The following is a 40745-nucleotide window of genomic DNA, read 5'->3' as shown; positions in this document are numbered from 1 at the left end:
GTCCGCGGGTGCGGGAGTCCGCGGGTGCGGGAGTCCGCGGGTGCGGGAGTCCGCGGGTGCGGGAGTCCGCGGGTGCGGGAGTCCGCGGGTGCGGGAGTCCGCGGGTGCGGGATCCGCGGACCCGCAGGTGCGCGGGTCCGCGGAGGTGGTGCGGTGCCGTGCGGCGGCAGGCCGGTCAGTCGGCGAAGATGGCGCTGAGCTGCGGGGTTCCGGTCGTCGACACGCCCAGCTTGCTTGCGGAGAGGGCCCGGGAGCCGGTCGTGGTGATCTTCGAGCCGTTGGACGGCAGGTAGGTGACCGCGCCGTCGCCGCCGTTCTCGTACGAGCCGACGATCAGGTCCGCCTTGCCGTCGCCGGTGACGTCGTCGAGCTTGATGTCGACGCCGAAGAGGTCGTTCTTCTCGTCGTCGCCGGGGACGCCGGCCGTGCTCTGCGCGAAGGACTGGGCGCCGGAGGCGAGGTTGATCCCGGTCTTCGAGCCGTAGAGGACGGTGACCTGGCCGGTGTTGGCCTTGCTGCCGATGTCCTCGTACGGGGCGGAGACGACCAGGTCGGCGTAGCCGTCGCCGTTGACGTCGCCGAGGTCGATCTCCCAGCCGAAGTTGTCGCCCTTCTCGGAGGCGCCGGGGACGTTCCCGCTGTTCTGGTTGAACATGGTGGCCTTGGCGGGGCCGGAGGCGCTGCCGTAGGTGATGGCCACCCGGCCGCCGTTGGCGGAGTCCGGGAAGACGGTGCCGCCGCTGCTGGCGTCCCAGGAGGCGCCGCTGACGATGTCGCCGTAGCCGTCGCCGTTGATGTCGCCGATGCCGGTGACGATGCCGCTCTTCAGCGCCTTGGCGCCGGTGGCGGTCACGCCCTTGGCGCTGCCCGGCAGCCAGTAGTTGGTGTTCCAGTGGTCGCTGGTCTTCGTCTCGTACCCGTCGACGACGAGGTCGGTACGGCCGTCGCCGTTGACGTCGCCGGCGGTGAGCTTCATCGGGCCGTACGGGTAGGAGCTGGTGCCCGGCTGTATCGGCGGCTTGACGGTGTACCGGCCGCCGGGGGTGCCGCTGCCGGAGAAGCCGCCCTTGAACACCCACAGGGTGGCCGCGGAGCTGCCGACCGCGAGGTCCGCCTTGCCGTCGCCGTCGAAGTCACCGGCGGCGAGCTGCAGCCCCCAGTAGTCGTGGCTGCTCGGCGACGGGTCCTTGATGTCGACGCCCTTGCCGGTGAGGCCGCTCTTGGAGCCCCACAGGAGGGTGACGGTACCGCCGTCGGTGTCGGAGCCGACCTTCTCCGACGGGGCGCCGACGGCGAGGTCGTCGTAACCGTCGGCGTTGAAGTCGGCGTACGCCAGGGCCTCGCCGAAGTCGTCGCCGGCCTCGGCGGTGCCGGGGACGCCGGGGCTGTTCTGGCTGAGGGTGGTGCGCTTGGCGGTGGTGATGCCGGAGGCGGAGCCGTAGAGGGCGACGACCTGGCCGGCGCCCTTGTGGCCGCTGACGTAGGCGGTGGTGGCCGAGGTGGCGATGTCGCCGATGCCGTCGCCGTTGAAGTCGGCGCGGGCGACCTTGACGGAGTCCGCGGCCGACGCCGAGGCTGCCGAGAAGGTGAGCAGACCGCCCGTCAGCGCGGCAGCGGTGGCCGTCGCGAGGGCGAGTCGCGGGAACGTGTGCATGCGGGTCGTCTCCTGCGGCATGCGGGGGCCGTCCGCGCCCGGCGGCCGGCCGGAGTCAGTGGTGTCCAGCGATCAGGAGACCTGCGTCAAGGAGTAAGGGTTGTACAGGAGTTCGGTGAATTCTTCGGGTGGGCTGTGACCGGCGGGGAGCTCGGCGGCCGGTCGTGCAGGACGGGGCCGCCCTCCTGACCTGCGGTCGCGGCACAGCACGAAAACGCCTGTCGAGGCCGGTTCGGCATCTGGTCCAATGCGCGGATGGAGATCGTCCCGAGCGACGGAGCCCCACTCGCCGACTCGTGGCTTGTCCGCTTCACAGAGCGCGGGCACACGGGTGTCCGCCGTATCGGCTCGGGTGTCGAGGGCGTCGTCTACAGCCTGGGCGACGACCGGGTGGCCAAGGTGAGGAGCGGTCGGCCGCCGGCCGATTTCCGGCTCACCCGCCAGGTGTACGCGGACCTTGCGCGGCGCCCTCTGCCGTTCTCCACCCCGGAGATCCTCGACGTCGAGGAGTACGAGGGCGTCCTGGTGACGTACGAGCGGAAGCTGCCCGGTGTCACGTTGCGGGCCGACTCCGCACAGATGGACTATGAGCGCGAGCTGCCCGCGCAGCACAGCAACGCGATACTCACCGTCCTGCGCGGCTTGGCCTCCGTGCCCGGCACCGACGCCATGCGCCGGCTGACCGTCCAGGGCGACGACCGTCCGCTGTGGCGCGACCACGACCGCTTCCAGGACGCGCTCGCGGCCCTGGCCGCCCGGGCCGCCACCCGGCACGGTGCCGCCCTGGCCGCCCAGGTGCCGGACTTCGACGCGGGAGTCGAACGCACGCAAAAGGCGCTGCGCTTGCTCCCCGACGCCCCCGTGACAGCGATCCACGGCGACCTCGTCCCGCCGAACATCCACGTCGACGCCGCCTGTCGGCCCGTTGCCGTACTCGACTTCGGCTTCTACACGACCGCGGGCGACCCGGCCTTCGAGGCTGCCGTCACCGCTGCCGTCCGGGAGATGTACGGTCCGCACGCCGCGGAGCACACCGCAGAACTCACCCGGCTCTTCGCACACGAGCTCGGGTACGCGCCGACAACCCTCACCGTCTACCAAGCCGCGTACGCCCTCACCACCTACGACCTCTTCGGCCTGGATGACAGCGACGGACACTTCCGATGGCGCGTCGAACGACTACGCCACAACGCCGTATTCAGCGCCAGGTGATCCAGTCGAACAGCGTGTCCCGAGCTGGTTGACCGCGTTTTCCGGTCGCGGCCGGAATGCTGAATTCGAGGGTCCTGGTGTACGGATCCCGATGCGTTGCGAGGAGGTGATCATGTGACGACTTCCCCTGGGCCTGATGCCTCAGGGTCCCACTCCGGCTCGCATGTGATGGTGAGGCGGGGCCTGACGAAATGCAAATACTCACGGGCAGAAATGGCAGGGGTCCTGCTGGTCCTGCTCCTGACGGCGTTGCCGGTGGGCTGGTGCGGCTTCCAGGACTTCAGCGCGGCTCTGACTTTCCTGGGATGCGTCACGGGAGCGGCCCTCATCCTGGCAGCCCTCAGCATGGTGGTGGGTGTTGCCGCGGTCGTGGACTGCTGGGTTCGCGGGCCGATTTCCAACTTCGGAATGCTTGCGCTGATCAGTGCCGGCGTAGCGCTTTTGACGAACACCTTGCTCCTGCTTCAGACATGGAAGGACGGTGACAAGGTCGGCTATCCGGTACTGTTCGGTTTTCTCTCGGTGGGTTCACTATGGGCTGTCGTTCTGGTGTGGCGGAGACTGGACGAGATCCCTGCTCCGAAGAGGGTAGCCGCGGCACTGATCGTCTCCACTATTGTGGCGGTCGCCAATTTTGGCTACCAGGACCTCTATCAGCCGTACCGACGCGGGGGCGAGCCTCTCGTGCATCTGGCCGTGGGCAAGGCGGTGCTCAGCGGGGACCGCAACGCGTTCTCCGTGCCAGTCGACATCAAGCTCGTGAACCACAGTGATATGAGTTTCTATGTGCTGGGCACCGAGTTCCACGCCATGGGGGAGCACGTACCGCTGAGCAAGACGGACCGGCCGCGCGCCAAGTGGCAGGCCGACGCCGAGCAATGGATCAAATACCGGGAGAAGCACCCGCTCTCCCGCAGAGAGGTCTACCAGCCCGGTGAACTGGTGGCAGCACAGCCATGGATTCCTGCCGGACACTGGGTCGAGGCAAACGACGAGTCGCTCACGCGAACCATTGTTCAGCTTCCCATCGACACGCCGTACGACCATTTGGCGTTCTATGCCACCGTGAGCTTGGCACGCAAGGACAAGCTCGATCTGGGAGCTTTTGGTCGACCTGATTACTCCTGGCGCGGCGCCACACTTCCCCAATGGCTGAAGAGAGGGCAGAAAGAATACGACACCATCGTCCAAAGCGCCGAAGTACAAGAGAACAATGCAATCGATAATTACACGAGGGATCCGCGCCGCGTCACCACATACTGGCGCTTTGGCCGACATGGTGCAGACGTGTCGGAGGTCATCGCGCGGAAGGGCGAGGAAGGCCGCGAATTTCCCGAACGGACGAACCGCGAGGTGCGGGAACGCTACGGACTGGTCGATGTCCTGGTAGGCCCGATCGAACAGACGCTGTGGGACATCAAGAGCAGGCGCTGACCAGTCCCTCCGCACACCGCAACAGAGCCGGGCTGCCTGACGGGCATGCTCAGCAGCGCGACCAAGCTTCCCGCGGCAGGAAGTGGGGGAACGAACACCGGCCGCGTGAGAAGGTGATCGCCCGCGCGCTGCACATCCTTGCGCCAGAGCAGGGGCCCGGCCGACCCAGGCCACACCCTCCACGAGGACCTGGGGCCCCCGCAGCGCATCGACCACGATGCCGGCCAGCCGTTCGTCCCGGTAGTACAGCTTCAGACCGAACTCCCGGTACTCGCCCTCCGCCACGACGCCGACAGCCTCGTTCGCACGACGGCCGACCCTGTGCCGCTGAGCTTCTCCTGTAACACCCCCCCAGCGCCTCCGATACCTCACCGGGCCCCATATCGAACCCCAGTGGCCCCACGCTCGCGAACGGATCCAGGGACCATTGCTGCCGTTCGTCGTCCGCCAGCACATGCCACCACTCGAACACGATGACGGAGGCTACGGCAGTGCCACGGAAACGCCGCCATCGGCGGCAAGATCCGCCGGACAGGTCCGGTCGCTCACGCGTACTGGAAGTGCCGGCCGAACAGCGCGAGACGCCGGAGAAGCGGTTCGCGTCGCGGGCGCACGCCGTGGAGGGCTCGGACGGGTTCGAGTGGTTCGAGTTGCTGCGGCCGCAGCAGGAGCGTTGATGTACCACCAGGGTGCGTATCGAGTTGTGATCAATCTGCGGGATTCGCCTCGCAACAAAGGCTGATCACATGGCCAGCGGGCAATCGCACTGGATCCACATGCCGGTCAGCCTGTAGGCAGACCGATCTGGTCGCGTTCGAGCACGGAGCGGAGCTCCGAAAGGACCTGTACGGCGGCCAGTCCTGAGGGGCCACGGAGGGCGCCTGCGGTCAGCTCGGCCAGCGTTTCGGTGAAGGTCGCCTCCGCCGCCTCGACGAGTTGCAGGCCGTCATCGGTCAGGTCCAGCAGTGACGAGCGACGATCCGATGGATTGGTTCGCCGTATGACCCATGCCTGCTTCTCCAGGCGGTCGATGCCCTTGCTGGTCGCACCGATCCCGATGGCGAACTCAGCGGCGAGGTCCGCCACCCGGGACCCAGGGCGGTCGCGCAGGAAGCGCAGGAATTCGAACTGCGAGGTGACGATCCCGTGCCGCTCGCGAAGACGGTCGTTCAGCGCGTTGTAGAGGCGCGTCTCACAGCGAACGAGGTCGGCGAAGAAGCCCGGGAGGTCGACCCCGCCACCGCTTGACTTAGATGCCATGGCATATATCTTAGCCCCCACATAGATGCCTAGGCAGATAGTTCCTTGGCATCCACTTGTGATGGAGGCGACAATGAGCAGGAAACAGCGCACGGAAATCGACGCGATGGTCCGGCGGCCCCGGCCTGAGGGCCCTCGGTCGGTGGAGGAGCTCCGCGCCGGCTTCAGGGCGATGATGGCCGAAATGATCGTCCCAGCCGGGATCCGCACCCAGACTGCGACGCTCGGCGACCGGCCAGCGGTGCTCGTCGAGCCGGTCGGCACTCCGAAGGCCGGGACAATCCTTTACTTCCACGGCGGCTCCTACGTGGTCGGTTCACCGGAGACGGCGATGTCGCTGACGGGGAACCTGGTGACCAAAACAGGATTCAGGGCGTTCTCGTTGGATTACCGGCTTGCCCCTGAGCACCCGTTCCCGGCCGCGATCGAGGACGGGCTGAGCGCCTACCGCGCACTTCTCGACAGCGGCGAAGACCCTTCGGCGATCGCGTTCGCCGGGGACTCCGCCGGTGGAGGCCTCACTGCCGCCACCTGCCTCGCCGCTCGCGGCGCGGGCCTGCCCATGCCTGCCGCGATCGTGGCGTTCTCCCCCGGACTCGACATGACCCGGACAGGCGGGAGCATGGACAGCAAGGCGGACATCGATCCGTTCTTCACGCGTGAGGGCATGGAACACACCGGGGCCATGTACCTTGCGGGACAGGATCCGCACCAGCCCATGCTCAGCCCCGCCATCCGCGCCGACCTGACCGGTTTCCCCCCGATACTTTTGCAGGCGGGCACCAACGAAATGCTCCTGGACGACTCCACGCGCATGGCCACGCGCGCGAGGGAAGCCGGAGTGGACGTCATCCTGGACGTCACCGCTGACGTTCCACATGTCTTCCAGGCGTTCGCCGGCGTTCTGGACGAAGCCGACGAGGCACTGGAGCGAGCCGCTCTCTTTCTCCGTCAGCACGTCCGCACCAAGGGCACGGCACACACGCCGGCAAGCTGAAGGCGGCAGACCCCCTCACACGGACGACGGCCCACACCCCGGGCCCCGGCTCGCCGTTCCCCTCCCTGGCAGCCGCGGCCCCGCCGCCCCGCTCTGAGGGCCATTCAAGACCCCGAGGCCCGTTCGCCGTAGGCGGTGTCTCACCCGGGGACGCCAGGGCGCGTATCGGGTCGTGATGAATGGGTCGCTCTTGCGAGGTCTTTGATCCAGATCATCGAGGCACGCAGGTAAAGACCGGCGAGGTAGCTGTCCGGGGTCTTGTCGTACCGAGTGGCGACGCCCCGCCATGCCTTGGGCTTGTTGATCAGCCGTTCGACGGTGTTCCTCTCCTTGTACAGGCCGGCGTCGTGGCCGACGGCCCGGCCCCCGGAACCCTTCCTCTTCCGGTTGGCGGCCTGGTCGGCCTTCTCCGGGATGACCGCCTCAATGTGGCGTTTGCGCAGGTGGGAGCGATTACCGCTGGAGGTGTAGGCCTTGTCCCCGGCGACTGCGTCCGGCCGGGTGGGAGGGCGGCCGACGGGCCCGCAGACCCGGATCTTTCGCATGACGGGGATGAACTGCGGGCTGTCGGCCGCCTGTCCGGCGGGCGGGACTTGCGGTCGGCGGCGAGGTGAACCTTGCTGGCCCGCCCGCCCCGCGAGCGTCCCAAGACGGCGGTCTTCGGGCGGAGCTCGGCATCTCCCGCCACTGCCCGCCGGTCCGGAACCGCCAGATCACGCCCTCGAACTGCTGCCGCAGGGTCTTGGGGTACGGGCCGCACTCGCCGGTCGGCAGGTGCGGCTCGATGAACTCCCACTCGTCGACCGTCAGTTGCGCGCGCGTCACGCACGACGGTCTACCGGGCCAGGGCCTGGAACGGGGCGAAAGCCACGGATTGCTCACGACCCGATCCGCGCCCTAGGCGGGCTGCGGGGCGGGTGTTGCCGGAGTGGCCGCGACCTTGCGGGTCTCGCGCATTATCAGCAGGCCGTTGACCACCATCAGTGTCGCGGTCAGGCAGTGGACGCCGAGCGCGGTGGCCACGGAGCCGTGGTGGGCCAGCACGGTGGCCATGTCGCCGTATGCGGCGAGGGACTCCACCAGCAGCACCCAGCCCAGCGCCCGGCGGTGGCCTGTCACCAGCAGGATGCCCAGGACCAGGGCCAGGACGACGTCGCGGATTCCCTTGATGATCAGGAAGCCGTCGCCGTCGCCGGACGGCCAGCCCGGCAGGCCGAAGGTCGGCGCCGTCGTCTCCGGGCTCAGGATGAATTCCGTCCCGAACCAGAGGATGAAGAGGATGAAGGCAGCGACCAGAACGGTGTTGATCTTCTTCAGCGACATTGCTCTTCTCCTTGCGAGTCTTCGTCAGCTTGGTGAGCTTGGTGAGCTTCGTGGAGCCCGGTGCATCGTGTGGGGCCCGATCAGCCGCGTGGACGCGGCTGATCGAGGGGGCGCAGCTTGCCGGGATCGGAGTTGTGGGATTTGAGCGGCAGCTGGACTCCTGGATGTCGGGATCTCGGTGGTCGGCCGTACCCCGAGGAGTGGGGATTGGGCGCCACCGGCGCGGCGTCGGCCCGCGGGGTCAGAAATCCGAAGCCATGTCGGGCACACCTCGACGAGGCGAAAGTCGTCGAGGTACAGGGGCGAACCAGTGCATGCCGGGCAGCGGTGGTATCACGTGCGGGCGGCGACCAGCAGGGCGAAGGCGGCGATGATGACGGCGACGCGGACGTAGTGGTAGCGGTCCCAGCGGCGCAACTGCTGCTTCCAGTCGGCGGGCCGGTTGTCGGGGGTCCAGGTCTTGTTCCGGTTGTTGATCGGGACGAGCAGCAGCATCGACATGACCACGCTGACGATCAGCAGGCCGGCGGCAGCGACGACGAGTCCGGCGCCGTGGTGGTGCCATCCGGCGATGGCCCAGATCGCGCTGAGGACGAGCGAGCCTATGTACCAGAACGGCATCAGGGCGCCGAGCATCCGGCCGCCGTGGGCGTGGCCGAGCTGGCCGCTGTCCTCGGGAAGCGCGTCCAGGATCCGGTTCATGATGAAGGCGACGGAGAACTCCACCCCCACCATCAGCCCCACGACGACGGTGGTGACGACCTCAAGTGCGTTGAGCATGACGATCCCTCCGCGATCTAGCATTGCTAGCCGATGAGGCAACGCTAGTACTACTGCCGCTCGATTGTCTAGCGGTGCTAGGATCGACTCATGTCGGTACAAGAACGCAAGCAGCGCGAACGGGCGGAGCGCGAGCGCCTCATCGTGGCGTCAGCCCGCGAACTCGCCGAACAGCAGGGCTGGGACGCAGTCACCACTCGCCGGCTCGCCGAGCGCATCGAATACAGCCAGCCCGTCCTCTACAGCCACTTCCGCGGCAAGCGGGAGATCATCGGCGCCGTCGCCCTCGAGGGCGCCACCGAGATGGCCGCGGCGGTGCGGGCCGCGACCGCCGCCGTGGACGGCCCGCGCGCCCGGGTCATCGCCCTGGCCGGCGCCTACCTCGACTTCGCCGCACGCAACCCGGCGGTCTACGACGCCTTGTTCCAGCTCGACGGCGGCCTGGCGTACGCGCAGGAGGACACCCCCGAGCCTCTGAAGGACGCCTTCGCCGCCCTGCTGGAGACTCTCGGCGAGGTCGCCGGCGACGGCGTCCACCCGGGGCTGTTCACCGAGGTGTTCTGGGCGACCCTGCACGGCCTTGCGACCCTGACCCGCGCGGGCCGCCTGCTGCCCGAGGACGCCGAGCCGAGGGTGGAGCTGCTGGTGGACCGGCTCGCCATGGTCTGACGCACCGTCCCTGCGGGCACGCAACCGGGGTTCTCGGGCCCCGCGACGGCCTGCCTGCGGCACGCTTCCGGTCACTCGCGTCCACGCGGCGCAGCCGCAGACAGCCGGGCCCCGCGCCCCAGACGGGGCGCCCGCCCCGGAGGCTGCGATGAGCATTGATCACGACCCGATACGCGCCCTGGGGCCACGTCTCGGAAGCCCACCTGTCTGCCGACGTCCAGGGCGCCCTCTTGGTGCCGCTGGTGATCCAATGCGCGGATGGAGATCACCCCGGACTGCGAAGCCCCACTCCCCGACCCGTGGCTCGTCCGCTTCGCGGACCGCGGGCACACGGATGTTCGCCGTATCGGCTCGGGTGTCGAGGGCGTCGTCCACAGCCTGGGCGAGGACAGGGTCGCCAAGCTGTGGAGCGGTCGGCCGCCGGCCGATGTCCAGCTCACCCGCCGGGTGTACGCGGACATTGCACGGCATCCACTGCCGTTCTCCACCCTGGAGATCTTCGATGTCGAGGAGGATGTCGAGGAAATACGAGCCGTCCTGGTGACATACGAGCGCAAGCTGCGAGGTGTCTCGCTGGCGGCGACTCCGCGCAGGTGGACTTCGCGCGCGCACTGCCCACGCGGCACAGCGACGCGCTACTCACCGTCCTGCGCGGCCTGGCCTCCGTGCCCGGCACCGAAGCCATGCGCCGGCTGGGCGTCCAGGGCGACGACCGTCCGCTGTGGCGGGATCTCGTGCGCACGACGGCTGAGCCTGTGCCGCTGAGCTTCCCCGGTGACCCCGCTCAGTGCCTCAGAGACCTCATCGGGAGACATCCCGAACCCCAGCGGCCCCACACTCACGAACGGATCAAGAGCCCATCGCTGCCGTTCGGCATCCGCCAGAACATGCCACCGCTTGAACACGGTCACGAAGGCTAGGGCAGTGCCACGGAAACACGGTCACCGGCTGCAAAATGCGCCGGACACGGGGCCTGGTCCCTCACGCCCTCCTGATCACCCTTGCGCCAGGATGGGTCCATGAGCGTAGTGAAGATCAACGTACTGGAAGTACCGGCGGCGCAGCGCGAGACGCTGGAGAAGCGGTTCGCGTCGCGGGCGCATGCGGTGGAGAACTCGGACGGGTTCGAGTGGTTCGAGTTGCTGCGGCCGCAACGGGTGCGTTGATGTACCACTAGGAGCGGTCTGACAGATGATCAACCTCGTGTTGGCCTGGGGCGGTAGGCAATGGCATTGCCGTGGCGGTCACGGCCAGCGATGCTGGGCCGATGCCGGGGCAGCGCAAGAGGAGACGTCAGCACCAGGACGGGATGCGGCGGGCTGCTGACCGCTTCGCGCCGGAGGCAGGCCGCTGGGAAGTGCTTTTCGAGACCCAGGATGAGCCGCAGTGGCGCGAGCATATGCGCCGCCTCCGAGCGTCGGACACGCAGATCGACTGGTCCGCAGCGCGGATGGACGCGTTCTGCGGGCGCCTGATGCAACCGACTACGTACCGGCTGAGCATCTTCGTTCGGGACAGGGTGCCTGATCCGGGCAAGGACTCCTCTCACAATTGATCTTGTGGCTGGCCGGGGTGAGTTGACGGATGCGGCGTGGGAGCGAATAGAGCCCTTGCTGCCGCAGGTGGACGGGCGTGGTCGTCCGTGGCGTGATCACCGTCAGGTGGTCAATGGTGTGTTGTGGCGGCTGCGGACCGGGGCTCCGTGGCGTGCGCCGAGGCCCGGTTGACCGTGCGTTGGCCCCGAGTGCCAGCGGAAATGTGTTATCGGCTTTGAGTGTGCAATTCCAGCCAGGATGCCGCCTGTGGACAGGACGTGAAGTCCCGTTGTTCGCGACGTCGTTGCGAGTAGGGTCGACACACTACGCAGGCTGGACGCGGCAGTCACGAAGCTGGCCGCGCTCGAACAGGGGGCATCGTGGCTGCAGCGAACAAAACTCCGAAGGGGCCATGGATATTTCGAAAGGGAGCGGAGGAAGGCAATCAGAATTCGCAGCGCCTCCTCGGGAACTGGTTCCTTGAAAACAGTCATTGGAAAGAAGCGCTGGAGTGGCTACTGCCGCTGGCCGAAGCAGGGTGGGGAACCGAACGGGGAGCCGCCCATGCGTTGATCTCACTGGCTCGTGCTGATTCTCAATACGAGGCAGAAGCCGAGACCTGGCTTCGGCGCTTCGGCCGTCGAACAAGTGACGGGGACCATTACCTCGTGATGTTGGCTCGCGAGATGCGTTCTTGGACATCAGAAAGGGAAGTCGAAGCGCTGGAGCTCCTTGTCGACCTGACAGGAACGGGGAGTGGCGAGGCCGCTAACGAGCTGGCACACTGGCATCACGCTACCCCCAACGAAGCAGTGGCATGGCACTGCCTGGCCATCGAGTCAGGATTCACCGAGGACTGGCGAGTTCTTGAAGAACTGCTGCCCAGACTGCCGCAAGACGGCCTCGAATCGGAGCAGTTGACCGCTAGGGTTCACAGCGCTCTCGATACTGCGAAGACAAAAGAAGACAGAGTCAAACGGCTTCAAGCAGAGGCCGCCGCGAGTTCCGCCCAGAGGGAAGCCGAGTGGCGGAAAATGTCAGCGGCAGCTAATAGCGTGGCTTATTCTAGACCATGGGATCCGGCCACGGTTACCACTGTCGTAGCCACCGCGGCAATCATGCCTTTCTTTCAGGCCATCGCAGCACAGTCGGCGGGTGACGCCTATGCAAAGGCGCGCGAGTTCATAAAGGGCTTCTTCCAGCGAGAGGGCAGGGCCGAAGGACTTGGAGTGCCGTCTCTGCATGTGATCATTGATCCAGATGCTGGAATACTGTTCCGGTTCGGGGGCGGTGAGCTGAGCGACGACGCCCTTCGTGCACTGGCTGAGGCCGACCTGGAAGCACTCGGAGCCCCGGACCCGCGCGGGCGCGGGGTGCAGGTCTACTGGGATTCCGGGGCGCGCCAGTGGCAGAGGCGCGTGGGGTGATGCCGGGAAGCAGCCGAACCTTCACCATTCAGGGGCCACGCTGAAAAGGATCAGTCACTCACGCGCTCCTCATGACCTCTGCGAGAGGATGGGTTCATGAGCGTAGTGAAGATCAACGTGCTGGCCGTGCCCGCTGAGCAGCGGGAGACGCTGGAGAAGCGGTTCGCCTCCCGGGCGCACGCCGTGGAGAACTCCGACGGGTTCGAGTGGTTCGAACTGCTGCGGCCGCAACGGGTGCGTTGATGTACCGCTAGGGCCGCGTTTCGGAAGCTCACCTGCCTACCGGCTCCCGGGGAGCTCTCTTGGTGCGCGGGCGAGGCACAGCACGAAAACGCCTATCGAGGCCGGTGCGGCTGCTGGTCCAATGCACGGATGGAGACCACCCCGGACGACGAAGCCCCACTCGCCGACCCATGGCTCGTCCGCTTCGCGGACCGTGGGCACGCGGGTGTCCGCCGTATCGGCTCGGGTGTCGAGGGCGTCGTTTACAGCCTGGGCGAGGACAGGGTCGCCAAAGTGTGGGGCGGTCGGCCGCCGGCCGGTTTCCAGCTCACCCGCCAGGTGTACGCGGACATTGCACGGCACCCACTGCCGTTCTCCACCCCGGAGATTCTCGACGTCGAGGAGTACGAGGGCGTCCTGGTGACGTACGAGCGCAAGCTGCCCGGGGTCTCAGTGCAGGCCGACTCGTCGCAGGTGGACTACGAACGTGAGCTGCCCACGCAGCACAGCGATGCGTTGCTTGCCGTCCTGCGCGGCCTGGCCTCCGTGCCCGGCACCGAAGCCATGCACCAGTTGACCGTCCAGGGTGACGACCGTCCGCTGTGGCGAGATCACGACCGCTTCCAGGACGCGCTCGCTGCCCTGGTCGTCAGGGCCGCTGCCCGGCACGGTGCCGCCCTGGCCGCCCACGTGCCGGACTTCGACGCAGGAGCCGGACGTGTGCGAAAGGCACTGCGGTCGCTCCCCGACGCCCCCGTGACAGCGATCCACGGCGACCTCGTCCCGCCCAACATCCACATCGACGCGGCCGGCCGGCCCGTCGCCGTACTCGACTTCGGCTTCTACACGACCGCGGGTGACCCGGCCTTCGAGGCCGCCGTCACCGCTGCCATCTGGGACATGTACGGACCGCACGCCGCGGAGCACACCGCAGAACTCACCCGGCTCTTCGCCCACGAGCTTGGGTACGCGCCGGCAACCCTCACCGTTTACCAAGCCGCATACGCCCTCACCACCTACGACCTCTTCGGGCTCGACGACAGCGACGGGCACTTCCGGTGGTGCGCCGAACAACTGCGCCATAACGCCGTGTTCAGCGCCTGGTAGTGCTTGTTCAGGTTGATACCCCCCGCTGTGGCGACAGAAGAGGGCCTAGGCTGCAGTCCATGGACTTGCGCCGGTCGCCGTACAGCCCGAGCCCCGGGGTCAAGCCCGCGATGTTGGCAGGGCGGGACGATGTGCTGGAGCAGTTCGAGGTCACACTCGACCGGCTGGAGGCCGGGCGGTCCGGCGAGGCGCCGCTCGTCACTGGATCCCGTGGTTCGGGAAAGACCGTCCTGTTCAACCACTTGGTGGGCCGGGCCCGCGAGCGCGGGTGGTTCGTCGGGGCGGAGGAGGCTATCCCCGGGACGGAACTGTCCACGCTGATCGCGCTGCTGGCCCGCGACGTGCTGATGGAGATGAGTGGCCGCCACCGTTTCGCCGACCGGGTCAAGCGAGCACTGGGCGTGCTCAAAGCATTCGCCTCGGTGTCGGTGGCCGGGGTCCGGCTGGAGATCAACGCGGACGCCGTGGCCGGTACCGCCGACACCGGCATCTTCGACCTGGACCTGAGGCGGCTGTTCATCGAGATCGGCGAGGTCGCCCGCATGCATGAAATCGGTGTGCTGTTCGCGTTGGACGAGGTGCAGACCGTGCCGAATCAACACCTGCGCGTCCTGCATGCCGCGCTGCATCAGACGGCGCAGCGCGGACTGCCCATCGCCTTCCTGGGGGCAGGGCTTTTCCCTTCCTGGCAGCAGTCCGGGGCGGAGCTGATCGACCCCACGAGCACCACCACGTACGCCGCGCGTAGTGCCACGCTCAGCTACACCCGGCTAGAACCTCTGGGCGATGCCGCTGCACGGGCCGCTTTGACCCGACCGGCCGAGACGGAAGGGGTGTGCTTCACCGAGCACGCGCTGCAGGCCGCGGTCGAGTTCTGCGAAGGCAGTCCGTGGCTCGTGCAGTTCGTCGGGGAGACCGCGTGGCGGCTCGCCTCCTTCTCACCGATCGACAACCTGGCGATGCACAGGGCGCTGGCGACCGTACAGGAGCGGCTCAACCAGACCTTCTTCCCACGCCTACTGCGCCACTGCGGCAGGGACGAACGCCGCGTCCTGGCCGCGGTCGCCGCCCACGGCGGGCGCAACGTGCCAGCACTCAGCATCGGAGAGCCATCACCCCACGGCGACTGGTTCGACGAGGAGTTCGTCAAGCTCCTGGGCGGCCTGGCTCGCCAGGACCTGATCGTGCTGCACTTCTCGACTTCCCTGTTCGAGACAACCAACTTCGCGGTCAGCCTCGCTGTACCGCGCCTCACCGCTTACTTTTGACCTCCTCCGGGACCAGATCGCCGGAGGGGCACACTTCGCAACCAGACGCGCGTCTGGAGGTCACTCACACGTTCCTGATCACCCTTGCGGGAGGATAGGGGCATGAGCGTAGTCAAGATCAACGTATTGGCCGTCCCCGCCGAGCAGCGGGACACGCTGGAGAAGCGGTTCGCGTCGCGGGCGCATGCGGTGGAGAACTCGGACGGGTTCGAGTGGTTCGAGTTGCTGCGGCCGGTCGAGGGGACCGACCAGTATCTGGTGTACACGCGCTGGAGGGACGAGGAGTCCTTCCAGGCGTGGATGGAGGGGCCGATGAAGGCCGCGCACCAGGGGGGTGCGGAGGGGGAGCGGCCGAGGCCGGCGGCTTCGGGGTCGACGCTGTGGTCCTTCGAGGTGGTGCAGTCGGCGGGGCCGAAGGGCTGACGGAGACCGTGGCCGGTGCCCACGGGTGGGCACCGGCGCGGTGTGCGGTCAGGCCGGTGTCGTGGTCGTGAGGGGTGCGTCCGACCGGGCGGCATCCGGTACGACGCGGCGGCGCCGGGACGGGAGGCCGAGCATCGGGTGGGCCACGGCCCAGGCCGCGCCCTTGCAGATCAGTTCCTTGTAGAGGGCGGCGGTCCGGCCGGTCAGGGCCGCCCGTACGGCGCGGTCGTCGGCGGTGACGTACTGGATCAGACCCTGCCTGCGGCCCAGCGAGACGCACTGGTTGACGTAGCGCAGCGGGGTGTCCGGGAGCTTTCCGCCGGTCAGGCGGGCCGCGATGGAGTCGGCGGCCTGCCAGGCCATCGGGAGGCCCGAGGCGCAGGACATGCGGAGCGGGTTGTCGGCCGGGCCCGTCGCCAGGGCCGCGTCGCCGACGGCGTACACGTCCGGGTGCGAGACCGAGCGCATGGTCCCGTCGACGACGATCCGGCCGGCGTCGGTGACCTCCAGGGCGGTGGCCCGGGAGAGCGGGTGGACGGCGAAGCCGGTGGTCCACAGGGTGACGGCGGCCGGGACGACCGCGCCCTCGGCCGTGGTCACGTGGTCGGGCGCCACCGCGGTGACGGCGGTGTGCTCGTGCACGGTGACGCCGAGCCCGTCGAGGACCTTCCGCAGGTGACGGCGGCCCTTCGGCGAGAGCCGGTCGCCGAGGGCGCCGCGGGCGGCGAGGGCGACGTCGAGGTCCGGGCGGGCCTCGGCGATCTCGGTCACGGCCTCCAGACCGGTGAGTCCGCCGCCGACCACCAGCACCCGTTCTCCGGCCTGGAGGGCGGCGAGGCGCCGGCGCAGCCGGAGCGCTCCGGGGCGGCTCGCGATCTGGTCGGCGTGGTCGGCGGCGCCGGGGACGCCCTGGTCGTCCCAGGCGCTGCCGAGGGCGTACACGAGGGTGTCGTACTCCAGTTCCGCCGGCTCCGGTACGCCGTCCTCGGCGGTGGGGACCGTGGTGACCGTCTTCCGGTCGACGTCCACCGCCGTGACCCTCGCGAGCCTCAGCCGCACGCCGGTCCCGGCGAACATCTCGGCGAACGGCCGGGGCCGCAGCTCCTGGCCGGTCGCGAGCTGATGCATCCGGACGCGCTCGACGAAGTCGGGTTCGGCGTTGACGAGGGTGATCGCGACGTCTTCGGGGCGCAGCCGCCGGGCGAGGCGGCCGGCGGCGACGGCTCCGGCGTATCCGGCGCCGAGGACGACGATGCGGTGCTGCATGTCCGTGCTCCTGTCATCCAGCTCTTCAGCGGGTCGCCCCCTGAACCGGACGGCCCGCCGTTCCCTGACAGGAGGGCGGTGTGAAGCAGCTCACAACAGCTCACAACGGCTCACGCCGGCCCACAGCGACCCGCATCGGAGTGGGCGGCGCGTCAGAAGAGGCGGAGCAGGGGTGCGCCGTGGTCGGTCGCCGCCCACTGCCTGGTCGCGCGCTCCAGTTTGTCGGGGTTGACCTGGTTGCGGAGCGCGGCGATGCCCTCGGTGGTGATCTCCAGGCACATCACGCCGAAGACCCGGCCGTCGACGACCGCCACCAGCGCGGGTCCGCCGTTGGCGGTCGTGACGTACAGGTCGAGGGAGCCGCCGGCCAGGGCGCGCTGCGCCGGGCCGGGCTTGAACAGGCCCCGCATGAACGTCGCGACCGCGACGGCACCCTCGAACGCCTTGGCCCGCGCCGGGACCTTCCCGCCGCCGTCACCGACCGCGACGGCGTCCTCGGTGAGCAGCCGGACGAGCGGCTCGGTCCGGCCGCTGGTCGCGGCCGCGAGGAACTCCTCGACGACCCGCCGGGCGGCGGCCTCGTCGACCTCGGTGCGGGCCCTGCCCTGCGCGACGTGCTTCCTGGCCCGGTGCAGGATCTGCTGGCTGGCGGCCTCGGTGAGGTCGAGGATCCGGGCGATCTCCCGGTGCGGGTAGTCGAAGGCCTCCCGCAGCACGTACACCGCGCGCTCGGCCGGGGTCAGGCGCTCCAGCAGGACCAGGACCGCGTACGACACCGACTCCCGCCGTTCCGCGGTGTCGGCGGGGCCGAGCATCGGGTCGCCGGCGAGCAGCGGCTCGGGGAGCCACTGGCCCACGTAGGTCTCGCGCCGGGCGCGGGCCGAGGTGAGCTGGTTGAGACACAGGTTGGTGAGCACCTTGGTCAGCCAGGCCTCGGGGACCTCGATACGGCCGGTGTCGGCGGCCTCCCAGCGCAGGTACGTGTCCTGCACGGCGTCCTCGGCCTCGCTGGCGGAGCCCAGGAGACGGTAGGCGATGGCCGCCAGGCGCGGCCGGGCCGCCTCGAACCGGTCCACGTCGGTCATGGTCAGGGCCATGCCCGGATCCTAGCCCGCCCGCCTCGCGCCGAACCGGGCCCGGTGGGGACGGCCGCAGGCACCGGCAGACCCGGTGTTGCCGCAAGAAGGTATGCGCATATTGTCGTGAATGGGTGGTATACGCCGCCGTAGCGGGGCCCGGGAGGGGCTCCGCGCGGCGTACGCCGCCCACCGCACACGACCGGAGGACGAACGTCATGCGGCTCCGTGCCCGGCCCAGGGACGACCTCCCGGTCGACGATGCCCTGGGCGTGGCGCTGGCCGACATGGTCCGCCGGACGGGGGCGGCGATCGGCGGCGTCTACCTCGTCGAGGAGCCGGCCGCGCTGCTGCGCCTGGTGGCGCTGTGCGGGCTGCCCGTCGACTTCACCGTGCCCTGGCAGCGGCTGTCGCTGACCGCCCCCGTTCCGGTGGCCGACGCGATCAAGGAGGACCACCTGGTCTGGGTCGGCTCCCAGGACGAGATGGCGCGCCGCTACCCGCGGGCCGCGACCGTCCTGCCGTACCCCTTCGCGCTCGCCGCGGCCCCGCTGCGCGGGGTTCGCCGCCGCTGGGGCGGGATCGTGCTGATGTGGCCCGCCGACCACCCGCCCCGGGCCACCGCCCGCGAACTCCACCACATCATCGCCAGCGCCCGCAGGCTGGCCCGGCTCCTGGACGACTCGCCGGTGCCGCCCGCCCTCCCCGACCGGCCGCGTGTCGTACCCGTGGACGCCCAGCACCACTCCGCCCAGACCGCGCTGGCCGCCGTCGACTTCCTCGACCGGCTCCCGGAGGGTGCGCTGGCCCTGGACCTGGAGGGCAGGGTCACGTTCATGTCCGCCCCGGCCGCGCGGCTGCTGGGCCGGGACGCAGACCGGCTGCTGGGCACCCGGCCCTGGCAGTCCCTGCCGTGGCTGGACGACCTGAGGTACGAGGAGCGGTACCGGCTGGCGGTCGTCAGCCGGGCGCCGGTCTCCTTCAACGCGCTCCGCCCGCCGGACCGGTGGCTGACCTTCCACCTCCACCCGGACGCCAGCGGCATCAGCGTGTGGATCACCGCCGGGGAGGAGACTGCGGCAGCCGGCGCGAGCGGGCGCGTGGAGCCTGCCCCGACCAGGCCCGGACGCCTCTACCAACTGGTCCACCTGGCGGCCGCGCTCACCGAGACGGTGACCACCCAGGACGTGGTCGCGCTGATCGCGGACCAGATCCTGCCGGCCTTCGGCGCCCAGGGGCTCGTGCTCAGCATCGCCGAGGCGGGCCGCCTGCGGATCGCCGGGCAGCACGGCTACCCCGCAGACGCCGTCGAACGCCTCGACGCCCTCCCCCTCGACACCGGTGTCACCCCGGCGGGACAGGTCCTGGCGAGCGGCGTCCCCGCCTTCTTCGGCAGCCCGGCCGAGCTGGCCAACAGCTACCCCCGGGCACCCAGGATCAGCGGGAAACAGGCGTGGGCCTTCCTCCCCCTGATCATCTCGGGGCGCCCCGTCGGCTGCTGCATCCTCTCCTACGAGCACCCGCACGTCTTCACCACCGACGAACGCGCCGTCCTCACCCCGCTGGCCGGTCTGCTCGCCCAGGCCCTGGACCGGGCCCGCCTCTACGACACCCAGCACCACCTCGTCCACCAGCTCCAGCAGGCACTCCTGCCGCGCAGCCTGCCCACCGTGCCCGGTCTCACCGTCGCCGCCCGCTACCTGCCGGCCGGGCACGGCATCGACGTCGGCGGCGACTTCTACGACCTGCTGCGCCTGGACGACACGTGCGCGGCCGCCGTCATCGGCGACGTGGAGGGCCACAGCATGGCCGCGGCCGCCCTGATGGGCCAGGTCCGTACCGCCATCCATGCCCACGCCACCGCCGGCGCCGCCCCGGACCAGGTCATCGCCCGCACCAACCGGCTGCTCGCCGACCTCACCCCCGACCTGCTGGTGACCTGCCTCTACGTCCACCTCGACCTGGCCCGCAAGGAGCTGACCCTGGCCGGCGCGGGCCACGTACCGCCGCTGCTGCGGCCGGCGGCCGGCCGGGCCCACCCCCTCTACCTCGACCCCGGCCCGCCGCTGGGCGTCGACGCCTGCGCCCGCTACCCCCTCACCCGCGGCCCGCTCCCGGCGGGCGCGGTCCTCGCGCTCTACACCGACGGCCTCGTCGAACGCCCCGGCACCGACGTCGGCCACGCCACCGCCGGCCTCGCCGAGTACCTCGCCCGCGCCGACGTCGACGACCTGGAGCGCCTCATCGACGGCCTCGTCCGGCAGGCCTGGCCGGCCGGCGGCCACACCGACGACCTCGCCGTGCTCCTGCTGCGGTCCGGGAGCCCGCTCCCGGGCACCGGGACCCCCTGACGGGCTCTCGGGCCCCGGGGGGATACTCGCCGCATGCCGACGCTCTTTTCCCGGATCCTCGCCGGAGAACTGCCCGCCCGGTTCGTCTGGCAGGACTCCGAGGTCGCCGCGTTCCTGAGCATCGCCCCGCTGACCCCGGGGCACACCCTGGTGGTGCCCCGGCGGGAGGTGGACCAGTGGACCGACGCGGACGGCGAACTGCTGGCCCGCTGCGTCACGGTGGCGCAGGCGATCGGCCGCGGCGTGCGGCGCGCCTGGGACGCGCCCCGGGCCGGTCTGGTCATCGCGGGCTTCGAGGTGCCGCACCTGCACATCCATGTCGCGCCCGCCTGGGGCATGGCCGAACTCGACTTCTCCCGGGCCCGCGTCGAGAAGGACGAGGCCGCCCTGGACGACGCCGCGGCCCGGCTGCGCACCGCGCTGCGCGAACTCGGGTTCACCGAGCAGGTCGCGGCCGTCGGCTGACCGGCCCCCCGGCAGGGGGCCGTGAAACACGTCGTGCGCCCGCCGGTCGCCGGCCCGGGTGACCCCGGCGACGACGGTGTGCGCGTCATGCCCACCGGGTGCGCGGTCGCTCCGGACTAGCGGGCGGCCCCCCTCGGCCCGCTCGGATGTACGACCAGCCGCTCCACCCGTTCGTGCAGGTCCTCGACGTACTCCTCCGACTCCGGCTTCATGAGGACGCTGCGCAGGATCCGGGCGCCGTCCGCGTCCGCCGTGATCTTGGGGTGGCGGGCGGCGAAGGCGGCGCGGTCGGCCTTGAGGGTGCTGAGGAAGACCGGGTCGGGGGCGGCCATGCCGTCGGTCAGGACGCGGGCGGAGGCGGCGTCGATCGCGGTGAGGGCGGCCGGGTCGGTGGCCGGGAAGTAGGTGACGATGTCCAGTTGGGGGTGCTGGTAGAGCTCCAGGACGTCCGACGCCCCGATCAGGTCCGCCCAGCGCAGGGCGGCCCGGCGCCCGGCCGCCAGCACCGTGCCGAGGCCGTCGGGCGTGGGCGGCAGGAGCCGGAAGGTGAGCCACAGGGCGGCAGCGGCGGCACCGGCGCGGGAGCACTCCAGGCTGATCTCGCCCAGGTGGAGCTCACCGGAGGTGAAGTAGGTGTACGGCGAGTCGTGCAGGTAGAAGCGGCCGACCTCGGGGTCGCGGAAGAGGACGGCCCCGCAGCCGTACGGCTGGAGTCCGTGCTTGTGCGGGTCGATGACGATCGAGTCGGCCCGGGCGAGGGCCCGCCAGGGCTCGGGCGGCAGCCCCTCGGGGCCGTCGGCGCCGGCGAGGAGCGTGAAGAAGCCGCCGTAGGCCGCGTCGACGTGGACGCGGACGCCGTACCGCTCGGCGAGCGGCAGGATCTCGTGGACGGGGTCGACGGCGCCGAGCCCGGTGGTGCCGGTGGTGACGACGACGGTCCCGACGTCACCGGTCTCCAGGACGTCCGCCAGCGCGTCGAGGTCCATCCGGCCCTGGTCGTCGGTGCGGACGGGATGGCTCGTCATGTCCAGGACGTGGCACATGCGGCCGTGGGTGTAGTGGGCGTCGGCGCTGTGCGCGATGCCCCGTCCGGGGTGGAGTTCGCGGGCGACGAAGAGGGCTTCGAGGTTGGCGATGGTGCCGCTGGTGGTGAGGTGGCCGAGGTGTGTGTCGTACCCGAACATCGCGGCGAGCTGCGCGATCGCCTCGCGTTCCATCGCCGCGGTGGCGGGGCCGCCGTCCAGGGCGTGGTTGTTGGGGTTGATCAGCATCGCGGTGAGCTGGCCGACCACCGCGGCGGGGTGCGGGGGCTTGAGCATCTGGCCCGCGTAGTGCGGGTGGAAGAAGGGGTAGTTGTCCTTCAGCCGCTCCGTGAACTCCGCGAAGACCGGCGCGAAGCGGTCGTCGGCGACGTCGAGTGACGGGTGGGACCGGTAGGGGCCGAAGGTGCCGGCCCACTCCTGTACCGCTTCGGTGGCTCGGCCGAGCCAGTGCTGCAGATCCACGGATCTTCCTCTCGCTCTCGCTCGCGGTACCTCCACCGTACGATTTGATTGACTGATCAGCAATCATCTAGTCAGTAATTGAGGAATCAGCATTTATTGAAGCAGTGACCATCCGGTCAGTAATCGCGGGAGCAGTAAGGTCGGTCGCGATGAACTCCACGCCCCAGCACGACGCCGAAGCCGCCACCCGTGCCGCCAACAGTCCGCTCGTCCGGGACTTCGGGCTGCTGATCACGTCCGCCACCCGCCTGGAGCAGCGCATCGACAGCGCGCTGCGCCGGGAGTGCGGGATCAGCCACACCATGCTGGAGGTGCTGATCCTGCTCTGCCGGCGGTCCGGCGAGGAGGTCTCCCAGCGGCAGCTGGCCGACGGCCTCACGCTCACCAGCAGCGGCACCACCCGCCTGGTCGACCGCATGGAGGAGGCCGGGCTGGTCCGCAGGGTGCCGTCACCCGGCGACCGGCGGGTGGCCCTGGTGGAGCCGACCGCCGAGGGGCGTACCGCGTTCCTCGGCGCCGCCGCCGTGCACGCCCGGGTCGTGGAGGAGTTCTTCGTCGGGCCGCTGACGGCCGACGACTACACGCGGCTGACCGGCGCGCTGGCCGCGATCGACCGGGCCCTGCGCGAGGACACCTGCTGACGGGCCGCACCCGATGCGGCGCCCCCGGCCGAGGCCCGGCGGGCGGCGCCGCCGGTTGAAGGGGGTTCGGGGCGGCGGGATCCTGGGAGGGGTACCCGGACAGCCGGAGGCACCATGGAGGGACACGTACCCCTCGTACCGGAGGACCTGGCGGTCGTCGTCGACGCCGGCGGGGCGGTCCTGGTGTGGAGTGCGGGCGCCCGGCGGCTCCTCGGGTACGAGCCCGCCGAGGTCGTCGGCCGTTCCGTGCTGACGCTGCTCGCCGCCGACCTGCCGGTGTCCGCGCGCCGGCACCTCGCCGACGGGCAGCGCTGGTCCACCGAGGCGGCACTGCTGCACCGCAACGGCGACCGGATCTTCGTACACCTCCAGGGCATTCCGCTCGACGCGGGCACCGGCCGCCCGCTGTGGCTGGTGACCGGTGCCGTGCCGGCGCCCCCGTCCGGACGCGACCAGCCCGGGGCGAGGGTCCTGTGGGACCTCACGCTCGCCCAGCTGCCGATGCCGGTGGCGATCTACGACCGGGAGGCCAGGCTCGTGGCCGCCAACGAGGTCATGACCCGGATCATGGGCCTGCCCGTCGCGGAGATGCGGGGCAAGACCCTCTCGGAGATCGAGCCCAGGCAGCCGTGGCTGGAGTACGACCGCCTCCAGCGGCAGGTCCTGCGCACCGGGAAGCGGATGTTCCTCGAGGAGCAGAGCCAGGCACCCGGCGAGATACGGGAGCACTCCTGGTCGATGTACTTCTCCGCGCTGACGGACGAGACCGGCGCCGTGCAGGGCCTTTCCGCAGTCGTCTTCGACACCACGGAGCAGTACTGGGCCCGCCGCCACCTGGCCGTCCTCAACGACGCCAGCATGCGCATCGGCAGCACCCTGGACGTGACCCGCACCGCCGAGGAACTGGCCGACGTGGCCGTGGCCGGGTTCGCCGACTTCGTCACCGTCGACCTGCTGGAGTCCGTCGCCCTCGGCGACGAACCGGAGCCGCTGAGACCGGGCGAGCCGGTCGCCGTGCGCCGGACCGCACAGCGGTCGGTCCTGGCGGGCTGCCCGGAGTCGGTGGCCGACGCCGGCGACGCGTTCCGCTACCCGGTGAACACGCCCCCGGTGTGGACCCTGCTCGCCGGCCACGGCACCCGCCACCGGCCCGGCGACCCCGGCATGCAGGAGTGGCTCAGGAGCTCCCAGGCCCGCGCCGACACCGTCGCCCGGCACCGGATCCACTCGGTGCTGATGGTCCCGTTGCGGGCCCGCGGCGTCACCCTCGGCCTCGTCCACTTCCTGCGGCACCGCACGCCCGAGACGTTCACCGAGGACGACCAGCGGCTCGCGGAGGAGATCGTCGCCAGGGCCGCGGTGTGCGTGGACAACGCCCGCCGCTACACCCGCGAACGGCACACCGCCCTCGCCCTGCAGCGCAGCCTGCTGCCCGGCCGGCCGCCCGGCCTCGCGGCGACGGAGGTGGCCTACCGCTACCTGCCCACCGGCGCCGGCGCGGACGTCGGCGGCGACTGGTTCGACGTGATCCCGCTCTCCGGCGCCCGGGTCGCCCTGGTCGTCGGCGACGTCGTCGGCCACGGCATCCGCGCCTCGGCCACGATGGGCCGCCTGCGTACGGCGGTACGCACACTGGCGGACGTCGACCTCGCCCCCGACGAACTCCTCACCCAGCTGGACGACCTGGTCATCCGGCTCGACCGCGAGGAGGGCCCGGAGGTGCCCGGCCGGGCGGAGGCGGCGTCGTCCGGCGAGGTCGGCGCGACCTGCCTGTACGCCGTGTACGACCCGGTGACCCGCCGCTGCACCATGGCCCGCGCCGGCCATCCGCCACCGGCCCTGGTCACCCCTGCCGGCGACGTCCGCTTCCTGGACCTGCCGGCCGGGCCGCCGCTCGGCCTCGGCGGCCTGCCGTTCGAGTCCGCCGAGGTGGAGCTCGCGGAGGGCAGCGTGCTCGCCCTCTACACCGACGGCCTGGTGGAGACCGCCGACCACGACATCGAGGTGGGCCTCGGCCTGCTCCGCCGGGCCCTGGCCGACCCGGCCGCGCCCCTGGAGGAGACCTGCGACCAGGTCCTGGACACGGTCCTGACCGGCCGTCCGGCCGATGACATCGTCCTGCTGCTCGCCCGGACCTCCGCCCTGGACACCGCGAAGGTCCGCACCTGGCAGCTCCCCCAGCACCCGGCCGCCGTCGCCGGGGCCCGCAAGATGGCCTGCGAGCAGCTGGAGGCCTGGGGCCTGACGGACGCGGCCTTCGCCACCGAACTGATCGTCAGCGAGCTGGTGACGAACGCGGTCCGCTACGGCGACGGCCCGATCGCCCTGCGCCTCATCCGCGACGCCGCCCTCATCTGCGAGGTCTCCGACGGCAGCAGCACCGCCCCGCACCTGCGCCGGGCCCGGGTCTACGACGAGGGCGGCCGGGGCCTGCTCCTGGTCGCCCAGATCTCGGAACGCTGGGGCAGCCGCCAGACACCGACCGGCAAGACGATCTGGGCGGAACAGCCCCTCACCTCCTGAGCCGTGCCTAGCGGGTGAGCGGCCGGTCGCCTCGCAGGGTGTCGGTCACGGCGGACACGACGGCGGAAGCGACGGCGGAGGCGACGAAACTCCCCGCCATGACCAGCACCACCCCGACCATGAACAGCCCACTGGAATCGCCCGACCAGTCGACGTAGGCGGCGAGCGTCAGACCCACGGTCGTACCGCCCACGGCGGCGGCACTGTGGCCCCGGGCCGCCGCGCAGCACACGGCGGCCAGCAGGGTCGCCACCAGCCCGGCGACCTGCCACACCGCGTACGGCCCGCTGACCGACCCGTCGGCCCGCACGTCCTGGCCCTGGTCCCAGCCGAGCCAGGCGGCCCAGGCCACCACCGACACCCCGGCCAGCACGAGTGCCGGCGCCATCGCCCGCAGAACGGGCCTGTGAACTCCCATGTCCCCAGCGTCCCGGCCGGGCACGGGCGCCGGACAGAGTACGGATACTCAGGACGGGAACGGCGGGGCCACTCAGCCCGTGACCTCGTTGAGCCGCGCGTCGTAGCCCGCCAGGTAGCCCATCAGGGTGGGGTGGAAGACCGCGGTGCCGGCGTTCAGGTCGTTGATCCAGGGATCGGAGCCGCACGCACCGTGGCCCTGGAACGTGGCGCGCATGTCGATGAACTCGACCGCCTCCGCGGCCGCCGCGGCCTTGGTACCGTCGGCGAGCGCGTCGGCCAGCCCGTTCATGGCGGTGCGCTTGGCGGTGTCGAGGTCGATCACCGGGCAGGTCCCGGTCATGGACAGCGTCTGCGGGTAGCCGAGGACGATGACCCGGGCGTTCGGCGCCTTGGCCTTGATGTCCTTGTACAGCCCGGCCAGGTCGGTGACCATCTGGTTCCTGGCGTACGACGACATCCACAGCGTCGCCGTGTTGCAGTAGCCGTCGCTCTGGGTGAGGCACGCCTGGACCACGGAGGAGAACTGGGCGTCGTTGCCGCCCACGGTGAGCGTGACCAGGTCGGTGCCACTGCTCAGCGCGGACAGCTGCTCGGCGCGCACGTCCGCTGTGGTCGCGCCGCTGCAGGAGACGTCCGTCAGCGTGTAGTCGGAGTGCGCGGCCGCCCACAGCGCCGGGTAGTCGAGCGTGCTGCGCTTGCAGTCGCCGCTGGCGCTGTCGTAGTAGTCCGCGCCGACCCCGGAGGCGTACGAGTCGCCCAGAGCCACGTACTCCTGACCCGTCGCCGCCTGGGCGGGCGTGCTCATCATCCCGGCCATACCGGCGAAGGCCAGCACCGCGCCGGCGACGGTCGACGTCAATGTGCGCATGAATTCCTTGAGTTCCTTCTGGATCGGGGAGTCCTGATCTGTGTGAAGGATGTGGATCGTACAGGGGCGCGGAAATTCCGCTGCCCTGCACCGTTGCACAGCAATTACTCGTCGGTTGCCGCTGGTTGACATTCCGTCACATGCGACGGGGGTGGGAGTGCAAGCCGCCTTGCCCGACGGGAAACGGCGGCGGTGCGTTATTCGGGGAATTCGGTCCACCGTCGATTTCATCCGCATCCCGTACACCGCACCGCAGCCGGCACCACGGACGACGCGAGGAACAACACCCCGACAACACCCGAGCAACGGACCATTGATTGGCTGCTTTGCCGAACCATCGCAGGAAGCCTCACATCCCGTCGCACGCGTCCCGCACATACCTCGCGCGGCCCGCATGTCCCGCCCGCTCCGGACCCCCGTCCGGCGAGGCCCTTCATACCCAGCACCGCCCAGGAGGGCCCACCCGATGAACCACCGGCCCGGACCTCCGCGATGATCTCGGTCGACTCGGGTAGGGAACAGCTCTGTTCGCAGCGGCCTTGGCCGGATGCGGAGCCGAAGGTGATCGACGACGCGGGGCACACCGGCAGTCCCGCGAGGCACGGGGCGGTCCTGGCGGTGATCGCGCGGTTCGGCCGGTTCGGTCAAGGCGGGTGACCGGGACCGGACCGAACCGGCCGTGCGCTGGTCAGCGGCGGCGCAGGGCCGGGTCGAGGAGGGCGGGCGGGGTGTCGTACTTCTCGTGTGCGGCCAGGTCGGTGCCGGGGACGACGATCGCGTCGATCGCGTCCAGGACGTCCGCGGAGAGCACGGTGTCGGCGGCGGCGAGCTGGGTGCGCAGGTGGTCCTGGGTGCGGGGGCCTATGAGAGCGCTGGTGACGGCGGGGTGTGCGGTCACGAAGCCGAGGGCGAGCTGGATCAGGGTCAGCCCGGCCCCGTCGGCGACGGCGGCCAGCCGCTCCACGGCGTCGAGCCGGGCCTGGTTGGCGGGCAGGGTCAGGTCGAAGCGCTCGGGAGCGAGCGCGGAGCGGCTGGTGGTGATGGGCCGACCCCTGCGCACGGCGCCGGACAGCCAGCCGGAGGCCAGCGGGCTCCACACCAGCACGCCCATCCCGTACTCCTCGGTCACGGGCAGGACATGGGACTCGACGCCCCGCTGGAGGAGGGAGTAGCTGGGCTGTTCGGTGACGTACCGGCTGAGGCCGTGTTCCCGGGCGGCCCACTGGCCCTGCACGATCCGGTACGCCGGGTAGGTCGAGGAGCCGAAGTGGCGGATCTTCCCGGCGCGTTGCAGATCGGTCAGCGCCGAGAGAGTCTCCTCGTCGCTCGTGGCAGGGTCCCAGCGGTGTATCTGGTAGAGGTCGACGTGGTCGACGCCGAGCCGCCGCAGGCTGTTCTCCAGCTCGGTGACCAGCCACCGCCGTGAACCGCCCTGGTGATTGCGCTCGTCCCCCATCGGCATGCCGGCCTTCGTGGCCAGCACGATGTCGTCACGGCGGCCGGCGATGGCCTTGCCGACCATCTCCTCCGACTCGCCCTGCCCGTACATGTCGGCGGTGTCGATCAGATTGATCCCGGCGTCCAGGGCGGCGTCCACGATCGCGGTCGCCTCCTCCTGGGTGGTCTGCCCGATGGCCCCGAAGTTCATCGCGCCGAGCCCGAGCGCGCTGACCTGTACACCGGTACGGCCCAAGGTGCGGTACTGCATGGCTTTCCTCCTCACAGAACGCAAGCGGGACGACGTCCCGTTTCATGTCTTCGACGATACGGAACGCTGTCCCGTTTAGCAACGCCCCGATAGAGTGACGCGGACGGAGCACCCGATGAAGGACGCGCGATGAAGGACGAGGAGCAGGCGGTCCGGCCCCGGCGGGCGGACGCCCGGCGCAACGAGACGACCCTGCTGGAGGCAGCCGCGGCGGCGTTCGTCGCATCCGGCGTGGAGGCGCCGGTGCGCGACATCGCGGCCCGGGCGGGCGTCGGCACGGCGACCATCTACCGGCACTTCCCGACCCGCGCCGACCTGATCATCGCCGTCTACCGGCACCAGGTGGAGGCCTGCGCCGAGGCCGGCCCGGCCCTGCTGGCGACCGCCCCGAGCCCGTACGACGCGCTGCGCCGCTGGATCGACCTCTTCGTGGACTTCCTGGTGACCAAGCACGGGCTCGCCGCGGCCCTGCGCTCCGACCAGGCGGGCTTCGACGCCCTCCACGCCTACTTCCTGGACAGCCTGGTCCCCGTCTGCACCCGGCTCCTCGACGCGGCGGCCGAGTCCGGGGAGATCCACACCGACCTGGCCGCCATCGAGCTGATGCGCGGCGTCGGCAACCTCTGCATCGGCGCGGAGAACGACCCCGGCTACGACGCCCGCCGCCTGGTCGGCCTTCTCGTCACGGGGCTGCGCCACACGGCGTGACGTGCCGGGGTCGGTACCGCCCCACGCATCGCGCCTTCGCCTTCTCGCCGCCCGATCCCTGACCGCCGCTTTCGTGACAGGAACACCTGGACGACGAACTCCGCCCCCTGGCTCGAGCGTTGCCCGCCGCCGGCCGGCAGGGCGCCGCGCCTCCGGCCCGGATCACGCCCCCTGCCCCACCCCTGTCCCTGCTCCCGCTCCGGTGAACATGGCGATCAGGCCGTGCGGGGAGTCGTCGCCGAACATGCGCTCGTGGAGGTCGGCCGCGTCGGCGGCCTCCGCGGCGCTGCGGGGGAACACGGCCTGCTCGTACGCGGTCAGCGCGGCCTCGGTGTCGTCCGGGTGGGCCGCGAGGGCCCTGCCGAGTTCGGCGCCGTCGTACATCGCCAGGTTGGCGCCCTCGCCGTTCGGGATCATGAGGTGGGCGGCGTCGCCGAGCAGGGTCACTCCCGGCACCCGGTCCCACCGGTGGTCGGCGGGCAGGGTGTGCAGGGGGCGGAGGACCGGCGCGGTCTCTCCGTCGGTGATCAGCGCGGTGAGCTCGGGGGCCCAGCCGTCGAACTCCGCCGCGATCCGCGCGGCGACCGCGGCGGCCCCGGCAGGGTCGGCGGGACCGGCGGGACCGGCCGGCCCGGTGAAGCCCGCGTCGGCGAACCACTCCTGCGACCTGCGCAGTGCCACGTAGGTGTGGAGGGTTCCGCCGGTCTCCCGGTGGGCCTGGATCCCCTTCCCCGGCGCGAGCGCGAACATCGCCCCGCCGCCGACCGCCTTCGCGGCGGCGGGGTGCCGGGTGTCGGCGTCGTACAGGTAGGTCTCGACGAACGAGGTGCCGGTGTACGCGGGTACGGCCGCGGACAGCAGCGGCCGGACCCGTGACCACGCGCCGTCCGCGCCGACCAGCAGGCCCGTGGCGACGGCGGTGCCGTCGGCGAACGTCACCTCGTGGCGGCCCCCGCCGAGGGCGTGGACGGCGTTGACCTTGCGGCCCCAGCGGACGGTGCCGGCCGGAAGCGATTCGAGCAGGATCCGGCGCAGCTCGCCGCGCAGCACCTCGGGGCGGCCCCCCGTGCCGTCGTCGGCCTGTTCGAAGAGCACGGTGCCGTCGGCGGCGAGGGCCCGGGTCGCCTCGCGGCCCTCCAGGACGAGGGCGCGGAACTCCTCGTAGAGGCCTGCCTCCCGGAGCGCCGGCTGGCCGTTGTGCTCGTGGATGTCGAGCATCCCGCCCTGCGCGCGTGCCGCCGGGGAGGCCTCCGCCTCGTAGACGGTGGCCGGGATGCCGTGGACGTGCAGGACGCGGGCGAGCGTGAGGCCGCCGAGTCCGGCTCCGATGATCGTGACGGGCGTGCGCATGGTGACTCCTCGGGGAAGGCGGGGCGGGTCTCTTGCGGCCGGCCGTCCGGAAGATCCGGAACGGAACCGGAACAAAACTGGAACGACATTCCAGACTGGAACGCCGTTCCATGTTGGAACAGCGCTCCAGTCATGTCAAGATGGCGCCATGGCAACGCGGACACGCCGGTCACAGCGGCGCACGGACGCGCTCTCCCGCGAGCGCATCATCGAGGCCGCCGTCGAGCTGCTCGACACGGCCGGCGAGAGCGGGCTGACGTTCCGGGCACTGACCGAACGCCTCGCCACCGGGCCCGGGGCGATCTACTGGCACGTGGCGAACAAGGACGAGCTGCTCGCCGCCGCCACGGACGCGGTCGTCACCGCCGCCGTGGCGGTCGGGTCCGCCGTCCAGGACCCGCAGCCGGCGCCGGAGGGGGCAGGGACCCCGGCCTCGCCGCAGGACGGGATCCGGGCCGTCGCGCTCGGGCTGTTCGACGCGATCGCGCGGCATCCGTGGCTCGCGACGCAGCTCGCCGCGCAGCTCTCCCGCAGCCCCTGGGGGACGGTGACCCCGCGGATCTTCGAGAGCGTCGGTCAGCAGGTCCGCGCCCTCGACGTGCCCGAGAGCAGCTGGTTCACGGTGACCTCGGCCCTGGTGCACTACGTCCTCGGCGCCGCCGGCCAGAACGCCGTGAACAGCGCGAGCGCCCGTGCGCTCCCGCCCGGCGTGGACCGCGCCGGGTTCCTCGACACCGTGTCGGCGGCGTGGCAGGAACTCGACCCCGACGAGTACCCGTTCACCCGGGCCGTCGCGGACCAGATGCGCGGGCACGACGACCGCCGGCAGTTCCTCGACGGCATCGATCTCGTCCTCGCCGGCATCACCGCCACCCACCGCCCCCGTCCGGGCGACGCCGGCGCCCAGGAATAGCCGTCGGTCCGCCCCACGTTGCCGGGACCATGACGACCCACGCGCCCCGGCCCGAGATCCTGCGCTACACCGCCTTCTCCAGCTCCCCCGAGGGCGGCAACCCCGCCGGCGTCGTGCTGGACGCCACCGGTCTCGACGACGCCGGCATGCTCGCCGTCGCCGCGGAACTCGGCTACTCGGAGTCCGCGTTCCTGACCGCGCCCCCGGAGGGCCTGGGCGGTCCGGACGGACGGGCGTACACCATCCGTTACTTCAGCCCCAAGGCCGAGGTGCCGTTCTGCGGGCACGCCACCATCGCGACCGCCGTCGCGCTCGCCGAGCGGACCGGCCCCGGGGAGCTGGTGTTCGCCACCCGCGCAGGCACCGTGCCGGTGGCGGTGACCGAGCAGGGCGGGGCGATCCGGGCGACGCTCACCAGCGTCGAACCGCACACCGAGGAGATCGCCGACGCCGACCTCGCGGAGGCGCTGGCCGCGCTCGACTGGCCGGCCGCCGATCTCGACCCGGCGTTCCCGCCCCGCATCGCGTTCGCCGGCGCCCGCCATCTCGTGCTCGCGGCGGCGACCCGCGCCCGCCTCGCGGACCTCGCCTACGACTTCGCCCGCCTCGAAGCGCTGATGCACCGCCTGGACCTGACCACCGTGCAGCTGGTGTGGCGCGAGTCGGCCACCGTCTTCCACGTCCGTGACCCGTTCCCCGTCGGCGGGGTCGTCGAGGACCCGGCGACCGGCGCCGCGGCCGCCGCGTTCGGCGCCTACGCCCGTGAGCTCGGCCTGGTCCCCGAGGACGCCGTCCTCACCCTCCACCAGGGCGCGGACCTGGGCCGCCCCGGCGAACTCACGGTGACCCTGCGCACCGGCGACCCGCGCGTGCACGTGAGCGGCACCGGGGCCCGTATCGCCTGAGCCTCCGGCACCGAGCACGGCACGGCCTCGGATATTCCGTGGCCGTGCCACCGGACCGGGGCAGAGACTCGCCCCATGACGCACACGGCGGGCACGACCGACGCGGGGCGCACGGCAAGCATTCCCGGACCACGGACACGATCCGTCGGCGCCGGATACGGAGCGAACGCGGTGGACCAGAACGCCCAACACCGTTCGGGGCGTTCGGCTGAGCATGAGTTCTGGCAACAGGGCTCACTCCCGCTCAGTCTCCAGGAACGGTCTGCGTGCTGTCGATGGGCGGGGCGATGAACGTCGGCCGGTTCGCGCAGCTCCTCGGACCCACCGGTCTCGGCCTGCGCCTGACCGGGCTCTGCGACGAGCGCGAACGCCCCTACTACGCCCGCGGCCTGGAGCGGGCCGGCGCCGCACAGCACGGCATCTTCGTCTGCGCGGCCGACCTGGAGGACGAGCTGGTCCGCGCCCTCGGCCCGCCCCGGGTCGCCGAACTCGCCCACGCCGAGGGCGACCACCGTGCCCTGCGCACCTTCCTGAACCAGCCCGCTCAGCAGGGCCGTACCGCGCAGCAGCAGTTCCGCCGCTTCCTCGGCACGACGTCGGGCCGCAAGATCCGTTACGGCCGGGTCCTCGTCGAGGCCCTGGACCCCGACCGCGTACCCGCACCGCTCGACGCCCTGCTCACGGCGCTCTGAGCCGAGCCCCCGAGCCCGGCTTACCCGCCCGCCGGCTTCAACACCCCGGCCAGCGCCCCGGCCAGCGCCCGGTACGCCGGCAGCGGGTCGGTGCCGGCGGCGTGCAGCACCTGCAGCGCCACATGGTCGGCGCCCGCGTCCAGGTGGGCCCGGACGCCTTCGGCCACCCGGGCCGTGTCGCCGTGCGCGATCAGCGCGTCGAAGAGGCGGTCGCTGCCGCCGTCCGCGAAGTCGGTGTCGTCGAAGCCGAGGCGGCGCAGGTTGCCGACGTAGTTGGTCAGGCCCAGGTAGACGCCGAGCGTGGCGTCGCCGATCGCGCGGGCCTCGGCGGGGTCCGTCTCCAGGACCACCTTCTGTTCGGGGGCGAGGAGCGGTCCGGCGCCGAGGAGCTCGCGGGCCCGGCGGGTGTGCTCGGGGGTGACGAGGTAGGGGTGCGCGGCCGCCGTGCGGTCGCCGGCCAGCCGCAGGACGCGGGGGCCTAGCGCCGCCAGCGCCCGCCGGGCGGCCGGGACACCGCCCGCGTCGAGGACGTCCAGGTAGTCGTTGAGGGCCTCGTACGGCCGTACGAACTCCTTCGTCGCCTCCGGGTGGCCGGCGCCGATGCCCAGCAGGAAGCGGTCCGCGTGGCGTTCGGCGATGCGCCGGTACGCGCGGGCGACGCGGTCGGCCGGGTTGGACCAGATGTTCACGATGCCGGTGGCCAGCACCAGGCGGTCGGTGGCGTCCAGCAGCCGTTCGACTTCGGTCAGGTCCGGGTCGGTCACGTTGCCGAGCCAGAGGGTGCCGTAGCCCAGGCCTTCGAGCGCTACGGCCAGTTCGGGTTCGGTCCTGTCGTGGCGCCACACACCGACGGCGCCGAGGTCGATCTTGCGAGGGATCTCGTCCATGACCGGGACAACCGGGGGGCCGAAGCCCATATTCCGATCACTGTCGAAATAGCACTCTCGGCCGCACCCCAGACCCTGTTTTGATCACACTCATGAACGGAATTTGCATACATGACTATTGACGCACCCACGCCACTCTCCTAGCTTCGCAGGGAAAGCGCTTTCCGCAAGGTCCCGCACGGAGACGAACGGAGACGAACGATGCACGTGAGACCAGTCATCGCGGCCGTCGGCCTGCTCGCCGGCACGCTCGTCGCACTGTCCGGCGGCCCCGCACAGGCCGCGTCCACGGTGCTGTACGTGTCGCCGAGCGGCACCGACGGCGCGGCGGGCACCCAGTCGGCACCGACCACGCTCACCTCGGCGATCAGCCGCATCGCCGCCGGCGGCACGATCTACCTGCGCGGCGGGACGTACAGCTACTCCGCCACGGTGACCATCCCGGCCGGCTCCGACGGCACCTCCAGTGCCCGCACCACCCTCTCCGCCTACCCGGGCGAGACCCCGGTCCTGAACTTCTCTGCGCAGAGCGAGAGTTCGTCGAACCGGGGCATCCAGCTCTTCGCCAACTACTGGCACCTGTACGGCCTCACGGTCGAGCACGCCGGCGACAACGGCATCTACGTCGGCGGCAGCAACAACGTCGTCGAGCGCGCCGTGACCGCGTACAACCGCGACACGGGACTGCAGCTCGGCCGGATCTCCTCCAGCACGCCCAGCAGCCAGTGGCCGTCGAACAACCTGGTCGTCAGCTCCGAGTCGCACGACAACGCCGACAGCGACGGCGAGGACGCGGACGGGTTCGCGTCCAAGCTGACCACCGGCACCGGGAACGTCTTCCGGTACGACGTCTCGCACCACAACATCGACGACGGCTGGGACCTGTACACGAAGACCGACACGGGAGCCATCGGGCCGGTCACCATCGAGTACTCGCTCTCCTACGGCAACGGCACGCTCAGCGACGGCAGCCAGAGCGGGGACGGCGACCGCAACGGCTACAAGCTCGGCGGCGACGACATCGCCGTCAACCACGTGGTGCAGCACGACATCGCCTACGGCAACGGGCACCACGGGTTCACCTACAACAGCAACCCCGGCACGATGACCGTCTCGAACAACGTGGGCATCGACAACGCGGAGCGCAACTTCTCCTTCGACAAGGGCACTTCGGTGTTCCGTACCGACACCTCGTGCCGGTTCGCCGTCGACGGCTCCAACGACAAGACCGTCGGCGACGCGGACAGCTCCAACCAGTTCTGGACGGGCACCAACGGCTCCCGCTGCGCCTCCTACGCGGGCGCTCTCGGCTGGTCCTTCGCCTCGTCCGGCAAGCTGAACGTCACCTTCGGCGGGACGGTCGTCAACCCGTAGCCGCCCGCCGCACACGACTCGGCCCGGGCGTCCACAGGGTGTGGACGCCCGGGCCGGACCGGCGGAGCTCGGGGTTCAGTTCCGTACCGTCAGGTACAGCCAGCCGCCCCAGGTGTCCGCGTTGCTCGTGTCCTTGGAGCTGTGGACGTACTCCGTCCGCACCCGGAACCGCTGGTTCACCGCGTGGGTGAGGACCAGGTGGGTCACACCGGTGCTGCCCGGCGCCATCGAGAAGCAGGACGACGTGCCGATGGTGTGCCAGGCGCCGCTGTAGTACTCCTGGGCCTGGAACTTCATGCACTGCCCGGACTTGTCCGGCGTCACCGTGCCGACCACCTGCGGCCGCACGGTGTGGTGGTAGACGCGGTAGGTGACGCCGCTGTAGGTGGTGCTGGTGTAGTAGCCGCCCAGCTTCTCCGCGATCCTCACCCGGGCGGTGGCGGAATGGGTGGCCGTCGCGGGGGCGTAGCGGTAGTCGCCCGCGAAGGACGCCGTGAAGGTGGTGTTGTGCGTGAGCTTGTACGTCACCTTCAGGTTGCCCTTGCTGTCGACCGTGCCGGTCTTCAGGAGCGTCTTCCTGCCGCCGACGGGCGTGGCGTAGACCGAGACCGTACGGCCGTTGTACGTCGTGCCGAGGTGGGCGGTGACGGTCGCCGTGCCGTCGTAGGCGTAGCCGGCCTTGTCGGTGGTGACGGTCACCGTCGGCCTGACGCGGGACACCTGGACGATCGCCGAGGCGGTGGCCGCCTGGTGGACCGCGTCGCCGGGGTAGCTCACGGTGTAGGTGTTGGCGCCGCCGACGGCCGGGGTGTCCTTGACCGTGATGGTGCCGTCGGCCGCGACCGGCGCGGTCCAGGTCGCCGGGGTGGTGACGTGGGCGGCGTCGGTGCGGGTGACGGTGACCGTCTCGCCGGCGGGGTAGGGCCCGTCGCCGAGGTCGCCGGTGAAGGAGAGGGCCGCGGCGCGGGTGGCGCTGGCGGGGGCCTTCAGGGTGAGGGCCGGGGTGTAGGGCGAGATCTGGAGGGTCGCGTCGCTGGTGGTCGGTTCGTGGGTGGCGTCGCCCGCGAAGGAGAGGTGGTAGGTGAAGCGTCCGGCGGCCCCCGGGTCGTCGGTCACCGTGAACTCGGTGGTGTCCGGGTCGACAGGCACCGACGCAAGCTGGACGGTCTCCTGGGTGTCCTCGTTCGTGCGGGTGACGTCGACCTCGGTGCCCGGCCGGAGGCTGCCGAGGAGCAGTTCGGTGGTGAGCGTGTCCTTGAGGACGACCGAGTGCGGGGTGGCGGAGGCTATCTCCGGGAACGCGATGTCCGTGGAGAGCCGGGCCACGTACACCTTCTGGGTGGCGGTGGCGGGGCGGTGGGTGGCGTCTCCGGCGTACGACACCTGGTACGTGTACTGGCCCGCGTCCGGCCGGGTGTCGCTGATGCTGAACGTGCCGTCGGCGCCGACCGTGGCGTCGGGCAGGGGGTCGCCGTCGCGGGTGACCTGGAGAACGGCACCGGAGGGGAGGAAACCCCGGGTGGCGAGGGCGCCGGTCACGGTGAACTGCTCGGTGGGGGCCGCGTACCGCGGTGGGTTCGTGGTGAGGGTGGTGTCACTGAGCTTCGCGGAGCCGAGCACGTCGAGGGTGTAGGCGCCGGCGGAGTCCCGGGTGACCGCGTAGAGGGTGGTCCCGTCGCCGCCCCAGGTCAGGCCGTCCGGGGCGACGGTGGTGCCGGAGGGGAAGGTGACGTGGTTCTCGGCCAGGTTGGAACCGGCGTAGAGGTAGAGGCCCGCGGTACTGGCCGAGGCGACGGTGCCGTCGGTGTCGATCGCCAGCGAGGCCGGGCCCACGGCGCCGGTGTAGTACGGGGCGGGGTTGGCGCCCAGCAGGTCCGACGTGCGGTAGACCTGCAGCGCGGGCTGCTGGGTGGCGGCGAGCAGGACCCTGGCACCGTCGGCGGTGACCTGGAGCCCGGTCGCGGTGCCGCCGGCGACGTCCGTGTCGGCCTTGGCGGTCGCCGTCCCCGAGGAGACGTCGAAGGTCGCCACATGGCTGAGGCTCTGCAGCGGTTCCTCGGCCGCGAGCACCCCGCCGCCGGCCGCGAGCACCGGCGGGACCGACCAGTGGGAGAGCGAGGGCGTGGAGACCGTGCCGGACGCGTCGACGGAGCCGATCGCGCCCTTGCCGTCGGCCGTTTCGTAGCCGTACCAGACCTTGCCGCCCGCCACCGCGACGGAGACGGGCGCGCTGCCGGTGCCGGTCGCGTAGCGGGCGGACTCGGTCAGGGTCGCGGTGTCGACGGCGGCGACCGCGTCACCGTCGGCGAGGGCCGCGTAGAGCGTCGAACCGTCGGCCGAGAGCGCGAGGCCGGTGGCGCCCTGCTCGTCGGTGAGGGTGGTGACCGGGGTGCCGGACAGGTCGGTCACCAGGATGCCGGTCGAACCGGCGCCCTGGCTGAAGAAGAGGTGCTGGTGGGCCGGGTCGGCCACCATGTGCGCGTAGTGCGACAGCGGCAGCGACGCCGTGCTGTCCGCCCAGGCGGCGGGTGCGGCGAGGCCGACGGTGGCGGTGGTCAGCCCGGCGACGACGGATATCGCCGCCGAGACCGAGACCTGCTTGAGGCGCATGGAGCTCCGGGGAACAGGATCAGTATGTGATGTGGCTGTGCGGACGATAACCGGACCTGGTGGCCCGATCGTTGTCCGAAAACCTGATCTTCACCATGTTCCGGCAAAGACTCGGCGGGGCGGGTCCGCGGCCCGGCCCCGCCGGGGCATCACCGGCGTGGAACGCCGAACTTCGCGAAGGTGTGGCTGAAGTACCAGCGGTCCTGGGCTATTCCGGAGCAGGCGTTGGCGCCGCCGGTGCCGACGCAGTCGCCGTTGTCGCGCTGCAGGGCCCAGAAGGAGAGGGTGTCGATGCCCTGGGCGGCGGCCCAGCGCTCGACCGTCGCGGCGTTCTGGGTGGTGAAGGTCTCCGCGGGGCCGAAGTCGTCGATGCCGGGCATCTCGGTGACGCCGACCGTGCCCCACAGGTCCTTGGCGCTCTTGTGCGGGAAGAGGGCGTGGAGCTGGGCGTGCAGGCCGTCCGCGGCGGTCTTCGTGTCGGCGGCCATGTCGTGGGCGGCGCCGTCGTAGTAGTCGAAGGTCATGATGTTGACGACGTCCACGCGCGCGTGGTTGGCGACGGCGTTCTGGAGGACGGCCAGGCCGTCGTCCTCCAGGCCCTTGGTGGTCGTCGGCAGGGTGTAGGAGAACTGGAGCGGCCGGCCGGTGCGCTCGGCCCAGCGCTCGGCCTTGGCGACCGCCTTGTTGCGGCGGTCGATTCCGGCCGTGTTGGCGAGGGAGTCCGCCTCGATGTCGAGGTCGATGCGGCTGATGCCGTACGTCGTGACGAGCTTCTCGTAGACGCCGGCGATGGCGTCCACGTCGGTGCAGCTGTCGGCGAGTTCGGTGCCGGTGGTGTCGGCGCTGTAGCCGCCGAAGGAGGGGATGGCGTTGCCGCCGCGGGCCTGGAGGGCGGCGATGTCGGCACCGAAGGTCCCCGGGGCTATGGGCTGGGTGGCGTCGCCGTTCCAGTCGGCGGTGCAGGAGCCCGCGGCGGGCGTCTGCAGGAAGGCGAGGGTGAGGTACTTGTTGCCGGACTCGGCGGCGAGCGCGGCGGGGCTGTCGCCGGTCCAGGCCTCGAAGTAGGGGGCCGCGACGTGGGCGGGCATGGGCTTCACACGGTGCGAGGCGGCGTGCGGATCGGCGTGCGCGGCGCCTGCCCCGAGGGCAACGAGCGCGGCGGACAGGGCGGTTGCGGGCAGGGCGTGCAGGGCACGAGTGCGTCTCATGGACGCCCATAGTTGGACTAGACCAATTGACTGTCAAGGTTCTTTACAATCAGCAGACCCTTTCGTTCGATGCGGCATCAGGAGGCGGTCATCTACGGTCAGTTCCGGCCAAGAATTTTCATGCGAAGATTTGAACTGACCATAAGAGAGTCATTAGGGTCTGTTGCCCGAACCTCTGCTCGGAAGGAGCTCGCCTCCGTGGCGTCCCACCGTCGTGCCAAGCAGCCGGGCCGTGCCCGTGTCACCGTGCTCACCTCCGCGGCCGCTGCCGCCGTGGCCCTCAGTTCACAGGCGGCCAACGCCGCGCCCGTCGCGAAGCCGAGCAAGGACGAGGTCAAGTCCCGGGTCGACAAGCTGTACGAGGAGGCCGAGCAGGCCACCGAGAAGTTCAACGGGGCCAAGGAGAAGCAGGAGAAGCTCCAGAAGCAGATATCCGCGCTCCAGGACTCGGTCGCCCGCGGGCAGAAGGAGCTGAACGAACTCCGGGACGGCATCGGCTCCATGGCCACCGCCCAGTACCGCAGCGGCGGCCTCGACCCGTCCCTCCAGCTGTTCCTCTCCTCCGACCCGGACAGCTACCTGGACAAGGCCTCCACCCTCGACCAGCTGAGCGGCCAGCAGGTCGAGACGCTGAAGAAGATCCAGGCCAAGCAGCGCGAACTGGCGCAGGAGCGGGCCGAGGCGACCGGCAAGCTCAAGGACCTGGCCGCCACCCGCACCGAACTCGGCAAGAAGAAGCAGGAGGTCCAGGCCAAGCTCGCCGAGGCGCAGAAGCTGCTCAACAGCCTCACCGCCGCCGAGAAGGCCGCCCTCACCGCCGACCAGGACCGCGCCAGCCGCTCCGCCAGCGAGCGCGTCGACCTCGGCAACGACACCTCCGCCACCGGCAGGGCCGCCGCCGCCTTCGCCGCCGCCAAGACCAAGCTCGGCACCCCCTACGTCTACGGCGCCACCGGCCCGTCCTCCTTCGACTGCTCGGGCCTGACCTCCTGGGCCTACGCGCAGGCCGGCGTCTCCATCCCGCGCACCTCCGAGTCCCAGTCGACGATCGGCACCAAGATCTACTCGACCTCGGACCTCCAGGTGGGCGACCTGGTCTTCTTCTTCAACGACCTGCACCACGTGGGCCTCTACGCGGGCAACGGGCAGATCCTGCACGCCCCGCGCACCGGCACGGTCGTCCGCTACGAGTCGATGTCCACCATCGGCGGCCCGTTCATGTTCGGCGTCCGCGTCTGAGTCACCTCAGCGGGACCTGCCCCGGGCGTCCTCCAGGTAGTGCAGGACCGCCGCCACCCGGCGGTCCACCCGGTCGGCCGGGGACAGGTCGAGCTTCGCGAAGATGGACCTGACGGCATTTCGTAGCACTCGGCCGTGCCACCGTCCGGCGGGTGTCGGGGCAAGAACCTGCTCAGCCCTCTGTCTCAGGGCGGCCCTCTGTTGCCCAGTGGGTGTGGAAGGTGCCGGGACGGTCGATGCGGGCGTAGGTGTGGGCGCCGAAGTAGTCGCGCTGGCCCTGGAGGAGGGCCGCGGGGAGGCGGTCGGCGCGGAGGGTGTCGTAGTGGGCGAGGGCCGCCGAGAACGCCGGGACGGGAATGCCCCGGCGGGCCGCGGACGCGACCGTCTCCCGCCACGGCACCTGCGCGTCGGCGATCTCCTTCGCGAACTCCTCCTCGGCCAGCAGGCTGACGAGGTCCGGGTCGGCCCGGTAGGCCGCGCGGATCCGGTCCAGGAAGGACGCGCGGATGATGCAGCCGCCCCGCCAGATCCGGGCCACCGCACCGAGGTCGATCTTCCAGCCGTACTCGGCGGCCGCGTCCTGGATCATCGTCCAGCCCTGGTCGTAGGCGATGACCTTCGAGGCGTACAGGGCGTGTTCGACGCGGGAGGCGAAGCGGTCGGCCTCGGTGGCGCTGAGCGGTGGGGTCGTGCCGCCGGGCAGTCCGGCGTAGGCGGCGCGCAGC

The 40745-nt window shown here is 70.8% G+C and carries 33 protein-coding genes and 7 pseudogenes (1 of these 40 running past the window's edge); 22 read left to right on the top strand and 18 right to left on the bottom strand.

The annotated features are described in order from the left end of the window. Window positions 1-175: 175 nt before the first annotated feature. Window positions 176-1654 (bottom strand): FG-GAP and VCBS repeat-containing protein, encoded by a 1479-nt coding sequence (locus tag ACZ4UV_RS26965; RefSeq protein ID WP_451015954.1) that lies wholly within the window; start codon window positions 1652-1654, stop codon window positions 176-178. A 255-nt stretch (window positions 1655-1909) separates the two neighbouring features. Here ACZ4UV_RS26965 and ACZ4UV_RS26960 point away from each other — a divergent pair, with 255 nt between their 5' ends. Together ACZ4UV_RS26960 and ACZ4UV_RS26955 are read left to right on the top strand one after the other, a co-directional pair. After that, window positions 1910-2866 carry an aminoglycoside phosphotransferase family protein gene (locus ACZ4UV_RS26960; protein ID WP_467841262.1) on the top strand — a complete coding sequence of 319 codons (957 nt, stop codon included), beginning with the start codon at window positions 1910-1912 and terminating at the stop codon, window positions 2864-2866. Window positions 2867-3079: 213 nt separating this feature from the next. Next, window positions 3080-4300: a hypothetical protein gene (locus tag ACZ4UV_RS26955; protein ID WP_390045770.1), complete on the top strand. Its 1221-nt coding sequence runs from the start codon at window positions 3080-3082 to the stop codon at window positions 4298-4300. A gap of 783 nt (window positions 4301-5083) precedes the next feature. Here the strand turns inward: ACZ4UV_RS26955 and ACZ4UV_RS26950 are convergent. After that, window positions 5084-5560, bottom strand: a complete 477-nt coding sequence (locus ACZ4UV_RS26950) for a MarR family winged helix-turn-helix transcriptional regulator (protein ID WP_451015958.1) — start codon at window positions 5558-5560, stop codon at window positions 5084-5086. A gap of 73 nt (window positions 5561-5633) precedes the next feature. Between ACZ4UV_RS26950 and ACZ4UV_RS26945 the strand changes: the two genes are divergently transcribed. Beyond that, window positions 5634-6557 carry an alpha/beta hydrolase gene (locus ACZ4UV_RS26945; protein WP_467841257.1) on the top strand — a complete coding sequence of 308 codons (924 nt, stop codon included), beginning with the start codon at window positions 5634-5636 and terminating at the stop codon, window positions 6555-6557. 140 nt (window positions 6558-6697) lie between these two features. On the opposite strand, the pseudogene ACZ4UV_RS26940 reads toward ACZ4UV_RS26945, so the two are convergent. The 4 genes and pseudogenes from ACZ4UV_RS26940 to ACZ4UV_RS26925 form a co-directional block, all read right to left on the bottom strand. After that, a pseudogene (locus ACZ4UV_RS26940) lies at window positions 6698-7227 on the bottom strand (transposase); the annotation flags it as partial. A gap of 2 nt (window positions 7228-7229) precedes the next feature. Then, window positions 7230-7382, bottom strand: a pseudogene (locus ACZ4UV_RS26935) (transposase); the annotation flags it as partial. 72 nt (window positions 7383-7454) lie between these two features. Continuing rightward, on the bottom strand, window positions 7455-7880 hold the full coding sequence (locus ACZ4UV_RS26930) for a DUF4267 domain-containing protein (protein WP_451015960.1): 426 nt from the start codon (window positions 7878-7880) through the stop codon (window positions 7455-7457). Window positions 7881-8213: 333 nt separating this feature from the next. Beyond that, on the bottom strand, window positions 8214-8660 hold the full coding sequence (locus tag ACZ4UV_RS26925) for an anthrone oxygenase family protein (protein ID WP_451015961.1): 447 nt from the start codon (window positions 8658-8660) through the stop codon (window positions 8214-8216). Between the two features lie 90 nt (window positions 8661-8750). Here ACZ4UV_RS26925 and ACZ4UV_RS26920 point away from each other — a divergent pair, with 90 nt between their 5' ends. The 9 genes and pseudogenes from ACZ4UV_RS26920 (at window position 8751) to ACZ4UV_RS26880 (ending at window position 15311) form a co-directional block, all read left to right on the top strand. Continuing rightward, a complete protein-coding gene (locus tag ACZ4UV_RS26920) occupies window positions 8751-9329 on the top strand; it encodes a TetR/AcrR family transcriptional regulator (protein WP_451015962.1) in 579 nt (192 codons plus the stop codon). A 258-nt stretch (window positions 9330-9587) separates the two neighbouring features. Then, on the top strand, window positions 9588-10094 hold the full coding sequence (locus tag ACZ4UV_RS26915; protein WP_467841252.1) for a hypothetical protein: 507 nt from the start codon (window positions 9588-9590) through the stop codon (window positions 10092-10094). A gap of 254 nt (window positions 10095-10348) precedes the next feature. After that, window positions 10349-10480, top strand: a pseudogene (locus ACZ4UV_RS26910) (antibiotic biosynthesis monooxygenase family protein); the annotation flags it as partial. Window positions 10481-10888: 408 nt separating this feature from the next. Further along, window positions 10889-11038, top strand: a pseudogene (locus ACZ4UV_RS26905) (transposase); the annotation flags it as partial. 206 nt (window positions 11039-11244) lie between these two features. After that, window positions 11245-12291, top strand: a complete 1047-nt coding sequence (locus tag ACZ4UV_RS26900) for a hypothetical protein (protein ID WP_467841249.1) — start codon at window positions 11245-11247, stop codon at window positions 12289-12291. A gap of 96 nt (window positions 12292-12387) precedes the next feature. Further along, window positions 12388-12519: pseudogene (locus ACZ4UV_RS26895) on the top strand (antibiotic biosynthesis monooxygenase family protein); the annotation flags it as partial. Between the two features lie 144 nt (window positions 12520-12663). After that, on the top strand, window positions 12664-13620 hold the full coding sequence (locus tag ACZ4UV_RS26890; protein WP_467841246.1) for a phosphotransferase family protein: 957 nt from the start codon (window positions 12664-12666) through the stop codon (window positions 13618-13620). A gap of 59 nt (window positions 13621-13679) precedes the next feature. After that, window positions 13680-14888 carry an ATP-binding protein gene (locus ACZ4UV_RS26885; RefSeq protein ID WP_467841243.1) on the top strand — a complete coding sequence of 403 codons (1209 nt, stop codon included), beginning with the start codon at window positions 13680-13682 and terminating at the stop codon, window positions 14886-14888. Window positions 14889-14990: 102 nt separating this feature from the next. After that, a complete protein-coding gene (locus ACZ4UV_RS26880) occupies window positions 14991-15311 on the top strand; it encodes an antibiotic biosynthesis monooxygenase family protein (protein WP_467841241.1) in 321 nt (106 codons plus the stop codon). Between the two features lie 48 nt (window positions 15312-15359). Here ACZ4UV_RS26880 and ACZ4UV_RS26875 read toward each other — a convergent pair whose 3' ends face one another. Both ACZ4UV_RS26875 and ACZ4UV_RS26870 read right to left on the bottom strand, forming a co-directional pair. Continuing rightward, complete coding sequence (locus ACZ4UV_RS26875) at window positions 15360-16577, bottom strand: NAD(P)/FAD-dependent oxidoreductase (protein WP_451015965.1); 1218 nt, start codon at window positions 16575-16577, stop codon at window positions 15360-15362. 152 nt (window positions 16578-16729) lie between these two features. Continuing rightward, complete coding sequence (locus ACZ4UV_RS26870) at window positions 16730-17674, bottom strand: RNA polymerase sigma-70 factor (protein WP_451015966.1); 945 nt, start codon at window positions 17672-17674, stop codon at window positions 16730-16732. A gap of 197 nt (window positions 17675-17871) precedes the next feature. Between ACZ4UV_RS26870 and ACZ4UV_RS26865 the strand changes: the two genes are divergently transcribed. Together ACZ4UV_RS26865 and ACZ4UV_RS26860 are read left to right on the top strand one after the other, a co-directional pair. Beyond that, window positions 17872-20004: a SpoIIE family protein phosphatase gene (locus ACZ4UV_RS26865; protein WP_467841238.1), complete on the top strand. Its 2133-nt coding sequence runs from the start codon at window positions 17872-17874 to the stop codon at window positions 20002-20004. A gap of 33 nt (window positions 20005-20037) precedes the next feature. Further along, complete coding sequence (locus ACZ4UV_RS26860) at window positions 20038-20469, top strand: HIT family protein (RefSeq protein WP_390045756.1); 432 nt, start codon at window positions 20038-20040, stop codon at window positions 20467-20469. Window positions 20470-20585: 116 nt separating this feature from the next. On the opposite strand, the gene ACZ4UV_RS26855 is transcribed toward ACZ4UV_RS26860, so the two are convergent. Beyond that, window positions 20586-21974 carry a pyridoxal phosphate-dependent decarboxylase family protein gene (locus tag ACZ4UV_RS26855; RefSeq protein WP_467841234.1) on the bottom strand — a complete coding sequence of 463 codons (1389 nt, stop codon included), beginning with the start codon at window positions 21972-21974 and terminating at the stop codon, window positions 20586-20588. Between the two features lie 149 nt (window positions 21975-22123). Between ACZ4UV_RS26855 and ACZ4UV_RS26850 the strand changes: the two genes are divergently transcribed. Next, window positions 22124-22615, top strand: coding sequence for a MarR family winged helix-turn-helix transcriptional regulator (locus ACZ4UV_RS26850; RefSeq protein ID WP_451015969.1), 492 nt, complete (start codon window positions 22124-22126; stop codon window positions 22613-22615). Between the two features lie 114 nt (window positions 22616-22729). Continuing rightward, complete coding sequence (locus ACZ4UV_RS26845; protein ID WP_451015970.1) at window positions 22730-25138, top strand: SpoIIE family protein phosphatase; 2409 nt, start codon at window positions 22730-22732, stop codon at window positions 25136-25138. 7 nt (window positions 25139-25145) lie between these two features. Here the strand turns inward: ACZ4UV_RS26845 and ACZ4UV_RS26840 are convergent, their stop codons facing one another. From ACZ4UV_RS26840 to ACZ4UV_RS26830, 3 genes are all read right to left on the bottom strand, one after another. Beyond that, on the bottom strand, window positions 25146-25556 hold the full coding sequence (locus tag ACZ4UV_RS26840) for a hypothetical protein (protein WP_451015971.1): 411 nt from the start codon (window positions 25554-25556) through the stop codon (window positions 25146-25148). Between the two features lie 72 nt (window positions 25557-25628). Beyond that, complete coding sequence (locus ACZ4UV_RS26835; protein ID WP_451015972.1) at window positions 25629-26426, bottom strand: SGNH/GDSL hydrolase family protein; 798 nt, start codon at window positions 26424-26426, stop codon at window positions 25629-25631. Between the two features lie 688 nt (window positions 26427-27114). Next, window positions 27115-28134 carry an aldo/keto reductase gene (locus ACZ4UV_RS26830; RefSeq protein ID WP_467841229.1) on the bottom strand — a complete coding sequence of 340 codons (1020 nt, stop codon included), beginning with the start codon at window positions 28132-28134 and terminating at the stop codon, window positions 27115-27117. A gap of 129 nt (window positions 28135-28263) precedes the next feature. Between ACZ4UV_RS26830 and ACZ4UV_RS26825 the strand changes: the two genes are divergently transcribed. Beyond that, entirely contained in the window at window positions 28264-28842 is a 579-nt protein-coding gene (locus tag ACZ4UV_RS26825) for a TetR/AcrR family transcriptional regulator (RefSeq protein ID WP_451015974.1), read from the top strand. A gap of 162 nt (window positions 28843-29004) precedes the next feature. On the opposite strand, the gene ACZ4UV_RS26820 is transcribed toward ACZ4UV_RS26825, so the two are convergent. Then, window positions 29005-30192 (bottom strand): FAD-dependent oxidoreductase, encoded by a 1188-nt coding sequence (locus ACZ4UV_RS26820; RefSeq protein ID WP_467841226.1) that lies wholly within the window; start codon window positions 30190-30192, stop codon window positions 29005-29007. A gap of 148 nt (window positions 30193-30340) precedes the next feature. Between ACZ4UV_RS26820 and ACZ4UV_RS26815 the strand changes: the two genes are divergently transcribed. The 3 genes and pseudogenes from ACZ4UV_RS26815 to ACZ4UV_RS26805 all read left to right on the top strand — a co-directional run. Continuing rightward, the gene (locus ACZ4UV_RS26815; protein WP_451015976.1) at window positions 30341-31105 is read left to right on the top strand and encodes a TetR/AcrR family transcriptional regulator; all 765 of its coding nucleotides are present in this window, start codon (window positions 30341-30343) and stop codon (window positions 31103-31105) included. Window positions 31106-31134: 29 nt separating this feature from the next. Next, entirely contained in the window at window positions 31135-32010 is an 876-nt protein-coding gene (locus ACZ4UV_RS26810; RefSeq protein WP_451015977.1) for a PhzF family phenazine biosynthesis isomerase, read from the top strand. A 260-nt stretch (window positions 32011-32270) separates the two neighbouring features. Further along, a pseudogene (locus tag ACZ4UV_RS26805) lies at window positions 32271-32702 on the top strand (ATP-dependent endonuclease); the annotation flags it as partial. Between the two features lie 20 nt (window positions 32703-32722). On the opposite strand, the gene ACZ4UV_RS26800 reads toward ACZ4UV_RS26805, so the two are convergent. After that, window positions 32723-33589 carry an LLM class F420-dependent oxidoreductase gene (locus ACZ4UV_RS26800; protein WP_390045737.1) on the bottom strand — a complete coding sequence of 289 codons (867 nt, stop codon included), beginning with the start codon at window positions 33587-33589 and terminating at the stop codon, window positions 32723-32725. A 201-nt stretch (window positions 33590-33790) separates the two neighbouring features. On the opposite strand from ACZ4UV_RS26800, the gene ACZ4UV_RS26795 reads away from it, so the two are divergent. Next, complete coding sequence (locus ACZ4UV_RS26795; RefSeq protein WP_390045735.1) at window positions 33791-34963, top strand: right-handed parallel beta-helix repeat-containing protein; 1173 nt, start codon at window positions 33791-33793, stop codon at window positions 34961-34963. Between the two features lie 75 nt (window positions 34964-35038). On the opposite strand, the gene ACZ4UV_RS26790 is transcribed toward ACZ4UV_RS26795, so the two are convergent. After that, the gene (locus ACZ4UV_RS26790) at window positions 35039-37573 is read right to left on the bottom strand and encodes a hypothetical protein (RefSeq protein WP_467841221.1); all 2535 of its coding nucleotides are present in this window, start codon (window positions 37571-37573) and stop codon (window positions 35039-35041) included. A 149-nt stretch (window positions 37574-37722) separates the two neighbouring features. Next, entirely contained in the window at window positions 37723-38781 is a 1059-nt protein-coding gene (locus ACZ4UV_RS26785; RefSeq protein ID WP_467841218.1) for a chitinase, read from the bottom strand. A gap of 198 nt (window positions 38782-38979) precedes the next feature. On the opposite strand from ACZ4UV_RS26785, the gene ACZ4UV_RS26780 reads away from it, so the two are divergent. After that, window positions 38980-40020 (top strand): C40 family peptidase, encoded by a 1041-nt coding sequence (locus ACZ4UV_RS26780; protein ID WP_451015980.1) that lies wholly within the window; start codon window positions 38980-38982, stop codon window positions 40018-40020. Between the two features lie 6 nt (window positions 40021-40026). On the opposite strand, the pseudogene ACZ4UV_RS26775 reads toward ACZ4UV_RS26780, so the two are convergent. Together ACZ4UV_RS26775 and gndA are read right to left on the bottom strand one after the other, a co-directional pair. After that, window positions 40027-40134 (bottom strand): annotated as a pseudogene (locus tag ACZ4UV_RS26775) (DNA-binding response regulator); the annotation flags it as partial. Between the two features lie 58 nt (window positions 40135-40192). Next, window positions 40193-40745: the end of an NADP-dependent phosphogluconate dehydrogenase gene (gndA, locus tag ACZ4UV_RS26770; protein ID WP_451015981.1), read on the bottom strand. Its footprint extends 887 nt past the window's final position; only the last 553 of its 1440 coding nucleotides appear in the window; its start codon lies off the right edge, out of view; it ends in the stop codon at window positions 40193-40195.

The sequence above is a fragment of the Streptomyces sp. NPDC028289 genome, assembly GCF_055565975.1.
This window is presented reverse-complemented; position numbering and strand designations above follow the sequence as displayed.

Bases quoted from the DNA above. Each gene is read 5' to 3' on its own strand.
- ACZ4UV_RS26925 (WP_451015961.1), bottom strand. From the start codon at position 8,660: ATGCTCAACGCACTTGAGGTCGTCACCACCGTCGTCGTGGGGCTGATG.
- ACZ4UV_RS26885 (WP_467841243.1), top strand. From the start codon at position 13,680: ATGGACTTGCGCCGGTCGCCGTACAGCCCGAGCCCCGGGGTCAAGCCC.
- ACZ4UV_RS26810 (WP_451015977.1), top strand. From the start codon at position 31,135: ATGACGACCCACGCGCCCCGGCCCGAGATCCTGCGCTACACCGCCTTC.
- ACZ4UV_RS26945 (WP_467841257.1), top strand. From the start codon at position 5,634: ATGAGCAGGAAACAGCGCACGGAAATCGACGCGATGGTCCGGCGGCCC.
- ACZ4UV_RS26920 (WP_451015962.1), top strand. From the start codon at position 8,751: ATGTCGGTACAAGAACGCAAGCAGCGCGAACGGGCGGAGCGCGAGCGC.
- ACZ4UV_RS26825 (WP_451015974.1), top strand. From the start codon at position 28,264: ATGAAGGACGAGGAGCAGGCGGTCCGGCCCCGGCGGGCGGACGCCCGG.
- ACZ4UV_RS26845 (WP_451015970.1), top strand. From the start codon at position 22,730: ATGGAGGGACACGTACCCCTCGTACCGGAGGACCTGGCGGTCGTCGTC.
- ACZ4UV_RS26875 (WP_451015965.1), bottom strand. From the start codon at position 16,577: ATGCAGCACCGCATCGTCGTCCTCGGCGCCGGATACGCCGGAGCCGTC.
- ACZ4UV_RS26965 (WP_451015954.1), bottom strand. From the start codon at position 1,654: ATGCACACGTTCCCGCGACTCGCCCTCGCGACGGCCACCGCTGCCGCG.
- ACZ4UV_RS26930 (WP_451015960.1), bottom strand. From the start codon at position 7,880: ATGTCGCTGAAGAAGATCAACACCGTTCTGGTCGCTGCCTTCATCCTC.
- ACZ4UV_RS26890 (WP_467841246.1), top strand. From the start codon at position 12,664: ATGGAGACCACCCCGGACGACGAAGCCCCACTCGCCGACCCATGGCTC.
- ACZ4UV_RS26840 (WP_451015971.1), bottom strand. From the start codon at position 25,556: ATGGGAGTTCACAGGCCCGTTCTGCGGGCGATGGCGCCGGCACTCGTG.
- ACZ4UV_RS26850 (WP_451015969.1), top strand. From the start codon at position 22,124: ATGAACTCCACGCCCCAGCACGACGCCGAAGCCGCCACCCGTGCCGCC.
- ACZ4UV_RS26955 (WP_390045770.1), top strand. From the start codon at position 3,080: ATGGCAGGGGTCCTGCTGGTCCTGCTCCTGACGGCGTTGCCGGTGGGC.
- ACZ4UV_RS26790 (WP_467841221.1), bottom strand. From the start codon at position 37,573: ATGCGCCTCAAGCAGGTCTCGGTCTCGGCGGCGATATCCGTCGTCGCC.
- ACZ4UV_RS26860 (WP_390045756.1), top strand. From the start codon at position 20,038: ATGCCGACGCTCTTTTCCCGGATCCTCGCCGGAGAACTGCCCGCCCGG.
- ACZ4UV_RS26865 (WP_467841238.1), top strand. From the start codon at position 17,872: ATGCGGCTCCGTGCCCGGCCCAGGGACGACCTCCCGGTCGACGATGCC.
- ACZ4UV_RS26960 (WP_467841262.1), top strand. From the start codon at position 1,910: ATGGAGATCGTCCCGAGCGACGGAGCCCCACTCGCCGACTCGTGGCTT.
- ACZ4UV_RS26950 (WP_451015958.1), bottom strand. From the start codon at position 5,560: ATGGCATCTAAGTCAAGCGGTGGCGGGGTCGACCTCCCGGGCTTCTTC.
- ACZ4UV_RS26795 (WP_390045735.1), top strand. From the start codon at position 33,791: ATGCACGTGAGACCAGTCATCGCGGCCGTCGGCCTGCTCGCCGGCACG.
- ACZ4UV_RS26820 (WP_467841226.1), bottom strand. From the start codon at position 30,192: ATGCGCACGCCCGTCACGATCATCGGAGCCGGACTCGGCGGCCTCACG.
- ACZ4UV_RS26785 (WP_467841218.1), bottom strand. From the start codon at position 38,781: ATGAGACGCACTCGTGCCCTGCACGCCCTGCCCGCAACCGCCCTGTCC.
- ACZ4UV_RS26915 (WP_467841252.1), top strand. From the start codon at position 9,588: ATGGAGATCACCCCGGACTGCGAAGCCCCACTCCCCGACCCGTGGCTC.
- ACZ4UV_RS26815 (WP_451015976.1), top strand. From the start codon at position 30,341: ATGGCAACGCGGACACGCCGGTCACAGCGGCGCACGGACGCGCTCTCC.
- ACZ4UV_RS26830 (WP_467841229.1), bottom strand. From the start codon at position 28,134: ATGCAGTACCGCACCTTGGGCCGTACCGGTGTACAGGTCAGCGCGCTC.
- ACZ4UV_RS26835 (WP_451015972.1), bottom strand. From the start codon at position 26,426: ATGCGCACATTGACGTCGACCGTCGCCGGCGCGGTGCTGGCCTTCGCC.
- ACZ4UV_RS26800 (WP_390045737.1), bottom strand. From the start codon at position 33,589: ATGGACGAGATCCCTCGCAAGATCGACCTCGGCGCCGTCGGTGTGTGG.
- ACZ4UV_RS26880 (WP_467841241.1), top strand. From the start codon at position 14,991: ATGAGCGTAGTCAAGATCAACGTATTGGCCGTCCCCGCCGAGCAGCGG.
- ACZ4UV_RS26870 (WP_451015966.1), bottom strand. From the start codon at position 17,674: ATGGCCCTGACCATGACCGACGTGGACCGGTTCGAGGCGGCCCGGCCG.